The following is a 56,906-nucleotide window of genomic DNA, read 5'->3' as shown; positions in this document are numbered from 1 at the left end:
CCGGCTTCGGTGCGCGCTTCAACTGGGTGGCAGTGCCGGTGCTGGACGGCAGCATGGCAATGGACGTGCTGATGCCGCGCCTGCGCGCCAGCACGCCGGCGCAGATCGACGGCTTCATGCTCGAGGTCTACCGCGATTTCCCGGTGCGCTACCGCGACGCCTTCGGCGGCTTCATGCAGACCGCGCAGCAGGGCAAGACGCTGCTGTTTCACTGCACCGCGGGCAAGGACCGCACCGGCTTTGCCTCGCTGTTGCTGCTGTCGGCTCTGGGCGTCGCGCAGGACGATATCCTCGCCAACTACCTGGAATCGAACCAGCGCAATGCCCGCTTCAACGAGACCGCGCTGGCGCGCATGGCGCAGCTGGGCGTGAGCGCAGAGGCCATGATGCCGCTGCTCGAAGTCCGTGCCAGCTATCTCGATGCCTCGCTGCAGGCGATCGAGCAGGGCTGGGGCAGCGTCGACAATTACCTGAGCGACGCGCTCGCCGTCGACGTCGCGCAGCTGCGCGCGCACTACCTCGAAGACTGACGCGCCGCGCTCCGGAAGCATCAAAGCCGTCCGCATTCGCGCAGGATGCGGGCGGTGCCTGTCATTGCCGCAGATGCGCGCGCACGGGCAATGCTGCATCGCGCAAGCGTAACGCGCCAGCATAAGGCACCCTCAAGACAGGAGGTGGCAGCCGAAATCCCGAAGGGGGCCCCTCGCAACTGTAGCCCTCGCCACACCGTCCCTTCCTTGCACCGCGCCGCCTCGGCTGCTAGGCTTTATTTTGGTTGCAGTGCAACATGCGCCACCCGGGCCCGCGCCGCCAGCGCGCACGCCGGCAAACGGCGCCAACAGGCGAAGTGGAGGAAGTGGAATGACCGCTCGCATACCCGCCGATCCGTCTCAGCGCGCCACCGGGCCCGCCACGCTCCCGACCACCGACGGTACCAGTCCGTACCAGGGGCAGCCGGCGCTCGAGTACTTCGCCGATGCCTGGCAGCGGTACGTGCTGCTGCTCGATATCCTGCGCCAGCGCGGCAACGAGTCCTCCGAACACGAGCGCGAAGGCATGCCCGCCGTGCTGGTGTTCGAGCATGAGCTGCTTGTGGACGGACGCGAGCTGGCCGAGCCCGTCAACTACGCGCTGCTGAGCATCCTGCCGCCCGCCGACACTCCCGTCGACCCGTCCAAGCGCGCCTTCGTGGTGATCGACCCGCGCGCTGGCCATGGCCCGGGCATCGGCGGCTTCAAGGCCGACAGCGAGATCGGCATCGCGCTGCGCACCGGGCATCCGTGCTACTTCATCACCTTCTACCAGCAGCCGTGCCCGGGGCAGACCATCGAATCGGTTGCGCGCGCCGAGGCGCATTTCCTGCAGCTCGTCAGCGAGCGCCATCCCGACGCGCCGGGCAAGCCCTTTATCGTCGGCAACTGCCAGGCCGGCTGGGCGCTGATGATCCTGGCCGCGGTGGCGCCAGAGCGCTGCGGACCGCTGCTGGTCGCCGGCGCGCCGCTGGCCTACTGGTCTGGCGTGCGCGGACGCAACCCGATGCGCTACAGCGGCGGGCTGCTGGGCGGCTCGTGGCTGGCGTCGCTGACCGCCGACATGGGCAACGGGCGCTTCGACGGCGCCTGGCTGGTGCAGAACTTCGAGAAGCTCAATCCGGCCAACACGCTGTGGACGAAGCTCTACGACGTCTACGCCAGGGCCGATACCGAGGGCCCGCGCTTTCTGGAGTTCGAGCGCTGGTGGGGCGGCCACTTCCTGATGAACCGGGAAGAGATCGACTGGATCGTGCAGAACCTGTTCGTCGGCAACCGCCTGACCGCGGGGCAGGTGCGCAGCAGCGACGGCAAGACCGTGGTCGACCTGCGCAACGTGCGCTCGCCGGTGATCGTGTTCGCATCGTGGGGGGACAACATCACGCCGCCGCAGCAGGCGCTGAACTGGATCCCCGACCTGTACGCCACCGACGAGGAGCTGGTGGCCAACGACCAGGTCATCGTCTATTGCCTGCATCCGACGGTCGGCCATCTCGGCATCTTTGTCTCGGCCGGGGTTGCGAACCGCGAGCACAGCGAACTGTTCTGCGCGCTGGACCTGATCGACGTGCTGCCGCCGGGCCTGTATGAAGCCAGGATCGAGGACGTCGCGCCCGACATGCCACACCGCGACCTGATCGAAGGGCGCTACCTGGTGCGTTTCGAGCGCCGCAGCGTGGCCGACATCCTGGCGCTGGACGACGGGCGCGAGGACGAGCGCGCCTTCGAGGTGGTGAACCGCGTCGCCGAGATCAACCAGCACCTGTACGACACCTTCGTCTCGCCGTGGGTGCGCGCGATGTCGAACGAACTCAGCGCGCAGTGGATGCGCAATCTGCATCCCGCGCGGCTGGAACGCTCGCTGGCCACCGACATGAACCCGTGGATGGCGTGGATCGGCGCGCTCGCGCCGATGGTGCGCTCGCACCGCACGCGGGTGTCCGCGGACAATCCTTTCCTGACGCTGGAGCAGGCAGTGTCGGCGCAGATCGTCCGCGCGCTGGACCAGTTCCGCGACGTGCGCGACGCGTGGTACGAGCAGACCTTCGAAGCCATCTACAACTCGCCGGCAATGGCCGCGCTGGTGGGGCTGCAGGCGCAGCCGCCGGCCAATACCGAATCGCCGGTCACGCAGGCGTTGCGCAAGGAACTGGCCGAGCGCCGGCTGCGTGACGCCGAGGCCGCGATCGAGCACGGCGGCAAGCTCGAGGCCTTCGTGCGCGTGCTGGCCTACGTGGCGGACCGCCCGAGTTCGATCGAGGAGCGTCCCTTCAACCTGCTGCGCAGGTTCGCGCGCGAGCAGCCCGAGGCCGCCGGGCAGGTGAATCTGGCCACGTTCAAGCGGGTGGTGCGCCAGCAGACCTTCATCGTGCAGCGCTATCCGCGGCATGCGGTGCAGGCGCTGCCGGCGCTGGTGCCGGACCGCGATTCGCGGCGCCGGCTGATGATCGCGGTGCACCGGGTCATGACGCTGGACCGTCCCCTCGAAGGCGAGCGGCTGGAGCGCTACCGCGAAGTGACCGAGGTGATGGGCACGCGCCACCATCCGCCGCGATCCGCCGAAGGCAACGGCGCGGCCGTGGCCGGCAGCGAGGCGCCCGAGATTGCCGACAGCGCAGGCAAGCCGGCATCGCGCGCGTCGGCGCAGCGCAAGGCTGCGCCGCGGGCCGGCAGCTGATCCGTACGTCCAGCGATCCGTTTCAGCAGTCCAGCTTGAACTTCCCCCGGAGGCATCGATGGTCAACGTATCCAACCCGGCGCTCGCCGGTTCCCGTGTGCTGGTGGCCGGCGTCGCCAATGATGGCTCGATCGCGTGGGGCTGCGCCAAGGCCTTCCACGAGCTCGGCGCGCAGGTCGCCATGACGTACCTGAACGACAAGGCCTATCCGCACGTGGCGCCGCTGGCCGAGGCCGTGCAGGCGCCGATCCTGATGCCGCTGAACGTGGAAGACCCCGAGCAGATGCGCGCGCTGTTCGCGCGCATCGAAGCGGTATGGGGCGGGCTCGACGCGGTGGTCCACTCGATCGCCTTCGCGCCGAAGGAGGACCTGCAGGGCGGCTTGCTCAACTCCTCCGCAGAGGGCTTCGCGCGCGCCATGGACGTCTCATGCCATTCGTTCATCCGCATGGCGCGGCTGGCCGCGCCGCTGATGCGCAACGGCGGCACGCTGTTCGCGATGAGCTATGAAGGCGCCAACCGCGTGGTCCCCAACTATGACCTGATGGGGCCGGTCAAGGCTGCGCTGGAAGCCAGCTGCCGCTACCTGGCGCATGAACTGGGGCCACAGGGCATCCGCGTGCATGCGATCTCGCCCGGGCCGCTGAAGACGCGCGCGGCGTCGGGGCTGAAGGACTTCGACCAGATGCTGGCCGATGCCGCCGGGCGCGCCCCGCTGGGAGAGGTGGTCGACATCATGGACGTCGGTTTTGCCACGGCGTACCTGGCTACGCCATACGCCCGGCGGATCTCGGGCAATACGGTGTACGTCGATGGCGGCGTGCACATCATGGCGTAGCGGGGGGGCATGCAGGTGCTGATAGGGGGTTTGCCCCGCGCTGTGAGCGGGTCCATGCAGCACCGGGCGTGAAAGCCCGGGAATGGGATTACCATAGCCGCGTTTGCCACTCTGTCACGGCACCGGCTTGCGGTGCCGGTTACCCATGCTTGAACTCCAGGGAGCCATCTGGTTCCGCTCCGGCTCGCAGGACTGGGGCGGCAAGGACCGCATCGCGCTGCTCGCCGCCATCGGCGAGCACGGTTCGATCACCGCGGCCGCGCGCGCGGTCGGCATCAGCTACAAGGCCGCGTGGGATGCCATCGACCTGATGAACAACAGTGCCGGCGAAGCGCTGGTGGTGCGCGCTGCCGGCGGCAAGGGCGGCGGCGGCACGCGCCTGACCGCGCGCGGCGAGCAGCTGATCCGCACCTACCGCGCGCTCGAGGACGAACACCGGCGCTTTGTCGCGCAGCTGTCGCGGCTGGGCGAGGGCGCTGCCGACGATATTCACCTGATGAGGCGAATGATGATCAAGACCAGTGCGCGCAACAAGCTGTTCGGGCACGTCGCCAGCGTGCGCGGCGGCGCGGTCAACGACGAGGTGGTGCTGGCGCTGCCGGGCGGCCAGCAGATCGTGGCGACGATCACGCACGAAAGCGTCGAGACGCTGGAACTGGCCGCGGGCGTGGAAGCGTTTGCGCTGATCAAGGCGTCTTCGGTGCTGGTGGGCCTGCCCGACCCGGGCGTGCGGCTGTCGGCGCGCAACCAGCTGCCGGGCGTGGTGTCGCGCGTGATGCCTGGTGCGGTCAATGCGGAGGTGGTGATCGAGCTGGACGGCGGCGGCACGATCGCGGCGATCGTGACCAATGGCAGCGTCGAGACGCTGGGGCTAGCCTTGGGTGTGCCGGCGGTGGCGGTGTTCAAGGCGTCCAGCGTGATCCTGGGGGTGGTGGGGTGAGGCAGGCATGCTGACGGGCTTCACTTCGTCGATGTGCTGGCCCTCACCCCCACCCCTCTCCCGCAGGCGGGAGAGGGGAGCGTTCGCATGGGTTCGTGGCAAGTCCTGGTGTGCCGTCTGTGTGCTCCCCTCTCCCGCAAGCGGGAGAGGGGCAGGGGGTGAGGGCTAGCGCGTCAACGAAGCGCCGGCCCTCGCCTTAGCTGCGCCTGAGTCGACCTGCTGCGCGCTCAGGCCACGCGCGCCGACAACGGCGCGTAGACCGGCGGATGGTGGCGGCTGTCGCCGCTGCCGAAGATGCGGCCTTCGCGGATTTCGAGCACATGGTCTCCCAGCGCTTCGACGTCGGCGGGATCGTGCGAGATCACCAGCATCGGCACGTCCAGGCTCGACTGCAGCGTGCGCAGCTCGGCGCGCATGCGTGCGCGCAAGGCGGGATCGAGGGCGGAGAACGGTTCGTCGAGCAGCACGATATCGGGCTGCGCCACCAGCGCGCGCGCCAGCGCCACGCGCTGCTTCTGCCCGCCGGAAATCTCGGCCGGATAGTTGCCGACGATCTCGTCCAGCCCGAAGGCATCGATCCAGCGCCGCGCCTCCGGCGGCATCGCGCCGCGGCGCGGGTTGCGCCAGCCGCGCGCCAGCCCGAAGGCGATGTTCTGTCCCACGGTCAGGTGCGGGAACAGCGCGTATTCCTGGAACAGGTAGGCCACGCGGCGTTCCTGCGGGCGGACGTCGATGCCTGCCTCGCTGTCGAACAGCATGCGCCCGTTCAGCTCGATGCGGCCGCTGTCGGGGGCGAGCAGCCCGGCGATGGCGCGCAGCGTCAGGCTCTTGCCGGCGCCGGACGGGCCGAACAGCGCGATGCGGCGGCTGGTGGAGTCGAAATCGATATCAAGCGAAAACTGCCGGTCGGCCGACACCATCTGCTTGCGGATGCTGACATGCATGCCCATGGCGTTCCTCAGCGCGCGGCGCGCGGGCGCAGGCGCCGGCGTTCATATACTTCGGCGGGATTGCGCGCAGTGGCGGGCACCAGCCGACCGGCGACCACCAGCAGCAGCACGCACGTGACCGAGGTCACCAGCACCAGCAGGTTGGCGGTGTTGTCGTCGCCGGCCTGCACGGCCTCGTAGATTGCCACCGACAGCGTCTGTGTGCGGCCGGGCAGGTTGCCGGCGATCATCAGCGTGGCGCCGAACTCGCCCAGCGCGCGCGCGAACGCCAGCAGCACGCCGGCAATGATGCCGCGCGCGGCCAGCGGCAGCGTCACGCGAAAGAAGATGCCGGATTCAGAAACGCCCAGCACGCGCGCGGCGTTTTCCAGCTGGTGATCGACCCCTTCGAAGGCAGCGCGGGCCGACTTGAGCACCAGCGGGAAAGCGACGATGGTCGACGCCAGCACCGCGCCCTGCCAGGTAAAGACCAGTTCGATGCCGAGGCGGGACAGCCACTCGCCAAACACGCCGCGCCGGCCCACCAGCACCAGCAGGTAGTAGCCGAGCACAGTCGGCGGCAGCACCAGCGGCAGCGTCAACACCGCGTCGACCACGTCGCGCAGCGGCGAGCGCCAGCGCGCCAGCGCCCACGCCGCGCCGACGCCGAGCACGGCGTTCAGCGCGGTGGCCCAGCCCGCGACCTTCAGCGACAACAGCAGCGGCACCCAGACGGCATCCATGGCGTGGCGTAAATCAGGGCTTCTGGAAGCCGTAGCGCGACAGGATCGCCTGGCCTGCCGGCGATGCCACGAAGTCGACGAACTGCGCCGCTTCCTTCTGCTGGCGGGTCTGGCTGGTGATGGCGATGGGGTAGGTCACCGGGTTGCGGCTCGGCACGCGCACCGCAACCCTGACCTTGTCCGGCATTACCGTGGCGTCGGTGGCGAAGACGAAGCCGGCCTCGACCTCGCCGCGCGCCACGTAGTCCAGGCTCTGGCGCACGTTCTGTGCCGGCACGCCCTTGGCGGCGACCGCGTCCCACAGGCCGGCGGCTTCCAGCGCGCCGCGGGTGTAGCGGCCAACCGGCACCGAGGCCGGATTGCCGTAGGCGATGCGCCTGACTTCCGGCCTGGCCAGGTCCTGCAGCGAGCCGATATTCAGCTTGCTGTCCGACGGCACGATCAGCACCACCTCGTTGGCGGCGAAGTTGCGGCGCGAGGCGGAAGTGATGACCTTTTCGGCCTCGGCCCTGTTCATCGCCTCCTGGTCGGCCGAGGCGAACACGTCGGCGGGCGCGCCCTTGACGATCTGCTGCATCAGCACGTCGGACGCACCGAAGTTCAGCACCACCCTCGTTCCCGGATGGGCGCGCTCGTACGACTCGGCCAGCGACTTGAAGGCGTTGGTCAGGCTGGCGGCGGCGGACACTACCAGGTCCGCGCCGAATGCCGGCCCAGTGGGCAGGGCCAGCGCCAGTGCGGCCAGCATGGCGCCGGCGCCGGCAAGAACGGAGCGGCACCCGGTGCGGGCGGGGCGAAACGCGGACATGGAAATCCTCAGAGAAGCGGCCAGGAAAGCTGGTGCTGGCATGGGTGGACTGTCAGGCGCAATATACGTCTGTATATAACGGTGCGTCAATGATGCGCCATGACCACCGACATGGGTATTCCGGCAAGCGCAAGTGCGGTATCAGCGGCAGCGAATGTGCCGCAGGGGCGGGACAAGTTTCGGAGCTGGCGCCGTTGCAGCGCCAGCCTGTCCGGCTTCAGGCCGGCGGTGAGCCTTCCTTGAACAACGACTTCAATTGTGCGCGCAGCTCAGGGGTGTCCTGGTGCTGGTGCACTGCGACCGCGTGCTGGACCGCGGCTTCGAGCAGTTCGTCTTCACTGTCGGCGCTCAGCGCAACCGTGCAGCCGATGTCGCTCGGATATTCGCGGCAATCGATAAACTTGCGTCCCATGGTGCCTCCTGTCACCGGCCGCGCGGCCGGCGTATCCAGTATAGGCAGGGGGACCGGCCACTACAGCACCGGCGTGAGCACCTTGCCATCGGCGAGGAACGCATCGAGATTCTGCAGCGTCAGCGCGGTCATTGCGGCGCGGGTCTCGTGCGTGCCGCTGGCCATGTGCGGCGCGAGCACGACGTTGTCCAGCGCCAGCAGCGCGGCCGGTACGCCGGGCTCGTCGCGGAACACGTCGAGACCGGCGCCGCCCAGGCGTCCTTCGGCCAGCGCCGCCACCATGACGTCTTCGTCGATCACGCTGCCGCGCGCGACATTGACCAGGATGCCCTTGGGCCCGAGCGCGTCGATGATCTCGCGCGACACCAGCCCGGCGGTTTCCGGACCGCCCACGCAGGTCACCACCAGGAAGTCGGACCAGGCGGCCAGTGCCTTCAGGTCAGCCTCGAAGCGCCACGGCGCGCCGTCGCGCGGACGACGGTTGTTGTAGGCGATCTCCATGTCGAAGCCCTGCGCGCGCCGTGCCACGATCTCACCGATGCGGCCCAGGCCGAGGATGCCAAGCTTCTTGCCCGAGACCCGCGTCGTCAACGGAAAGCCGCCCTGCGGCCAGCGCCCGGCCCGGACGAAGCGGTCGCCATGGGCAATGCCTCGTGCCGCGTCCAGCAGCAGGCCGAAGGCCAGGTCAGCCACGCAGTCGTTGAGCACGTCGGGCGTGTTGCTGACCTGGATGCCGCGCGCGCGGGCGGCGTCCAGTGCGATCGAGTCATAACCCACGCCGAAGCTGACGATGGCCTGCAGCGCCGGCAGCGCGTCGATCAGCGCGGCGCTGCAGCCATGGCGCGCCGAGGTCACCACCACGCGCACCTGCAGGCCGTGCTCGCGCGCCCAGGCCAGCGCATCGCCCTGCTGCCATAGCGCGATGGCGCCGTATTGTTGCTGGAGGGTGGCATTGGTCTGCGGCGCGAGCGGGCCGACCTGGAGAATCTGGGAAGCGGACATGAGGCGAGCGGGTCTCGACGGAGGGATCAGGGATGGTAGCGCATGCCCCCGCATCGCGCAGGCGACCGCTGCCGCTGCCGCGCCGGATTGCGGGCAACTTTGTGCGATGTTCGGGTGGAGGCGGGTTATGCTGCGGCATCCCGTTTCCTCCGTGACGAACATCGCCATGAAAACCATCTACCTGGCCGGCTTCGACGTGTTCCGCAAGGACGCCATCGCCTGGGGCGAGCACCTCAAGTCGCTGTGCGCGGCGCATGGCTTCACCGGGCTGTATCCGCTCGACAAGTCGGCGCCGGAAGGCCTGTCGGGGCCGGACACGGCGCGCTGGATCTATGACGCCAATATCGCGCTGCTGCGCCGCGCGGACATGGTGATGGCCAATCTCGACGATTTCCGCGGGCCGGGAGAGCCGGACTCGGGCACGGCCTTCGAGGTGGGGTTTGCGGTGGCGCTGCAGAAGCCGGTATGGGGCTACAGCGCGGATCCCGGCACGGTGCGCGATCGCGCCACGGTGGTGACCGACGAGGAAGGCCGGCCGCTGGATGCGCGCGGGTTCGTCGTCGAGGATTTCGGCTTGCCCAGGAACCTGATGCTGGCGTGCCCGGTGAAGCTGGTGCAGGGCGGGGCGGCGGAATGCCTGGCGGCGATGGCCGGGGCCATCCACCGGCGCGCGGCCGAAGCCGCGGCACGGCGCGAGCGCGGTGCGGCGGCGTGGGGGGATGACTGAGAGAGAGTTTCTCCACCGCTGGTCTGCTCCTCTCTCCCGCAGCGCGGGAGAGGGGCCGGGGGTGAGGGCAGGAGGCTCAAAGGCTGACTGCCCGTGGGTTAAAACCGAAGGCCTTGCTTGAAGTGGTGCCTTGCTAGACCACCCCTCACCCCAACCCTCCCCCCCTGAGGGGAGAGGGAGAACACCTTGCTTGGGCTAGTTCGGGCGGCTTGGGCGCACTTTCTTTCGGCAAGCCCGGTCGGGTTTGGTTTATCGGCGCAACGCCTCCACCCCCGCGGCAATATCCTTCGCCGTGCTTGCCACGATCTCGCGGTAAGCCGCTACCACGCCATCGATTTCGCCGGGCGCAGACAACTCCGCCTGCGTGCTGCCGCTGACTACCTTGCCGTCCGGCAACCGCCGCACCGTCCAGTTGATGGTTGCGCCCGCGCGCTGCCCGACATCTGCGTCGAGCCGCAGCACTTCCGTCGTGACCCGGTACAGCGGCTGCACATCCGACAACCCCTGCTGGTAGGTATCGACCGCGCCCAGCGTGGCTTGCAGGCGCTGCGACAACGCATCGCGCAGCTCGTCCGGCAGCGGCGACGACCAGCGCGCCAGGTCCAGCAGGCGCAGGCTGGCGTCATTGCGGCCGTCGCGCACCACCAGCTGCGGCCGGTTCAGGCGCTCCGGGACGCGTACGGGAGCGACTTCCAGCCACAGCGTGCTGGTCGACGGCGCCGGTGTCGCCGCCGGCAGCGTGGCGACGCCCGCAGGCCCCTGGGCCAGCGTGTAATAGCGCGGCTCCGGCGAGGCACAACCGGCGAGCACGGCGGCGCCCAGTGCGCCGGCCAGGGCACAACGGACAAGCGCGGAGGTAAGGGGATGGCGCTTCATCAGTCTTTCTCCGGCTTGCCGCGCAGCAGCGCTTCGGGATGGCGTTCGAGGTAGTCGGTCAAGGTGCGCAACGACGTGGCGGTGCGCGTCAGTTCCTGCAGCATGCGGCGCGTGTCCTGCTGCAGCGGCGCATCCGACGCCAGCGTGCCATTGGCCGTGGTCAGCGTCTTGCGCGCATCCTGCAGCGCCGCCAGCACCTGCGGCGCGACGTCGCCGTTGAGCTGCTGCACCAGCTTGTCGGCCGTGTCGAGCGTCTTGTTCAGGCTCGCCACCGTGGTGCGCAGGTCCTGGCCGATCTGGTCGAACGGGATCTTGTCGATGCGGTTGACGATATCGCCGACCTGCGCCTGCAGCTGGTCGAAGGTGCCCGGCGTGGTGGCGAACTCGGGGATCGGCGCATCCAGGTCGACCTTGGCGGGCGGCGCCTTCGGGAAGAAGTCGAGCGCCACGTACAGCTGGCCGGTAAGCAGGTTGCCGGTGCGCAGCTGCGCGCGCATGCCGCGCTTGAGCAGGCCCTCGATGATCTGACGGGCGCGGGCGCGGTCTTCCACGTCGCGTTCGCGGAAGCCCATGCGCGACGGGTACAGCTCGACCACCACCGGCATGCGGAAGGCTTTCTTGTCGCGCTGGTATTCGATGCCGATCGAGCGCACCTGGCCCACGATCACGCCGCGGAAGTCTACCGGCGCGCCCGGCGACAGGCCGCGCACGGACTGGTCGAAGTTGAGCACGGCCAGCGTCGGCGCCAGTTCCTCGGGCTCCTTCATGGCCTCGGACTGGTCGGCGGCCAGCAGGAATTGCGTGTTTTCGGCCGCGGCAGCGGTGGCGGTGGTACGGTCCGGCGCCTGGAACGCAACGCCGCCCAGCAGCACCGTCACCAGCGATTGCGTCGACAGCTTGAGGCCGCCGGCATCGAGCTTGAGGTCGACGCCGCTGGCATGCCAGAAGCGCGTGTCGGCGGTAACCAGCTTGTCATAGGGCTTGTTGACGAACACGCGCAGCGAAATGTCGCGCCCGTTGGGCTCGAGCTGGTAGGCCACCACCTGGCCCACCTGCACGCGGCGGTAGTAGACCGGCGAGCCGATGTCGAGAGAGCCCAGCTCCGAGGCGCGCAGCACGAACTGCTTGCCGGATGCGTCGGTGGTCACCACCGGCGGCACTTCCAGTCCCTTGAAATCGCGCGTGGTCTCGCCGGACTTGCCGGCATCGACGCCGATATAGGCGCCCGACAGCAGCGTCTCCAGCCCCGACACGCCGCTGGCGGCGAAACGCGGGCGCACCACCCAGAAGCGCGTGTCGGCCACGGCGAAGTTCTCGGCGTCCTTGGTCAGGTCGATCGACGCGATCACATGCGAACGGTCGCGCGCGAGCCGCACCGACTTGACCAGGCCGATATCGACATCCTTGTAGCGCACCGCGGTCTTGCCCGGCGTCAGGCCCTCGGCGGTGCGGAAGCTGACGGTGATCTCCGGCCCGCGCGAGGCCAGCGTATGCACCAGCAGCGACACGCCGACGATCGCCGCGACGATCGGGATCAGCCACACCAGCGATGGCAGCCAGCGCGCGCGGCGCCGGCGCTCGGGCCGCGGCAGGCCGGGTGCGCCAGCGGGATTGGGCGGATGTTGTTCAGTGTCGGGCATTATCGTCTTCCAGCGAATCCCACAGCAGGCGCGGATCGAAGCTGAGCGAGGCCAGCATGGTCAGCACCACGACCGCGCCGAAGGCCAGCGCGCCGCCGCCTGGGATGATGGTGGCCAGCGCCCCGGCCCGCACCAGCGAGGCCAGCAGCGCCACCACGAAAATATCGAGCATCGACCAGCGGCCGATCACCTCCACCAGCCCGTACAGCCGGGTCTGCTGCCGGATGCGCCAGGTCGCGCGGAAGTGCACCGACAGCAGCAGGAAGGTGAGGATCAGCATCTTCATGAGTGGCACGATGATGCTGGCGATCAGCACCAGCACCGCCAGCATGTGCGAGCCGGACAGCCACAGGTAGATCACGCCGGACAGGATGGTGTCGCGCTGCGTGCCGAGGATCGATTGCGTGACCATCACCGGCAGCATGTTGGCCGGGATGTAGAGGATAAAGGCCGCCAGCAGGAAGGCCCAGGTGCGCGCCAGGCTGTCCGGCTTGCGGTGGTGCAGCGTGGCGCCGCAGCGCGGGCAGGGCTCGCCCTCCAGCGTGCGCGGGCTGACCAGGTCGCAGGCGTGGCAGGAGAGCAGGCCCAGGCGGCTGGCGGTGGGCACCTGCGGCAGCGGCGTGCGTTCGTCGTCGTCGGTCAGCTCGGCCACTACCTCGCGCGCGAGACGGCGCGGATGCGCCAGGCGGTCGGGGCGCGGTGGCCGTGGCGGTTGCTGCGGGGTCGCGTCCGTCATTGTCCCTTCCCGCTTGTGCCGCCTGCCTCGTCCGCCTCATCGTCCGGCGTTTCCAGGTAGCGCCACAGGTCGCGCGGGTCGAACGACAGCATCGCCGCCAGCACGATCACCAGCGCGGCGAACGACCACAGCGCGATGCCGGGCAGCACGCGCGCCATCGTGGACAGCTTCACCAGCGTGACCAGCACGCCGATCATGAAGACCTCGATCATGCCCCACGGCCGCGTCTGGCGGATGCCGCGCACGATGCGGTCGAAGCCGATGGGCATGCGGTGCTGCGCCATCGGCACCAGCAGGTAAATCATCATCAGCAGCTCGGACAGCGGGAACAGTATGGTGGTGGCGAACACCAGCGCCGCCACCAGTGCCATGTGGTCGTCATACAGCGCATGCACCGCGCCCAGCAGCGTGGTTTGCGTGCGCACGCCCTTGAGGTCCATCTCCACGATGGGGTAGGCGTTGGAAACCAGGAACAGGATCAGCGCGGTGACCACCAGCGGCAGCAGGCGCCGGTAATGCCGGCGGCTCTCGCGATACAGCTCGCCGCCGCAGCGCAGGCACAGCGCGCGCTCGCCGGGCGAGATCGGGGTGCGCTCGTAGACCGCATCGCAGTATTCGCACGCCACCAGCCGGTGCAGCGCGGCGGGCGAAGTGTCGGGCAAGGCGGGTGCGGGGGCGTTGTCTGGACCTGCCATCAGCCGTTCAGCCCGGGTGCTTGCCGGTGGCCGCCGGCGGCACGTCGGGGTTGTCGACCACGGCGGGGACTGCCGGAGCCGCCGCAGCGGGCTGCGTCGCCGCGGGCACCGCTGCCGGCGCGCCGCCGGGCTTCAGCTCGTGCGCGAGATCCTGCTTCAGCTCGGCCTCCGAGCCGATGGTCCAGTCGCGCAGCAGCGCATACGCCACCGCCAGCAGCGTCGGGCCGATGAACACACCCAGGAAGCCGAATGCCAGTGCGCCGCCCAGCACGCCCAGCATGATCCAGATCAGCGGCATGCCGGTGCCCTTGCTGATCAGCAGCGGCTTGACGATGTTGTCGGCCATGCTGACCACGCCCACGCCCCAGATCACCAGGAAGACGGCCCAGCCGGTGGACCCGGTGTGGTACAGCCACAGCGCCGCCGGCAGCCACACCAGCGGCGGGCCGACCGGCACCACCGACAGGAAGAACGTGACGAAGCCGAGGATGGCCGCGCCCGGCACGCCGGCAATCCACAGCCCGATGGCGGCCAGCACCGCCTGGATAAAGGCCGTGCCGAGCACGCCGTAGACCACGCCCTTGACCGTGCTGCCGGCCAGTTCCAGCAGGTGGTCGGCACGCTCGCCGGCAATGCGGCGCATGCCCGCGCGCAACCAGGCGATGGCGAACTCGCCGCCGGTATAGAAGAAGAATGCCAGGATGATCGATAGCGCCAGCTGCCCCAGGCCGGCGCCGATCGACAGGCCGGCGCCGAGCAGCACATGACCGACCGGCGCGATCAGCTTGCGCAGGTTGGCCACCATCTCGGAATCGGCGTTGATGATGCTGTCCCACGAGCTTTGCAGGTACGTGCCGACATAGGGCAGGCTGCTCAGCCAATCCGGCAGCTGCGGGATGCCATGCTCCATGTAGCGGTCGACCAGCGCCGACAGGTCGTCCAGGTGCGCCGAGAAGCTGGCACCGGCGTAGACAAACGGCCCCAGCACGATCACCGTGGCCAGCAGCACGCAGATCAGCGCCGCCAGGCCGCGGCGGTCGCCGAGCCAGCGCGACAGCACCGTGTACGGGTACCACGAGCTGTAAGCCAGGATCGCGCCCCACAGCAGTGCCGTGGTAAATGGCGCGAGCACAAGCAGCGAGCCGCCGATCAGCACGATCAGCGCAAAGACTGCGGCAATCTTCTCGATTAACTGGCCGGAACTCATTGATGGCTCTCCCTGGGCCCGCCGGTGTGACGGAAACGGCGTAAATATAGCCTACGCCGGGGCGGGCGATGCCAAAGGGCTGCTGGAAGGGTGCTTCGGGCGCCACCACCATGGTGCGCCGGGGCAGCATGCCCGGACGCATCCAACAGTGCCATAGCTTTGTGACGTTGAACAGCGCAGCGGCCGTGCCGTCCAGGCGGAAGGGGGCTCACGCGCCGGGCACGGCCGGCGCCAGGGGAAAGGGCCAGCCTCAGGCCGGCACCGCCATCACGCCGCTCTTGAGCAGCGCGGCAACCAGGTCGGATTGCGTCACCATGCCGACCACGCGGTGCTTGTCGTCGATCACCGGCGCGTGGTGCAGGCCGCCGTCGGAGAAGGCCTGCGCCAGTTCCACCATCGGCTGGTCGGGGCGGGCGGTGACCACGGCGCGCGTCATCAGGTCGCGCACGGTGCCGGCCAGCCGGCGCGCGCCGGTATCTCGCTGCGCGGCGAAGAAGTCACTCTGCGTGATGATGCCTTCGAGGCGGTTGTTTGCATCGACCACCGGCAGTGCCTTGATGCGGTGCCGCGACAGCAGGTGCCCGGCCTCGTGCGCGGGCTGCCCGGGGCGCACCATGATGACGTCTCGCGACATGATCTCGCCGCACAGCACGTTGCCGAAGTGCCGCCGGTACGCACGCAGCTGCGCCGCCACCATGATGGCTTCCAGGTCGTCTTCTTCGATGTCGAGAAATTCGCCGCGTGCCTTCAGGGCCGCGTCCAGGTCGGCACGGGTAAAGCCCACGCGCTGCGACGGCGGCACGTCCCTGGTGCCATGCTGCACCGCGGGCTCCGGCGGGCGGTGCGGGTAGCGTCGCTGCGACAGGTTGTTGAAGGCCAGCGCCATCAACAGCAGCAACATCGAGTTGAACAGCACCGGCACCACCACGAAGCCGAAACCGAGCGCGCTGACCGCCGGCCCGCCGAATACCGCCGTGATTGCCACGGCGCCGCTGGGCGGATGCACGCAGCGGAACTGGAACATCACGGCAATCGCCACGGCCACCGCCGTTGCCGCCGCGAGGCCCGGGTCAGGGATCCAGCGCGCGCAGGCCACGCCCACCAGTGCCGCAAACAGATTGCCGCCGATGATCGACCACGGCTGCGCCAGTGGCGAAGACGGCACTGCGAACAGCAGTACCGCCGAGGCGCCCATCGGCGCGACGAACCAGGGATTGAACCCGCCCAGCGTCTGGTGGCTGATCCATTCGGTGCAGAACAGGCCGAGCAGTGCGCCGAGGCAGCTCTTGATGCGCTCATGGCGGTTGGCAGCAACCGGCAGCGGGACAAAAGTGCGCAGCCATGCACGGGTATTTTGCGCCAGCGAGGCGACAGCGGGGGCAGTTGGCATTCTTGGACGGGGGCGACTTGGAATGGTGCACGTAATATATCACGCAGTGATATATTTGGCCGCCTTTGGTGCAGTGCATCCCCGTGTCGGGGCGTAATGCACCGCACCAGAGCAATCCGAAGAGCATCGAGAAGAGCAATCAGGAGTCGCCCCCATGTCGTTCCCTGCGTCACCCACCACCGCCTCGACCGTCGAGAAGCGTGACTACGCGGTCAACCGCCGCCTGCTGATGCTGTCGGCGATCGCCCTGGGCATTGGCGTGCTCAGCACGTTCGCGGCCAGCGTGCTGGTCAACCTGATCCGTTTCTTCACCAACCTGTTTTTCTACCAGACGCTATCGCTGGCCGAGCGCTCGCCGGCGGACCATGCGCTGGGCGCGTGGGTCATCGCCGTGCCGGTGGTCGGCGGCCTGGTGGTTGGGCTGATGGCGCGCTACGGCAGCGACAAGATCCGCGGCCACGGCATCCCCGAGGCGATCGAGGCGGTGCTGTTCGGCAAGAGCAGGATGTCGCCGCGGGTGGCGGTGCTCAAGCCGCTGTCGTCGGGCATCGTGATCGGCAGCGGCGGGCCGTTCGGTGCCGAGGGGCCGATCATCATGACCGGCGGCTCGCTGGCGTCGCTGCTGGCGCAGTACCTGCACCTGAGCGCCGGCGAGCGCAAGGCACTGCTGGTGGCCGGCGCGTGCGCGGGCATGACGGCGATCTTCGGCACGCCGGTGGCGGCGGTGCTGCTCGCGGTGGAACTGCTGCTGTTCGAGCTGCGCCCGCGCAGCCTGCTGCCGGTGGCGCTGGCCTGCGCGGTGGCGGGCTTCCTGCGGCCGCTGTTGTTCGAGGCAGGCCCGCTGTTCCCGCTGCAGACCGCGGCCGCCGGCACGCCCGCGCTGGCCTCATGCGTGATCGCGGGACTGTTGTGCGGCGCGCTGGGCGCTGGGCTGACGCTGGCGCTGTACCGCACCGAAGATGCGTTCTCGCGCCTGCCGCTGCACTGGATGTGGTGGCCGGCGATCGGCGGGCTGGTGGTCGGCATCGGCGGGTATTTCGAGCCGCGCGCGCTGGGCGTGGGCTATGACGTGATCGGCGACCTGCTCAACCACCGCATCGCCATCGGCATTGCGCTGGGGCTGCTGGCGGTCAAGGCGGTGATCTGGATCGCGGCGCTTGGTTCCGGCACGTCGGGCGGCGTGCTGGCCCCGCTGCTGATGCTCGGCGCCGGGCTTGGCACGGTGCTGGCGCCGTGGCTGCCGGGCGGTTCGCCCGAGCTGTGGGCGCTGGTGTGCATGGCCGGCGTGCTCGGCAGCGTGCTGGGCGCGCCGCTGACCGCGATCGTGTTCGCCTTCGGGCTGACGCATGACACGCAGGCACTGCTGCCGCTGCTGCTGACGACGGCGGTCGCGTACGGCTTCTCGGTGCTGACCATGAAGCGCTCGATCATGACCGAGAAGATCGCCCGGCGCGGCCTGCATATCTACCGCGAATACGGCGTCGATCCGCTCGAGCGCGCCCATGTGGGCGAGCTGATGACGCATGAGGTGGTGACGATCGATGCCGATCTGCCGGTGGCCGATGCCATGTCGCGCTATTTCGGCGAGCACGCCGCGCATCGCGCCTACCCGGTGGTGGCGGGCGGGCGCGTGCTGGGGATGCTGGAACGCGCCGCCATCCGCGGCGCGGCCGCCGGCGAGGTGCCACCTGGCCTGCGCTGCCGTGACTTGCTCAGTGCGCCGGCCCATGTGCTGCTGCCCGGGCAGACCGCACGCGCTGCGGCAGGCAGCATGGCGACGCTCAGCGTGGCGCGGCTGCCGGTAGTGGAGAGCGTGGACAGCATGCGGCTGGCCGGCATCGTGTCGTTGCGCGACCTGCTGCGGGCGAGCTCGCAGGTTCATCACGAGGAAGCGCGGCGCGAGCGGCTGCGGGGGCGGTTCGCCGACTGAACTTCAAACCGGCGGCGCTATTTGTAGGTCGACAGCAAAATGCTCGTCTCGGTCGCGCTGATCCCCTCGATCAACCGGATCCGGTCCAGCGTCCGGTCAAACGCCTCCAGCGTATCCGCGCGCAGTTCCGCAATGATGTCCCAGCGCCCGTTGGTGGTGTGCAGCGCCTGCACGTTGGGCTCGCCCCTCAGCGCCTGCAGCACCGTGCGCGCCTTGTTTCCCTCCACCGCGATCGTCATCCATGCGCGGATCCGGTGCGCCTCGGCCTCGGGCCGCAGGCGCACGGTATAGCCAACGATCAGCCCTTCCTTCTCCAGTTTGTCGATCCGGTTCTGCACGGTCGCGCGCGACACGCGCAGCGCCTGCGCCAGCGCCGTGACCGGCGTGCGGGCGTTGTCGCGCAGCAGGGAGAGCAGCTGTTGATCGGTGGCGTCCATGGGCTTGAGGGGCGTTCTGTCGATTTGCCAATGAGGTCTGGCATTTTGCTCGATGCAAGGCGCAAATTGCGCATCTTGCTGGCTATTAGTTAACACCAGCCTGCACCAGAATGCAATCGACTGAATTGTTTCCCGAAACCTTGAAGAAAAGGAGCCGCCGTGATCCACACCCCCACGATCCTGCTTGTCGAGCCGACCTTCTACGACGTGTCGTACAGCATCAATCCGTGGATGGACCCCGACGCCTGGGCGCGCGACCCGCGCGGCATGCACAGCAATGCCATGCAGTCCTTCGATGCGCTGCGCACGGCGCTGCGCCGGGCCGGCTTCACGGTGGAAGTGGCCGCGGGCGCCGCCGGCCTGCCCGACATGGTTTTCCCGGCAAATGCCGCCGTGGTGCTCGACGGCCGCGCACTGCTGGCGCGCTTCCGCTACCCGCAGCGCCGCGGCGAAGAAGCGCCGTTCTCGGCAATCTTCGGCGCCTTGCGCGAGCGCGGCCTGCTCGATGAAGTGGCGCTGCTGCCCGAAGGCTGCTTCCAGGAGGGCGCTGGGGACTGCATCTGGGATGCCGGCCGCGGCCATTTCTGGGCCGGTTTCGGGCCGCGTTCGTCGCATGAGGCGGCTACCGCCGTGTCGGAATTCTTCGGCAAGGAAGTCGTGGCGCTGGAACTGGCCACCGAGCAAAGCTACCACCTCGACGTATGCTTCTGCCCGCTGTCCGGGGGCGAGATCCTCTATTACCCGCCGGCGTTCAGCGAAGCGGCCCTGCGCGAGTTGCGCGCGCGGCTGCCGGCGCGGCTGCGCATCGAGGCCAGCGCCGACGACCTGCGCCATTTCAGCGTCAATGCCGTCAACCTGGACGACCAGGTGGTGATGACCCGCACCACGCCGCACCTGCGCACCGAACTCGGCCGGCGCGGCTACCAGTTGCATGAGGTAGACCTGGCCCCTTTCATGCTCTCCGGCGGCGGCGCCTATTGCATGACGCTGCGGCTCGACCGCAGCAGCGGGCCCGGCATCGCCGCGGCCGCGGCCTGATGCATCCGTCATCGACAGCCAGGGAGACAAAGATGAAAGAGACCGCCCGGTCGCTGTTCCTCGACGCCAACGACGTGGCCCGGCTGGTGGCCGCGGTCGGCGTGCAGCCCGCCATCGTGCAGATGGCCGACCATGTCCGCCAGGATTTCCTGCGCTGGGATACCTTCGACAAGTCCGCCCGCCTGGCCAGCCATTCCGCGCGCGGCGTGATCGAGCTGATGCCGGTGAGCGACGGTATCCAGTACGCGTTCAAGTATGTCAACGGCCATCCCCGCAACGCGCAGCATGGCATGCCGACCGTGATGGCGTGCGGCCTGCTGGCCGAAGTGGAAACCGGCTTCCCGCTGATGCTGGCCGACCTGACGCTGGCCACCGCGCTGCGCACCGCCGCCACCTCGGCGCTGGCGGCGCAGGCGATGGCGCGGCCGGGCGCGCGCACCATGGCGCTGATCGGCAACGGCGCGCAGGCCGAATTCCAGGTGCTTGCCTTCCACGCCATGCTGGGCGTGCGCGAGATCGCCGCCTACGATATCGACCCCGCCGCCACGGCACGGCTGATGCGCAACCTTGCCAGCGTGCCGGGACTGGTGATCCGTGCCGCGGAATCAGTGGAGGCCGCGCTGGACGGTGCCGACATTGTGTCCACCGTGACCGCCGACAAGACCCGCGCCACCATCCTGACCCCGGCGCAGGTGCGCCCGGGCATGCACCTGAACGCGATCGGCGGCGATTGCCCCGGCAAGACCGAGCTGCATGCCGACATCCTGCGCCAGGCACGCATCGTGGTGGAGTACGAACCGCAGACACGCATCGAAGGCGAGATCCAGCAGTTGCCCCCCGACGCGCCCGTGACCGAGCTGTGGCAGGTGCTGGCCGGCGCCGCGCCGGGCCGTGGCGCGGCCGACGAAGTGACGGTGTTCGATTCCGTGGGGTTTGCGCTGGAAGACTACGCCGCGCTGCGCTGGCTCTATGCCGCCGCGCATGCCCGGCGGGCGGGCAGGGCGGTGGAGCTGGTGGCGATGCCGCCGGATCCGCGCAATCTCTATGGCTGGATGATGGCGCAGGCCGAAGGCCGCGAGGCCGGGCTGGAACCGCAGAGGCTGGCGTCGCTGGCCTGACCGTGACGCGCTCCGGGCCGGAGCGCCCGACTCAGCCGGCGCGGCCCATCATCAGCTGGGCGCGCAGGAAGCCCTTGACCTCTTCCAGCGACGGCGTCTTCAGGAACACCATGATGCCCCAGTGCTGCAGCGCGTCGGCCACGCCGTCATAGGCCTGGCGGTTGGTGATCACCGCAAAGATCACGTTCTGGCTGGCAAAGAAATTCTGCAGTTTCTCGATGGTGGCCGACTCGGCGTCGTTCAGTTCGTCGACGTAGTACAGCACCACGCGCGGATGCGCGCTGACCGAGGTGATCACGGTGTCGAGCACATCGTCGACCACCACGCTCTTGAGCGGCAGCCCCCACTTGCCCAACTGGCCGTGGATACGCTGAGCTTCCTGGTGGTTGGGGTGGAACACCACCAGGTCCAGGCCGTGGGGCGCCGCGGTTTCAGGCCCGATGCGCGTCGCCAGCAGGCGATGCACGGTTTCCTTGTGGATGCGCCGGTGGCCGCCATTGGTCTTCCAGGCGCCCAGTTCGCCGCGCTCTACCATCTTCTGGACAGTGCCCAGCGAGACATTGAGCAGTTTTGCCGCTGTACGCGTGCTGTAGTAAGGCTTTTCAGCCAGTGCCGGATCCAGTTTCATCCAATCACCCGTAGTCCTGAAGGCAGTTCGCGTCGGGAAGGCGCGCGGTGCCAGGCACCTGCACCGCGTATGGTTACTGCCAATGGTTGATTGACCCTGTGTCCTGACCCGCTCCCCCGCCGGCCGGACGATTATTTATAGTCGATTTAACGTTTTTGTCATTTCCCGCAGACTGCCCGCAGTTGATTGCTTTGCATGTCCCGGTCCGGATTTGCCGGAAGCCCATAATATGCCGCAAAGGTCAGGCAATCAGTAAGAAAAAACTACAAATTCATCGCACTTTTGTTTTTCAACGCACACTGAACACTGTTTCGGGGCCACGGGCACTCGCAGCAAGTAACTGCAGACACCGTGCTGCCCGGGTGGTTCCACGCGCTTCCGTCGCTTTGTTGCGGCCGCTGAATTCAGCGGCCGCTTCAGAGCATATATATGTCACGGCGTGATGTATTTCCGGCGGAAAGCGCGACCGGCGCTACCGGTCTTGCAGGCCGTGCTTGCGCACCTTGTCGAACAATGTGGTCTTGGCCACGCCAAGTGCCTCGCTGGCGCGGCTGAGGTTGCCGTCGTGCCTGCGCATGGCATCGGCGATCAGTGCGCGCTCGAACTGGTCGACCGCCTGCGCCAGCGGCAGCGCTTCCGGCGCGGCCGTGCCCTGGCCAGGGTTGCAGCCCAGCCCGAGGACGTGGCGCTCGGCCAGGTTGCGCAGCTCGCGCACGTTGCCTGGCCAGGGGTAGGCCACCAGCGCTGCCAATTCGCCGGCGCTGGCGGGCACGGCGCCGCGCTCGAAGCGCAGCGCCGCCTGCGCGACGAAATGCTCGAACAATGCGGGCACGTCTTCGCGCCGCTCGCGCAGAGGCGGCAGTTCCAGCGTGATCACGTTCAGGCGGTAGTACAGGTCGGCGCGGAACTGGCCGGCATCGGACAGCGCGCGCAGGTCGGCCTTGGTCGCCGCCACCACGCGCGCGTTGACCGGCACTGGCTGGTTCGAGCCGAGCCGCTCCACCACGCGCTCCTGCAGCACGCGCAGCAGCTTGATCTGCAGCGGCATCGGCATGCTCTCGATCTCGTCGAGGAACAGCGTGCCGCCTTCGGCGTGCTCGATCTTGCCGATGCGGCGGCGCGCGGCGCCGGTGAACGAGCCCGCTTCATGGCCGAAGATCTCGCTTTCGAACAGCTGTTCAGGCAGGCCGCCGCAATTGATGGCGACGAAGTGGCGCGCATGGCGCTGGCTGGCTTCGTGCAGGCAGCGCGCCACCAGTTCCTTGCCGGTACCGGTCTCGCCGTGGATCAGCACGTTGGCGTCGGTGCCGGCGAGGTCGGCGATCAGCCGGCGCAAGCGCTCGACCGCGGGCGAATGGCCGATCAGGCGCGTTTCGAGTTTTTCGCGTCCGGCCAGACGTTCGCGCAGTTCTGACACTTCCAGTGCGAGCCGGCGCTGCTCCAGCGCGCGGCGGGTGGCGTCGACCAGCTGCTCGGGCGAGAACGGCTTTTCCAGGAAGTCGTAGGCGCCTTGCTTCATCGCCTGCACCGCCAGGCCCACGTCGCCGTGGCCGGTGATCATGATTACCGGCAGCGCGGGGTCGCGTTCGCGCAGCTGCGCCAGCAGCGTCATGCCGTCCATGCCGGGCAGGCGGATGTCGCTGACCACCACGCCGGCATAGCCGGGACCGACCTCGCGCAGCGCCGCCTCGGCGCTGCCCACGCCGCGCGTGGCCAGCCCTTCCAGGCGCAGCGCCTGCTCGCAGCCCAGGCGCACGTCGGCATCGTCCTCGACGATCAGTACGGTCAGTTCAGCCGGCATGCCTGGGATCCTGTGGCCTGGTCTCGTGAGGCGCCAGCGGCAGCACCAGCGTGAAGCAGGCACCGCCGTCGGGGTGGTTGGCGGCGGACAGGCTGCCGCCGTTTTCATTGAGGATGCCGGCCGACAGCGTCAGGCCCAGGCCCAGTCCCTGCCCGGCGGGCTTGGTGGTGAAAAACGGCTCGAACAGCCGTGCGAAGGCTTCCTCGGACAGCCCGCCGCCGTTGTCGCGCACGGTCAGGTGGACCATGGCGCCGCTCACGTGCGCATGCAGCGCGATGCGCGGCGCCGGCCGGCCGGCGACCGCATCGAGGGCGTTGCCCAGCAGGTTGACGAGCACCTGTTCGAGCCGGTTGGGGTCGCAGATCACGTCCAGCTCGGGGTCGATGTCGCGCTGCAGCTCGGGCTGCACGGCGTCCACGCGCGTCTGCAGCAGGAACAGCGCGTTGTCGACCGCCTCAGCCAGCCGGGCCTGGCTGCGGTTGCCCGACTTGCGCGCGAACGACTTGAGCGCGCCGGTGATGCGGCCCATGCGCTCGACCAGCCCGATGATGGTGTCGAGGTTGGTGCGCACGGTGGCATAGTCGCCGCGCTCGAGGAACTTGCCGGTATTGCCGGAGAGCGTGCGCAGCGCGGCCAGGGGCTGGTTCAGCTCGTGCGCGATGCCGGTCGACATCTGGCCCACCGCGGCCAGCTTGCCGGCCTGCAGCAGGCCGTCCTGCGCCTGGCGCAGCACGGTCTCGGCGCGGATGCGCTCGGTCACCTCGGCCTGCAGCCGGTGGTTGGCGGCGGACAGATCGGCGGTGCGCTCGGCCACCTTGCGCTCCAGCTCGCTGTTGGCCGCTTCCAGCGCGGCGCGCGCGGCCAGGCGCTCGTTGACGATGCGCCGGCGCACGTTCCAGGCAGCGCCCAGCAGCAGCACGAAGGCAGTCAGCACGCCCGCCAGCGCGGCGCTGTTGAGCGCAGCCACGCGCGCCTGCGAGGTGTTGGTCAGCAGCGTCAGCTGCCATTCGGTGCCGGGCAGGGCGGCATGCTGAGCCAGCATCGGCGGGCCGCGGCGCAGGCGCACCAGCTCGTCGCTGCTGCCGCCGTTTTCATTGGCAAGCTTGCGCACCGAGACCAGCGGCAGCTGCGGCAGCGGTGCGCGGTTGTACTGCAGGCTGCGCGACAGCCGCTGGCGCGCCTCGTCCGACAGCGGGCGCAGCGCGGCCAGCTTCCACGACGGGTCGGAGGCGAGGATCACCACGCCGTTCTCATCGCTCAGCAGCATCTGGCTGTCGGCGCCCTGCCAGCGGTTTTCGAGCGGCTCCAGTCCGATCTTGACGACCGCCACGCCGGCCGGGTTGTCGCGCTCGCCCAGCGGCGCCGACAGGTAGTAGCCCGATTCGCTGCGCGTGGTGCCGACGCCATAGAAGCGGCCGAGCTGGCCCTCCATGGCGGACTGGAAGTAGGGACGGAAGCTGAGGTCCTCGCCCAAGTAGCTGTCGGGGCGCTGCCAGTTGCTGGTGGCCAGCACCTTGCCGTGGGCGTCCAGCACATAGACCACCCTTGTGCCGGCGCGGGCATTGAGCGAGGTCAGGTATTCGTTGGCGCGGGCCACGCGCGCGGGGTCGTCCGGGCGCAGCAGCAGTCCGGAGATGCGCTCGTCCAGCGACAGCAGGCCGGGCACGTAGTCGTAGTGCGCCAGCTCGCTTTCCAGCGCCTGCGTGTACAGGCGCAGCTGCACCTGGCCGCGCTCGGCCTGGCGCGCCAGCGCGTTGTCGTAGCTGTAGCGGTAGCCGAGCGCGCCGGCCAGCCCGATCAGCACGGCCAGCGCCAGCAACGCCAGCAGCGGCGCGGCGCCGCGCAGGCCGTGGGGCAGGCGCGAGGGCGTGGAAGGCGTGGCGGCGGGCGCGTGCGGAGTATCGCCGGGAGGGTGGAGCGGACCGGTCATCAGGAAGTCTGGTCAGGCAAGGGCGAAGCGGCCGCGCCGGCGGGACAGTGATCCATGGCAGTCTTTCCGGGGACCAGGGCGGCGCGGGTGCCTACTTTTACCACACCGGCGCTACCGCGCCCGCGTCATGGATGCAAAAAGGCCCGGTTGCCTTGTCGGCAACCGGGCCCTGGCACGCCTGGCAGGCGGTGTTACTTGCCGGCCATGGCCTGGACCGATGCCAGGCTGGTGGTGGTATCCGCGACGACGGGTTCATCCTCGTCGGACAGTACCGGCGCGCCGATGGCGCCTTCGCTTTTGGCGACGACGGCGGTGGCAATGGCATTGCCGAGCACATTGGTCACGGTGCGACCCATGTCGAGTACGTGGTCGATGCCCAGCACCAGCAGGATGCCGGCCTCCGGCAGGCCGAACATCGGCAGCACGGCGGCGACCACCACCAGCGAGGCACGCGGCACGCCGGCGATGCCCTTGCTGGTGACAAGCAGGACCAGCAGCATGGTGATCTGCTGGCTCAGCGACAGCTCGATGCCATACACCTGGGCCACGAACAGCGCGGCGAACGAGGTGTACATGATCGAGCCGTCCAGGTTGAACGAATAGCCCAGCGGCAGCACGAAGTTGGTGATGCGCTCCTTGACGCCGAAACGGGTCAGCTGGTCGATCACCTTCGGGTAGGCCGACTCGCTGCTGGCGGTGGCGAAACCGATCATCAGCGGCGCGCGCATGCCCTTGAGCAGGCGGAACACGTCGCGGCCCAGGAAGAAGTAGCCGCCTGCGATCAGCGCCACCCACAGCAGCGCCAGCGCCAGGTACAGGCTGCCGATCAGCTTGGCGTACACCACCAGCACGCCCAGGCCCTGCGCGGTGATCACGGCCGCGATCGCACCGAACACGCCCACCGGCGCAAACGCCATCACGTAGTTGGTGACCTTCAGCATCACGTGGCCCAGGCCCTCGATGCCTTCCAGCACCGGCTTGCCGACGCCGTCCTTGACCGTGCCCAGCGCGAAGCCGAAGAACAGCGAGAACACCACGATCTGCAGGATCTCGTTGTGCGCCATCGCCTCGACGAAGCTCTTGGGGAACATGTGGGCGATGAAGTCGCGCAGGTTCAGCGCGCCGGTCTTCAGGTTCGAGGCGGCGTCCGCAGCCGGCAGCGGCAGGTTCATGCCGTGGCCGGGCTGCAGCGCGTTGGCCATCACCAGGCCGAGCAGCAGCGAGGTGATCGAGGCGCCGATGAACCACATCATCGCCTTCATGCCGATGCGGCCGACGGCGCGGCCGTCGCCCATGCTGGCGATGCCGGCCACCAGCGTGGCGAACACCAGCGGGCCGATGATCATCTTGATCATCCGCAGGAACACATCAGTCAGGATGGACAGGTGGTCCGCAATCGATTTGGCGGTGGCGGCGTCCGGCGACATGTTGTGCGCGGCGGTGCCGACCAGCACGCCTAGCAGCATCGCAATGAAGATCAGGGTGGGCAGTCGATTCAGTTTCATCGTGGATCAGGCCTGTGCGTCCGGTCCCCGCGGACAGGGGCGGACGTCGGTATGTCGGAATGGCGAGCGGCTTTGGAGGGCGCCGCGCGGGCCATGCGGATTTTTTTCAGCGCGGCAACAGGTGCCAGCGGGTCGCCCGGGCGGCGAGAGGGGGGATGGGCAAGGCGGGGTCAGTCATGTGTTTCCTCCTTTGTTTTTTGGCGGGGCCGGTGCGTTGGGAAACGTGCCGGCCGACCTGTCTGGGCGCTGTTAGCGGCGGCCTATATTGCACGCGGCGTGCCAGCCGACGGGGCGCGCTCTGGCAATGCAACCCGTTGAATTAAAAGGAGAAATTGAAGTGATTCCGGCGCACTATTCGGGTATCCGGATGGGCGGCGGGGAGGGGCGTTCGGGAATCCGAACGGTGGTGTAGGCGTAAACCCGAGGGTTTTGAGGGTCTGGAGATGCTGAAGGGGTGAATTGCCGCCGGTTTGCTCCCCTCTCCCGCCTGCGGGAGAGGGGCCGGAGGAGAGGACAGGAGTGTCCACGGCTGACGCCCGTGGGTTAGAGCCGAAGGCCTTGCTTGATGTGGTGCCTGGCCAGACCACCCCTCACCCCAACCCTCTCCCCTGAGGGGAGAGGGAGAACACCTTGCTTAGGCTAGTTCGGGCGGCTTGGGTGCACCTTGCTTTGGCCAGTTCGTGCGTTTGGTGCTGCCGTTACCCGCCCAGCAGCCGGTAACACAACCGCGCTGCCACCCGCGCCCCGCACCCGTCCCGGTCATACAGCGGATTGAATTCCGCGATGTCCGCCACGCGCAGCTTGCCGCTGTCGCGCAGCCGCGTGGCGATGGCCTCCACCACCGGCAGAGGCACGCCGTAGGCCGCCGGTGCCGAGACGCCTGGCATCACCGCGGCGGGCAGCACGTCGAGATCGATCGTCAGGTAGACATGGTCGGCCTCCGACACCCATTCATCCAGCGCGGCCAGCCGCGCGTCGAGGTGGCGCTCCTGCAGGTCCGCATCCTCCACATAGCGCACTCCCAGCGTGCTGGCACGGGCGAACAGCGCGGCGGTGTTGCCGAGCCGGCTAACGCCCAGGCAGGCGTAGTCGAAGCGCAGGCCGCGCCGCTGGCAGTCGATGGCGATCTGGTCGAACGGCGTGCCCGAACTGGCGGGCCGGCTGCCGCGCAGGTCGAAGTGCGCGTCCAGGTTGACCACCAGCACGCGGCCGCGGTCGCCGTGGGCGTCCAGGTGCGTGCGCAGGCCCTGCCACGTGCCCCAGGCGACCTCGTGGCCGCCGCCAAGCACCAGCGGCCAGGCGCCCACGGCCAGCTCGGCGGCGACGGCCTGGCCAAGCCGCTGCTGCGCGTCTTCCAGCGCATCGCCTTCGCAATGGATGTCGCCGCCGTCGATCAGGCGGCCGATGCCGTGCGCCGGCACGCCCGCCAGCGCGCGGCGGATCTCGCGCGGGCCGCCGGCGGCGCCGGGGCGGCCCTGGTTGCGCAGCACGCCGGCATCGCAGCAGAAACCCAGCAGCACCGGCACGCCGGGTGTGCGCGGCGTAGCCGCGCCGCCGACGATGTCGAACAGGCGGCGGGTATCGCCGGCCTCGCCGGCATCGCGCCGGCCGCGCCAGACCGTGTCGCCGGCCTGCGTGAGTTCAGCCAGGTCGCTCATTTCAGCCGGCGTCCCAGGGTTTCCGGCACCATCGCCAGGCCGATCAGCGAGACCAGGCCGCAGCCGATCACGTACAGCGCCGGCGCGTTGGCGTCGCCGGTGATCTGGATCAGCCGGGTCGAGAAATACTGCGCAAAGCCGCCGAAGATCGCGATCGCCACGCAATAGGCGATGGACAGGCCGGTGGCGCGCAGGCGCTGCGGCAGCACCTCGCTGACCAGCACCATCGACGCCGGCGCGGTCATCGACATCGGCACCGACAGGCAGCCCACCACCAGCAGCAGGCGCGCCAGCGACGGCTCGGCATTGATCAGCACGAACGCCGGGTAGATCATCACCAGCAGCGCCACGCGCGACCACAGCACCACGGTCTTGCGGCCGATGCGGTCGGCAAGCCAGCCGGCGAACGGCGACAGCGCCACCTGCACCAGCGCGGCAATGCACGCGGCCCAGATGCTCAGCGACAGCGGCATCTTCAGCACGCTCACGGCGTAGTTGCTGATGTAGTAGACGACGATGTAGGTGGACGAGGCCAGGCCGATCATCAGCAGGATGCTGGCAAGCACCTCGCGTGCGTGCGCACGCAGCAGCGGCCACTGCGCGGCGTGCTCGCCGTGGCGCACGGGCGCGGCGGTCTCTTCCAGCCGGCGGCGGATCAGCAGGCCGACGGGAATCACCAGGATGCCGATCAGGAAGGCCAGGCGCCAGCCCCATGCTTCCAGGTCGGCCGGCGCCAGCACGTTGCTCAGCACCAGGCCGGTGATCGCGCCCAGCAGTGCCGCCAGGCCCTGGCTGAACGGCTGCCAGGCGGTATAGAAGCCGCGCGTGCGGTCGTCGGCGTATTCCAGCAGCAGCGCGGTGGAGGCGCCCATCTCGCCGCCGATGGCGAAGCCTTGCACCAGTCGGGCCACCACCACCATGATCGGGGCGAGGATGCCGATCTGCGCGTATGGCGGCGTGACCACGAAGATCAGCGAGCTCAGGCCCATCAGCCACAGCGTCAGCGCCACCGCCGGCTTGCGGCCGGCGCGGTCGGCGTACATGCCGATCAGCAGGCCGCCGAGCGGACGCATCAGGAAGCCGACGCCGAAGGTGGCGAACGACATCAGCAGCTGGCCGGTGGGGTTGTCGACTGGGAAGTAGAGCCGGCCGATCAGCGTGGCAAAGAAGCTGTAGACCACGAAATCGTAGAACTCGAGGCCATTGCCGATGGTGATGGCGGCAATGGCGCGCGTGCGCGACAGGGCTGGGGTGTGGGCGCCGGCCTGGGCGCCAACGACACCATCGTAGGCGGGCGCAGTGGTATCGGATGGCATGCGGTTGTCTCCTGTAGGAATGCGTTGGTTTGCGCCCCTCTTCCACGCCGGTGGGAGAGGGGCGCAAACGCTGGGTTCTTGAGCGCCGGTCAGTCGCGCAGCATCGGCAGGTCCAGGCCCTGCTCGCGGGCGCAGTCGACGGCGATCTGGTAGCCGGCGTCGGCATGGCGCATCACGCCGGTGGCGGGGTCGTTGTGCAGCACGCGGGCGATACGCGCGGCGGCTTCATCGGTGCCGTCGCACACGATCACCACGCCGGAATGCTGCGAGAAGCCCATGCCCACGCCGCCGCCGTGGTGCAGCGAGACCCAGGTCGCGCCGCTGGCGGTGTTCAGCAGCGCGTTCAGCAGCGGCCAGTCGGACACGGCGTCCGAGCCGTCCTGCATCGCTTCGGTCTCGCGGTTGGGGCTGGCGACCGAACCCGAGTCCAGGTGGTCGCGGCCGATCACGACCGGCGCCGACAGCTCGCCGCTGCGGACCATCTCGTTGAACGCCAGGCCCAGCTTGGCGCGCAGGCCCAGGCCCACCCAGCAGATCCGCGCCGGCAGGCCCTGGAAGCTGATGCGCTCGCGCGCCATGTCGAGCCAGCGGTGCAGGTGCTCGTCATCGGGGATCAGTTCCTTGACCTTGGCGTCGGTCTTGTAGATGTCCTGCGGATCGCCCGACAGCGCGGCCCAGCGGAACGGTCCGATGCCGCGGCAGAACAGCGGGCGGATATAGGCGGGCACGAAACCGGGGAAGTCGAAAGCGTTGGCCACGCCTTCTTCCTTGGCCATCTGGCGGATGTTGTTGCCGTAGTCGAAGGTCGGCACGCCCAGCTTCTGGAACGCCAGCATGGCTTGCACGTGCGCGGCCATCGACGCCTTGGCAGCCTTCACCACCACGGCCGGCTCGCGCTGCGCGCGCTCGCGGTACTCGTCCCAGGTCCAGCCGGCAGGCAGGTAGCCGTTGAGCGGGTCGTGCGCGCTGGTCTGGTCGGTGACCATGTCGGGCCGCACGCCGCGGCGCACCAGTTCGGGCAGCACTTCGGCGGCGTTGGCGCACAGCGCGATCGAGATGGCCTTGCCTTGCGAGGTGTAGCGGTCGATGCGGGCCAGCGCATCGTCCAGGTCGGTGGCCTGCTCGTCGACATAGCGGGTCTTCAGGCGGAAATCGATGCGGCTCTGCTGGCATTCGATGTTGAGCGAGCACGCGCCGGCCAGCGTCGCGGCCAGCGGCTGCGCGCCGCCCATGCCGCCCAGGCCCGCGGTCAGCACCCAGCGGCCCTTCAGGTCGCCGTTGTAGTGCTGGCGGCCGGCTTCGACGAAGGTTTCATACGTGCCCTGCACGATGCCCTGGCTGCCGATGTAGATCCAGCTGCCGGCGGTCATCTGGCCGTACATGGCCAGGCCCTTGGCGTCGAGTTCGTTGAAGTGTTCCCAGTTGGCCCAGTGGGGAACCAGGTTGGAGTTGGCGATCAGCACGCGCGGGGCGTCGCGGTGGGTCTGGAACACGCCGACGGGCTTGCCGGACTGCACCAGCAGGGTCTGGTCGTCTTCGAGCCGGGTCAGCGCCTCGACGATGCGGTCATAGCATTCCCAGTTGCGGGCGGCACGGCCGATGCCGCCATAGACCACCAGTTCCTTCGGGTTCTCCGCAACCTCGGGGTCGAGGTTGTTCATCAGCATGCGCAGCGGGGCTTCGGTCAGCCAGCTCTTGGCGGTGAGCTTGGTGCCGCGGGCGGCGCGAATTTCGGTGTCGCGGAAACGGGTGGTGGTCATGGACGGGCTCCTTCGGTGTCTCTTTGCTTTGCCTTGGGGTGTCGCTTTTTTGGGCGACGCATAGGCATGTATATTCTTGTATATACAGGTAAGGATGTATCGGGGTTATCCCGTAGTTTTGACATCGTTTTTGTGGCTGTGGAGTTGCGGTCGCTTGCCGGGAGCCTAAACTCGCATATATGGTCGGCGTGGCTGCTAAGGCACTTTTGTCCGCGCGACAAAAAGGATGGGTGGCTGGAGGGCGATTTGGCCTTCTTTACTTCGTGGGGGCTCTGGCCCTCACCCCCGGCCCCTCTCCCGCAGGCGGGAGAGGGGAGCAAACAAGCGGGCAAGGGAAAGGCTTGCGGATTCACCGGCGATAGCGGCAAGCGAGCAGCGACGCGTTCTGTGCCCGAGTTCATGACCTGAGATACTGCCCGCGCGCAGCGCAGCCGTAGGTGTTCCTACGTTGCCGCTGGTAGCAGGGCCACCCACAGCTCTGGGCTCGTTCAACCACCGCGCCAATCCCTGCCACCGTGGCGCACCACGGCGGCAGGCAGTCCTGCCATGCAACGAAGCAAAGCCCCGTACAAAAACCCCGGCCCACTACGATAAGAGTGGCCGCCCGCAGGGCAGTAAACGCGCTTTTTGGTGACTTTTTGTCGCTCAAAGTTACCCGCCCTTCAGGGCGGAACCGGGCATTTCAAATACCCACCGGATGCCAAGCCCAGGCCGGTGAAATCAGGACGTAAACCGCCCCTCAAGCCGATGCAACGACCCCGGATGCACCAGCCTGACCGACGTCACAACCCGCCCGGCAGACCACGTCCGCCTGCGGATCAGCAGGCACGGCTCACTTTGGTCGATATTCAGCAACGCACACTCGTCCGGATGCGCGAGCACGGCTTCCACGACGTGCTCGCCTTCGGTCAGCGGCGCGACCCGGGTCAGGTACTGGTAAGGCGTTTCCAGCGTGAAGTCCTGCTCAAGATAATCCGGCGCAACCAATGCATTGACATAACGATCCTCCAGTTGAATCGCCACGTCATCTTCGTAATGAACAATCACGGAGTGAAACACCCGCTGTTCCAGCGGCACATCCAGCGCCACCGCCTGCGCCGCACCGGCGCGTTCTTCCTGGATGCTGATGACCCGTGCATGATGCCGATGCCCCCGCGCAGCAATATCATCCGCAATATTGTTGACCGCATAAAGCGCCGTCCGCAGCTTGGGCTCGGCCACAAACGTCCCCACCCCCTGCAGCCGCACCAGCATCCCTTCCGCTGTCAACTCCCGCAGCGCCCGATGCACGGTCATGCGGCTGACGCCCAGCGCTTCGACCAGTTCAGCCTCGGAGGGCACCCGATGGTGGGGCGGCCAGGTGCCGTCAGCAATCCTGCTGCTGATGTGTTGCTTGACGCGCGCATAGAGCGGCGCCGGCGTGGATGCGAGCGGCAACGGTTTCCCCCGGGTGGCGACAGCCGCCGAATGTATCACGCCCCCTGGTGTTGTTCGACGCCGCACGGCCCGCACGCCTGCAGGAATGCATCGAGAGGCGTCGGCCGCCCGATCGCATAGCCCTGCGCATAGTCGACGCCGATCGCGCGCAGCGCGTCGAGCGTGCGTTCGTCCTCCACCCACTCCGCCACGGTCTTCACGCCAAGCCGGTGGCCGATATCGTTGATGGAGCTGACAATCTCGCGGTCGACGGCGTTGTCCGCCAGCTGGCGGATAAAGCTGCCGTCGATCTTCAGGAAATCGACCGGGAACTGCTTCAGGTAGGCAAACGACGACAGCCCCGAGCCGAAGTCGTCGAGCGACACGGTGCAGCCCGCGCGCCGCATTTCCGACACCAGCCGGTTGGCCGCCGCCATGTTGTTGATCAGCGCCGTCTCGGTGATCTCCAGCCGGATGCGGCTGGCGGGCAGCGCGCTGGCATCGAGCTCGGCATGCAGGAAGGGCAGCAGGAACGGCTCGCCCAGCGAATTGGCCGACAGGTTGATCGACACCGACAACCCCGGCACCGCACGCAGCCGCTCGCCATAGCCGTGCAGCACGTTGTGGATGACCCAGCGGTCGACATGGCCCATCAGGTCGTAGCGCTCGGCGGCCGGAATGAAGGCGCCGGGCAGGATCATTTCGCCGCTCTCGTCGACCATGCGCACCAGGATCTCGATGTGGCGGTATTCGCCACGGCCCGTGCCGGCAGGCTGCAGCGCGCGGATTTCCTGCGCGAACAGGCGGAAGCGGTTGGCTTCCAGCGCGGAGTGGATGCCCGCGGCGACTTCCAGTTCGCGATGGTGGCGGCGCGCGTCGCTCTCGTCGCGCCGGTAGACCGAGACCCGGCTGCGGCCGGCGGCCTTGGCTGCGTAGCAGGCGACGTCGGCGCGGCTCATCAGTTCGCTGACGGGCGGCACGTCGAGGTCGATCGCGGCGATGCCGATGCTGGCGCCCATGTCATAGACCCGGCCTTCCCACGGGAAGCGGCGGCCGCGGATGGCGTCGATCACGCCCTGGCAGACGTGCTCGGCCTGGTCCACGGTGCAGTCCTTGAGCAGCAGCGCGAACTCGTCGCCGCCCAGCCGCGCCAGCAGGTCGTCGGGGCGCACATGGTTGCGGATCAGGTAGCCCAGTTCGCGCAGCAGCACGTCGCCGGCGCCGTGGCCGGCGGTGTCGTTGACGATCTTGAAGCGGTCCAGGTCGATGAAGCACAGCGCGGCGCGATGCCCATGCAGCCGCGCGGCGTCGCAGGCCTCGCGCAGGCGCTTTTCGAACCAGGTGCGGTTGGGCAGGCCGGTGAGCGCGTCGTGCATGGCCGAGCGCGCCAGCTCGCGCTGCAGCGCGCGCGCGGTGGTGATGTCCTGGAACACCAGCACCGCGCCCAGCACCTCGCCCGCGGCGGTCAGGACCGGTGCGGCGGAGTCCTGGACGTCGTGGCGCTCGCCGGTCAGGCTCTGCAGCACCGCGCCGTCCTGCAGGTAGGCAGGCGTCAGCGTGCGCAGGCAGGACTCGACCGGGCTGGGGATCGGATCGCCGCTGGCTTCGTCGACGATGCGGAAGACCTGCTCCAGCGGCAGTCCGCTGGCGCTGCCCATGGTCCAGCCGGTCAGCTGCTCGGCGATCGGGTTCATGAAGGTGACGTGCATATTGGCGTCGGTGCAGATCACCGCGTCGCCGATCGAGCGCAGCGTGATATGCAGGCGCTCTTTCTCTTCGAACAGCGCCTCGGTCAGGCGGCGCTGCTCGGTGATGTCCCAGCTGGTGCCGACCAGCGCTTGCGCCATGCCGTCGGCGCCGCGCGTGACCATGGCCAGGGCGCGCACGTGGCGCACCGCGCCGTCGGGGCGCCGGATGCGGTATTCGGTGTCGAATGGTGCCGCGCCGCGGATGGCCTGGCGCATCTCGGCACTGACGCGGCCGACATCTTCCGGGTGCAGCATGGCGATCCACTGCCCGGCCTGCGGCGCGCCCTGCGCGGGATCGGTGCCGTGCAGCGCATGCATGCGCGCATCCCAGGTGATGGCGGCGCTGGCGAAGTCCCATTCCCAGATGCCCACGCCGCCGGCCTCCACGGCCAGCTGGATGCGGCGCGACAGCCGTTCCAGCTCTTCCTGCGCCAGCTTGCGCGCATGGACGTCCTCGACCTGGGCGATATAGTGCTGCGGCGCGCCGGTGTGCTCGTCGCGCGCCAGCGAGACCGCCAGCAGCGCCCAGCGGTACTGGCCGTCCTTGTGCCGGTAGCGCTTCTCCATGCGGTAGGACTCGATCTGGCCGTCCATCAGCAGCGCCGCCTGGCGCAGGTCGTCGGTCAGGTCGTCGGGGTGAGTCAGCTGCTGGAAGGTGATGGCGCGCAATTCCTCGTCGCTGTAGCCCAGCAGCTCGGTCATGGCGCGGTTGACGGTCTCCCAGCGGCCGTCCATGCCGACCAGCGCCATGCCGATCGCCGAATGCTCCATGGCCTGCCGGAAGCGCTTCTCGCTGCTGCGCAGGCTGGCGCGGCCATGGCGGTTCTGTTCGGTCAGGTAGGCGATGCAGACCGGAAACACCATGATCACCGCGGCCGACAGCGGCACCGCTTCATGGCGGTGCCCGGCCAGCATCAGCGCCTGCAGCGACAGTGTCGCCACCAGCGTCAGCAGCGCGGTGGCGAACGGGTTGCCGGCCAGCGCCACCAGCACCAGCGGCAGCGACATCGCGGCAAACGGGTCGTGGCCCTGCCATTGCGCGAGCGCGCCGATGGCCAGGCACAGCGTCAGCAGGCCAGCCTGCGGCACCAGCAGTGGCCGTGTGAAGGCGGCGCGCACGCGCCCGGGCGTCATCGACAGCATCATCGGCAGCAGCAGCGCCATGCCCAGCGCGCTGGCCTGCCACCAGGTCCACCACACCGAGGCAAAGGCAGTGCCGTGCAGGCTGGCGATGGCCGCGGCGCCGGCGCTGGCGCCCAGCGCCGGCGCGACGATGCCGGCGACTGCCAGCATCACCGCGAACGATGCCAGCGGCCCGTGGCGGACCAGCACGGCGTGCCGGTCGAGCAGCCGCAGCAGGCCGGTGGCGCACAGGATCTCGGCCAGGTTGGCGCCGGCCAGCATCAGCGCGCTGGCGGTGCTGTCGCCGGCGGCATGGTTGGCCAGCAGGTTCGCGCCCAGCATGCCGGCCAGCAGCCACGGCGTCTCGCGGCGGGGACGATGCAGCAGCAGCCCCAGCGCGAAGGCGTTGGGCAGCCAGACCGCGGCCACGTTGCCCGGCAGCCGCGCCAGCCACAGGCCCGCCGCCGCCAGGGCGAAATAGCCGGCTCCGGCCAGCAGCAGCGGCTGCCAGCGGCGCGGCGTGGCGGAATGGACAGTGGCGGCCTGGTGGCTCGGCGGGGCCGTATCGGGCGTCATGGACGGTTGCGGTGCGAAGGGCGGTACGAATCGGTCGGGGCCGGGCGGCAGGTCTGGCGCGCCTTGCCGGGGCAGTATCGGCCCGGCAAGGCGCGCGGACGGACTGCCGCCCAGCGTAGCGGCAACTGTAACGGGGATGGGCGCCTGACCAAAAGCCGGACAGCGGGCTGCCGTGGGCGTTGTTGCCACTGGTGTTCGCGCCGGTTTTTTGGTAGGCGTCGGGGCGGGACGGCAGTGGGCGGAAGGCCGGCGATGACCTCGCGGGTAATCGCGGCGCTCCGCCGCGGCATCCATCATGCAGCCATGGCTTGCCAGCCGGGCCGACCGGAACCCCAACCAGAACCCCAACCAGAACCCCAACCAGCACAGGAGAACACCATGTCAGCTGCCGTCCAGTCTTCCCAGTCCGTCGCTTCCACCATGCCCGCCGATCCCGCCACGCTCGCCGACCGCTACCTCGCCGCCTGGAACGAAACCGATCCCGCGCGCCGCCGTGAACTGATCGCGCTGGCGTGGACCGAATCGGCCAGCTATGTCGATCCGCTGATGCGCGGCGACGGCCATGCCGGCATCGACGCCATGATCGCGGCGGTGCAAGGCAAGTTTCCCGGTTTCCGCTTCACCCGCGTCAGCCCCGTCGACGCGCATGGCGGGCACCTGCGCTTCAGCTGGGAGCTGGGGCCCGCGGGCGAGCCCGCGCTGGTGGTCGGCACCGATTTTGCCACCGTTGCGGCCGACGGCCGGCTGGCGCGCATGACGGGCTTTATCGACCGGGCCCCCGCCGGGCTGGCCTGAGCGCCCCGGGGCGTCCGGGGCGCCCGCGCGCCCCGCCTGTGTGGCCTGCCCCACCGACAGCCCCCCGCCCGCTGGCTGCAAGCTGTTGCATCCAGTGCGGCGGACAGGGGAGCGACGATGGCGCGTGTTCTGCGAGTGGCGGCGTGGGGGCTGGCCGGTGTGGCCGCCGCCGTCGCGGTGGCGGCCTATGCCGCGGTCTGGGTTGGCGAGCGCAAGGCCTCGCGGACCGTGGCGGTGCAGGTCACGCCGCTGACCTTGCGCGACGACGCTGCCGCCATCGCCCAGGGCAAGTATCTGTATGAATCGCGCGGCTGCATGGAGTGCCACGGCGCCGGCGCCGGCGGCAAGCAGGTGTTCGACGATCCCAACGGCCTGCGCGTGCGCGCGCCCGACCTGACCCGCGCCAATCCCGCCATCGCCGCGTACCGCGCCGAGGACTGGGTGCGCAGCGTGCGCCATGGCGTGGCGCCGTCGGGCCGGCCGCTGCTGATCATGCCGAGCGAGGACTACAACCGCCTCAGCGACGAAGACCTGAGCGCGCTGGTGGCCTACCTGCGCAGCCTGCCGCCGGGCATGGGCGCGCCCGCCGAAGTCAACCTGCCATGGATGGTGCGGGCGCTGTACGGCGTAGGTGTGGTGCGGGACGCGGCGTCCAAGATCGACCACAGCCTGCCGGTGCAGCCGGCGCAGGTGCCGGCTGCCACCGCGCAATACGGCGGCTATGTCGCCAATGCCTGCCTGGGCTGCCATGGCCATGACTTCAGCGGCGGCAAGATCCCCGGCGCGCCGCCCGACTGGCCGCCGGCGGCCGACCTGCGCCCGGTCTCGGGCGGCCCGATGTCGCGCTATGGCCAGGCCGGCGCCTTTATCGAGATGATGCGCAGCGGCAAGCGGCCCGATGGCTCGCGGATCAGCCGCGTGATGCCGTTCGACTCGTTCGGGCGCATGAACGATACCGAACTGACCGCGCTTTACCTGTTCCTCGCCGATATGCCCCGGCGCTGACGGTGCGCTGTCACTGCACTCCGCGCTTCATTGCCTTGCCAGCCGGCGCCCCGCGGCGATGCCCGGCAGCTCCACCCAGCGGTGCAGCAGCAGCGCCAGGCCCAGCGCCAGCCCGGCGTCGATGGTAAAGCGCAGCAGCTGCAGGCCGGTCTGGTCGGGCGTCAGTTCCGGCATCAGCCGCTTGACGCCCTCGATCACCGTGGGATGCACCAGGTAGAGCGCGTACGACAGCTCGCCCAGCCACACCAGCGCGCGCGGCACGCGCAGCATGCCGGCATGCTCGGCCGCGACCACGCCCGCCAGCAGCAGTGCCGCCGGCACGCCGCGGCCGGCCAGGCTGAAGTCGGGGCCGACCAGCGGCAGCGACAGCGCGAACACGGCGCAGCCGGTGGCCAGCATCGCCAGCGCGATCGACGGCGTCAGCAGGTGGCGCCAGCGCGCATAGGCCCAGGCCAGCAGGCATCCGAGCAGGAATTCCAGCACCAGCGGGTTGCTCGCCATCGCCAGCCATGGCGATGCGAACGGATAGCCCTGCGCGGGATCGGCGACCAGCGTGCCGAAGCGGCACCACGGCAGCACCAGCGTCGCCAGCGCGAACAGTGCCAGCACCACCCACAGCGCGCGCCGCCCGGCCAGCAGCAGCCCGAGCGCGAACGCTGCGTAGAACGCGATCTCGTAGTTGAGCGACCAGCCTACGTACAGCGCCGGATAGCCGTAGTAGGGCGCATGCGCGGTCGTGGTGGGCAGGAATGCCAGCGACGCGGCGAACAGCGCGGGCGTCACCGGGTTGAGCAGCAGCGCGTGGAGCACCGACATGGCCCAGTACGGCGGCGCCAGCCGGAACGCGCGGCGGACCAGGAAGCTGAACGGACGCTCCGGGCGCGGCCGCGCCAGCACCGCGACCCAGGCAATGATGAAGCCGCTGATGACGAAGAACACATCGACGCCGACATGGCCGCGCTTGATCACGTTGGTGGTCAGCCAGCCGAGCACGGGGGCGTCGGCCCCGCCCAGCGCGAGGCCCGAGTGATAGACGACCACGAAGGCAGCGGCCAGGCCGCGCAGCGCCTGGATGCTGTCGAGCCGGGCAACGGCAGGGGCGGTGCGGGAGGCGGGAGTTTCGGCGGCGCGCGGACGCGCCGCGGGTTGCACGGCGCGTGGCGGTGCTGACGTACCCGTCACCGGATGGTGGCGTTCTGGAATAGTCGACGGCACTGTTTCAGCGGCAGGAATCCGCAAGCGATGAATCCATGAGGGACAGCGGCGGGATGCACAAAGTTCGTGCAAAAGCCGTCTAGACGCGCGTTTGCGTCGCGTCCGGCGCACGCCCTCCGGCAAGGTGACCGGAATTGCACTATCCTCACTTGTCCCTTGCGCCATGTTGTGCGCGCGGGCAGTGCCCCCGCATCCCCACGCGTTCGCCACACGCCGGCCCCCGCTGGCGCGGACCGCGTGCGGGTCCGGGCACGCCATGACCAGTGGGCAACGTACCCAAGGAGTGTCCTCCCATGACCACCCTCAACATCAACGTCAACGGCAAGACCCGCACGGTCGACGTGGATCCGTCCACGCCGCTGCTGTGGGCGCTGCGTGACAACCTTGACATGACCGGCACCAAGTTCGGCTGCGGCATCGCCGCGTGCGGTGCCTGCACTGTGCATGTCAATGGCCAGGCGACGCGCAGCTGCGTGACGCCGGTTTCCGCCGCCGCCGGCGCCAGTATCACCACCATCGAAGGCGTGGACACCGACAAGGTCGGCCGCGCCGTGCTCGACGCGTGGATCCAGCACGATGTCGCGCAATGCGGTTACTGCCAGAACGGGCAGGTGATGAGCGCCATCGGCCTGCTGCGCAGCAAGCCGCGCCCCACCGACGCTGACATCGACCAGGCCATGGCCGGCAACCTGTGCCGCTGCGGCACGTACCAGCGCATCCGCGCGGCGATCAAGGACGCCGCGCGCGCGCTGGCCTCGTTGGCCTGAACAGGAGGAACCGATCATGCGAATCCGAGGCATTGAAGCACTGGCCGGTGGCCAGGGCAGCAACGACGGCGCGGCGCAAGGCGGTGGCATCGCCACGCTCAGCCGCCGCGGTTTCCTGAAACTCACCGGCCTGGCCGGGGGCGGGCTGGCGCTGGGCGTGGCCCCGCTGGCGCAGGCGCAGGAAGCGGGCAGGTCCAAGGCACCGCCGCCGCAGGCGTTCCTGATCATCGCGCCGGACAACACCGTCACGGTGGCGGTGAACCGGCTAGAGTTCGGCCAGGGCGTGCATACCGCGCTGCCGATGGCGCTGGCGGAAGAACTGGACGCAGACTGGCGCAATGTGCGCGCGACGCTGGCCCCGGCAGGCGACGCGTACAAGGATCCCGCCTTCGGCATGCAGATGACCGGCGGCTCGACCGCGCTGAACCACTCGTTCCAGCAGTACCGCGAGCTGGGCGCGCGTGCCCGCGCCATGCTGGTGACTGCCGCCGCGCAGAAATGGAAGGTCGATCCGGCCAGCGTCAAGGTCGAGCAGGGGGTCCTCACCTCCGGCAGCCATCGCGCCACCTTCGGCGAACTGGCGCCGGCGGCGATGGAGCTGCCGGTGCCGCAGCGGGTCACCCTGAAAGACCCGGCGCAGTTCCGCATCGTCGGCAAGCCCACGCAGCGGCTCGACGCGCGCGGCAAGATGGCGGCGACCACGCCATTCGGCATCGACACGAAGCTCGACAAGATGGTGGTGGCCGTGGTCGCGCGGCCGCCGCGCTTTGGCGGCAAGGTGAAGTCATTTAACGCCGACAAGGCGCGCGCGGTGCAGGGCGTGCATGGCGTGATGCAGGTGCCGGTCGATCGCGGCGGCACCGGCGTGGCGGTGGTCGGCAGCGGCTACTGGCCGGCCAGGATGGGCCGCGATGCGCTGGAGATCCAGTGGGAAGACGCGGGCTCCAAAGTGTCGTCGCAGGCGCTGTTCGACGAGTATGCGAAGCTGGCCGCGCAGCCGGGTACGGTGGCGCGCGCTGGCGAAGGCGATATCAATGCGGCCATCAACGGTGCCGCGCGCAAGGTCGATGCGGAGTTCCGCTTCCCGTACCTCGCGCACGCGCCGATGGAGCCCCTAAACTGCACGCTGCAGCCCGACGTGCAGGGCGGCAAGCTGCAGGCGGTCAAGGTATGGGTGGGGTCGCAGTTCCAGACCGTAGACCAGGCCGCGATCGCGCGCACGCTGGGCCTGCCGCCCGACAAGGTGGCGCTCAACACCATGATGGCCGGCGGCGGCTTCGGCCGGCGCGCGGTACCGACCTCCGACTACGTCGTCGAAGCGGCCAACGTGCTCAAGGCCTGGGTGGCCGCGGGGCATGCCGAGCCGCTCAAGGTGGTGTGGAGCCGCGAGGACGATATCCGCGGCGGCTACTACCGTCCGCTGCATCTGCACCGCGCGCGCATCGGCTTCGATGCGCAAGGCAAGGTGGTGGGCTGGCAGCACACCGTGGTCGGTCAGTCGATCCTGAAGGGCACGCCGTTCGAGCCCTTTATGGTCAAGAACGGCGTCGATGCGACCATGACCGAGGGCATCGTCGAGAACGACTATGACCTGCCGCTGCAGATGTCGGTGCACCACCCGCAGGTGGATGTGCCGGTGCTGTGGTGGCGCTCAGTCGGCAACACGCATACCGCCTTCGTCAAGGAAACACTGGCCGATGAAATGGCCGCCGCCGCGAAGCAGGACCCGGTGGCGTTCCGGCTGGCGCGCCTCGACGAGAAGAAGCACGCGCGCCATCGCGCCGCGCTGCAGCTGGCGGTGGACAAGTCCGGCTACGGCAAGCGCAAGCTGCCCAAGGGGCATGCGTGGGGCGTGGCGGTCCACGAGTCGTTCAGCACCGTGGTGGCCTATGTGGTCGACGTGTCGCTGGTGAAGGGCGAGCCACGCGTGCACCGCGTGACCGCCGGCGTGCATGCCAATCGCGTGGTTAACCCGCTGTCCGCCGAAGCCCAGATCCAGGGCGGCTGTGTGTTCGGGCTGGCGATGACGAAGCCGGGGTTTGCCATCGAGATCGAGAATGGCGCCGTGAAGAACAGCAATTTCACCGACTTCCCGCCGCCGCGCATCACCGATGCTCCGGTGGTGGATGTGTTCTTCGTGCCATCGCAGGACAACCCCACGGGCCTGGGCGAGCCGGGCGTGCCGCCGATCGCGCCCGCGGTGGCGAATGCGCTGTTCCGGCTGACCGGCAAGCGGCAGCGGCAATTGCCGTTCGTGCTGGCCTGACGGAAGGCGTGGCGTGGCGCCCCAACACGGGCGCCGCGCAGGCGCATCCCCCGAACGCGGCTGGCGGGTGCGCATGTTGTTATCGCACCAGTGTTGGCGCCTGCATGGCTGCACCCTATTGCGTTTGCGCGCCGGGCCGCGTAGAACGTGGAGACACTGCGCCGCCCGGCCGCCGACTGGCGACGGGCTGGCGCGCCGGACGTTCGAGGTGTGGCCATGGAGACCCAGGAAAGTACCCTAACCCTTGCCCTGATGACGGAGCCCGCGCGGGCCCGCGTGTGCCGCGCGCTGCTCGACGCGGGCGAGAAGGGGCTGCCCGCGGCCGACCTGGCCCACATCGCGAAGGTCAGCCTGGCGCGCGCCGGGCACCTGTTCCAGGAACTGGTGCAGGCCGAAGTGCTGGCGCTGTCGATCCAGGAACGCAAGGTCTGCTACGTGCTCAAGGCGCGGCGCGCGGTCACCGAAGCGCTCGGCTACATCGACGCGAGCGGCCTGGCTGAGTGAGTGCGTCCGGCGCCGCGCGCACGGCAAGTGCCGGCGGCCGCTATTTCCGTACCTCCTTGAGCGCGCGCTCGCGTGCCGCCTGCATGTCCTGCATGAGCCGGTACGCCGCGTAGTACTTGAAGATGTTGCGCACGTAGGTGGTGGTCTCGATGCCGATCTTCTCCGCCACCACGATCTCGACATTGTTGAACCACTTGTCGGGATCCAGCCCCCGCGCCGCCGCTTCCTTGCGCATCTTGGCGATATTGCCCGGCCCGGCGTTATAGCTGGCAAAGGCGAACAGCGGCCGGTTCGAGTCCGAGAAATGCGCGTCGGGGAAGTACTTCGTCATCAGCCGGTCCATGTACTTGGCACCGGCGTGGATGTTGGCCTCGGTCATCCGGATATTGCCGACATCCAGCTCCTTGCCGGTCGCCGGCATGATCTGCATGATGCCGACCGCGCCGACATGGCTGCGCGCCTCCTGGTTCAGCTGCGACTCCTGGAAGCCCTGCGCGGCCAGCATCAGCGGGTCGAAGCCATAGTCCTTGCCGTACTTCTCGAAGAAGGCGATAGTCTGCTGGAAGCGCTTGTACTCGGCATCGTCGGTGTTGTTCTTGATCTGCTTGACGCGCTGCATGGACTGCTTGAGCAGGTACTCCGCCACGCCCTGCTTCTTGACATAGTTGACGTAGAAGTCCTCGATCGCCTGCCGCAGCTGCGGGCTGTTCTTGCGGAAGGCCCAGCCGACATAGCCGCCTTCGCGCACGGCGAGGTCATCGCGGACCTTGATGTTCGGCAGGATCTGCGCCCACATCACGGCCTTCCAGTCGTCTACCACCACGATCTGCAGCACGCCCGCGTTGAGCATCTCGAGCGCGTCTTCGTCTTCGAGCGCGTCTGGCAGCATGACCAGCTTCATCGGCGCCTTGCCGGCGTGGCGCAGGCCGTCGTTCAGCACGGTCAGGCTTTCGAAATAGCTGCTGGCGCGCCGTACGTGCACGGTCTTGCCGGCCAGGTCGTCAAGGCGCTGCAACGCCGGTGCCTTCGGCCCGGTGACCACCAGCTCGCGCACCGGCTTGCGGTCGCGCGGCGCGGTGAAATCGACCTGCTTGAGCCGGCTCTCGGTCTCGGTCAGGTTGCCGGCCGCGATATCGCCAAGCCCGGCCATCAGATCGGGCAGCAGGCGATCGCGCGTGGTCGGGATAATGATGACGGTCAGCGGGCGCTTGCCGAGCTGGTCGGCGTATTTCTTGTTCAGGTAGCGCTCGAAGTTACGCACCAGCTCCGCGGTCAGTCCGCGCTCGCGCCCCTTGTCGCTGAAGTAAAGCGTGCGGCTGTATGGCACCAGCACGCGGATGACGCGGCTCTTGAGCATCACGTCGAAATCGCCGGTACGGGGCTTGTTGGCAAGGCTCAGGCCACGTGGCTTGGCGGGTGCCGCCTCGCTCGCCGGCGCGGTAGCTGCCGGTGCCGCCGCGGCGGGCGCCGGCTTCGGCGAAGCGGGCATTTGCTGCGCCACGGCAGAGGGCGCGCGCAGGTCGAGCAGGCCCATCAGGCCGGCTAGAAGAAGGCCTGCCAACCATAAGGACGGGCGGGCAGCGGACATGGCGCGGGGTGCAAGCCGCGCAAGCATGCGCGCGGCTTGTCCACATCGAGTCTAGGCGCGATACGCCGCCTTGCAAGCACGGGCCGGTGCGCTGGCTGCTGAAGGGCAGCGAAGACATGCGCAACGCGTCAAGGGCGGGAAAAGACGATGGCCGGCTTGCGCCGGCCATCGAACTCACGTGGCTGAGCGATGCCGCTACTTCTTGGGCGCTGCCATTTCCTGGCGGGCCGTTGCGTCAGCGGCCTGGTTCTCGACCTTGCGCTCCTGCTTGGCCTCGCCGACTTCTTCCTTGTACTCGCCCTTGGCGGCCTTCTTCTTCGCCTTGTATTCGTCGGAGGCGCGCTTGCGTGCCTCGCGGCGCTCGACCAGCGGGTCCTTGGGCGGTTCGATCTGGGTCATGCCGGGCGGCACGCCTTGCGCGCCGGCCGGGGGTGCCGCGGGCGCGGCCGTGGTCTGGGCGAAAACGGTGGCACAGCTGAGGCCTGCCAGGCCGGCGGCAATCGCGCCGACAATCTTGGGAAGGCGAGCGGGCTGTTTCGGATCCATGGAAAACCTCCAGAGTTGTTGTCGGACGCGCCGGCAGTGGAGGGGCCCGGCGCGGCTAGGACCGTGCCTCGCCACCGTGGCGGCGAGGCAGCGGTAGCCCTCAGTCTAGGCAGCGGGCTCACTTTGCGCTGTCGGTCGAGCGCTGATGCGGTGCCGGCATTACTCTTACACGGCGGCATTGATGTATGGCCGCAACAAACTCCGGTTAAGGGTCCGGTTAAGGGTCCGGTTAAGGGCGCCACCGTCACTCCAACCCCATCGCACACCGCATCGCGCGGCCTCCGGCGCGGATTTCAGCGAGGCGGCGACAACGCCACGCTGGCAGCGCGGCGATCCCTGCACAGCATGCCGGAGCAAGGGCCGTCGCCAGCGGCGAGGGGTCATATCACCCCTTCCGCGCGCAGCGCCTGCATGTCTTGCCAGGTCAGGCCGACCCTGGCGTAGATCTCTTCGTTGTGCTCGCCGACTGACGGTCCGGTTCGGGGCACGGCGGGCTCGTAGCCGGAGAAGCGCGGCACGTGGCACGGCGCGGGAACGGAGCCCAGATCGGGATCGGGCAGGCGCACGATCGCCTCGCGCGCGCGGAAGTGCGGATCTTCCAGGATGTCCTGGATGGTGAAGATCTTGCTGAAGGGGATCTGCTGCGCTTCCAGCGCCGCGGCAACGGCGCGGTAGTCGTGCGCCGCGAACCAGGCACCGATCGCGTCATCCAGCGTGTCGAGGTGCCGCACGCGCGCCGGGTTGGTGGCGTAGCGCGCATCCTCCGCCAGTTCCGGCCGGCCGATCGCCGCGCACAGGCGCCGGAAGATCGGGTTGGACGACGCCACCATCGAGACCCAATGGCCGTCGGCGGTCGCATACATATTGGACGGCGCCGTGTACGTGGCCAGGTTGCCCGCGCGCTGGCGCACCTGGCCGAGCTGTTCGTATTCCACCGCGAGCGGCTCCAGCAGGCGGAACAGCGCTTCGGTGGCAGACAGGTCGATATCCCGGCCGGGCGCGGCGGGATCGCGCCGGCGCTCCGCCGCCGCGGTGGCGATGGCGAATGCGCCGAACAGGCCGGCCACCACATCGCCGGCCGGATAGTTCATGTGCAGCGGCGGACCGCCCGGCTCGCCGGCAAGGTTGGTGAAGCCACTCATGGCTTCAAACACGCGCGCGAAGCCGGCGCGCGACGCATACGGGCCGGTCTGGCCGAAGCCAGTCAGGCGCAGCACGATCAGGCGCGGGTTCGCCTCGCGCAACGTCTCGGCGTCGAGGCCCCAGCGATCGAGTGTGCCGGTGCGGAAGTTCTCGACCAGCACGTCGAATTCGGGCAGCAGCCTGAGGAACAGCGCGCGCCCCTGGGGCTGCCGCACGTCGAGCGAGATGCCGCGCTTGCCGCGATTGGCCACTTTCCAGTAGAGCGGCAGGCCGTCCTTGACGGGTGCCAGGCCGCGCAGCGGATCGCTGCCGTCGGGCAGCTCGAGCTTGACCACGTCGGCGCCCATGTCGGCGCACAGCGTGCAGGCGAGCGGCGCGGCCAGCACCGTAGCCATGTCCAGGATGCGCAGCCCGGCGAGCGGGCCTTCGGTCTTGCCGTTGCCGTTCACAAACGAAGTCTGGTTCATGCGTCCACCTTGATGTCGCGCGCCTTGATCAATGCTGCCCAGCGCTTTGCCTCGGCCTGCAGCAACTGGTCGAACTGCCCGGCGTCGAGCGGCAGCACTTCCGCGTCCAGCGCCGCGAGCCGGTTGCGCACGTCGGTGGTGCCCATCGCCGCCTGCAGCGCGGCGCCGAGGTAGTCGACGATGGCCGGCGCCGTGCGTGCGTGGACAGCCAGGCCATACCAGGATCGCACCAGCGCGTCGGGATAGCCCGCCTCGGCGATGGTCGGGACCTCCGGCAGCGAGCGCGTGCGCCGCGCGGCATTGACGGCGAGCGGCCGTACGCGATTCGACTGGATCAGCGGCAGCACCAGGTTCTGCGACACCAACGCGAACTGCAGCTGCCCGCGTCCCAGGTCCGGCACCGAAGGCGGCTGGCCCTTGTAGCCGACATTGGTCACGCGCACGCCGGTGGCTTCGAAGAACAGCTCCTGCGCCAGGTGCAGCGAGCTGCCGGCGCCCGGCACCGGCACGTTGACCGCGCCGGGCCGCGCCTTGGCCCAGGCCGCGAACTCCTTCAGCGTCTTCACAGGGACGTCGTTGTGCACCACGAATACCGATGGCACCGCGGCCACCGAGCCGATGGCGCGGAAATTCTGCACGCGGATGCCGGAGTCGGGGTAGAGCGTCTGCGCCACCGCCAGCACCGGGGTCACGCCGAGCATCGTGTAGCCGTCCGCCGGCGCGCGGCTGGCGAACTCGATGCCGATGCGGCCATCTGCACCCGGCTTGTTTTCCACGACCACGCGCTGCGGCAGGTCGAGCGACATGCGGTCGAGCGCGGCGCGCAGCGTGACGTCAACCACGCCGCCCGCCGGGTAAGGGATGACCGCGCGCAGCGGCCGCTCGGGGAAGTTGCCCGGGCCGGTGCTGGCGCGTGCCAGCGCCGGCAACAGGCCGGGCGCGGCCATCATCAGGGCGGTCTGGAACGCGGTCCTTCCGAATGCTCGGCGGTCCATGCTGTCTCCTCGTACTTGTATCGGTATCGATATTTGCGCCTGCCGGTCAGGCGGGCAGGTATGGACGCAGGCAATCGAGCGACTGGCGCGTCTGCCGCACCAGCCGGTCCATGATCCGCGCCACGGGCTCGACTTCCTTCACCCAGGCAACGCTCTGGCCCGCCGCCTCATACATCAGCGGCGCGATCTCGTGCTCTTCCACCGCCGCCAGCAGCCGGCCGGTCAGGGCCTGCTGGTAGGGCATGTCGAGCGGCGCCGGGGCATCGGCCGCCGCCCACGCGTCGGAGAAGGCGCTGCGCACCACGCGGCAGGGCTTGCCGCTGTGCGCGCGCGTGATCACCGTGTCTTCGCTGCCGGCGGACAGCAGCCGCTCGGTCAGCGCGGCCGGCAGCCGGTGCTCGGCGCTGCCCAGCCACACGGTGCCAAGCCACGCGCCCTGCGCCCCCATCGCCAGCGCCGCGGCGATCTGGCTGCCTTCGCCGATGCCCCCGGCGGCAAGCACGGGGCGTCCCTCGGCAGCCGCGATGATCTGCGGCACCAGCGTGAAGGTGCCGATCGTGCCGGTATGTCCGCCGGCGTCATAGCCCTGCGCGACCAGCACGTCGACGCCGGCTGCGATGGCCTTGCGCGCATGCTTGACGGCGCCGACCAGCGCCATGGTGGTCTTGCCGGCCCGGCGCACCCTGGCGATGGTGTCTGCCGGCGTGCCGACTCCCGCTGCGAACACCTCCACCTCGCTTTCCGCCACGGCGGCGACCTGCTCCTCGAACAAGGCCTGCGAACGCACATATTGCGAGAAGAAGTTGCCCGCCGTGGCCGGCGGCACGTCGAAGCGCTCGAACAGGCCGTCGACGAAGCGGCGATGTCCTTCCGGAATCGCGGCGCTCACATCTTCCGGGGTGGAGACGCCCGGCAGCGCGGTAGGCAGCAGCAGGTCCACGCCCACCGGCGCGTCCGGGCACAGCGCACGCAGGTCGCGCAGCTTTTGCGCCAGTTCGTTGGGGCCGTCGCGTGCCGCGGCATAGACGCCGAGTCCACCCGCATTGGAAATGGCGGCGGCCACTTCAATGCTGTGCGCCAGCCCGAACACCGGGTAGCGGATGCCCAGGCGGCGGCACAGCGCGTTGGCCAGGTTCTGGTCAGCAGTGCTTGCCATCATTGCGCTCCAAACAGGTCCGGCTCGAAATCGAGGCAGGGGTGTTGCGGCATCGCCGAAGCCGTCTTCATCACGTGCCGGCCGACCAGGTTCTTGTGGACCTCGCTGGTGCCTTCGCCGATCTGGTTCATCTTGGCGTCGCGCAGGAAGCGCTCGATCGGATACGCGTTCAGGTAGCCGTTGCCGCCCAGCAGCTGCGCGCAATCCACCACCACGCGCATGCACAGGTCGGTGCTGTGCATCTTGGCGATCGAGGCGTGGATCGAGGTCTCGGAATCCTTGCGGTCATAGCGCTGCGCCGAACTGTAGACCAGGCAACGGGCGGCCTCGATGCGTGCGGCCATGTCGGCCAGCATCCACTGGATGCCCTGGTGCTCGCCTGCCGCCTTGCCTGATACCTGCCGGTGCCCGGCGTACTGCGCGGCAATCTGCAGCGCGCCGGTCATCCGTCCCAGCGCGATCGCGGCATGGCCGATACGTGCGCGCACCAGCGTGTCCTGTGCCAGCGCCATGCCCTGTCCCTCCTCGCCGAGGCGATGCGAGACCGGCACGAAGACATCGTCGAGCCGGACCTCGGCGATCGGCACGCCATGCCAGCCGAGCTTGGGAATGATCGGCGATACGCTCAGGCCTTCGGCATCGCGCGGTACCAGGAACGCTGTCAGGCCCTTGCTGCCGCCAGGGCCGTCGGCAAGCGATGCCACCACGACAAACATGTCGGCTACGGTGGCGCGGGTAATGAACTTCTTTACGCCAGTGAGCCGATAGCCACCGGGGTGCCGGCTGGCGACGGTGCGCAGCCGCGCAAGGTCCGATCCCGCGCCGGGCTCGGTCAGCGCGAACGCGGACTGCTTGCTGCCGCTGGCCAGCTGCGGCACCGTCTGCGCGCAAAGCTCCGGCGAACCGCCCGCGACGATCGGGCGCGAGGACAGGTCGGTGCCGGTGACCAGCGACGCCGCCGTGCTGCACGTCCGCGCAATCTCCTCGATGATCCTGACGCGCAGCAGCATCGAAGCCTCGGTGCCGCCGAGCGCGGTGGGAAACGCCGTGGCGATGACGCCGCTTTCTGCCAGCGTGCGGAACGTGTCCCAGGCGAATTCGTCGTTGCGGTTCACCGCGTTGGCCCTGGGGCCGATGGTGTCGCGGACCAGTGCCTGGACACGGACCAGCATGTCGTTCTCCGCCGCATCGAGCGGCGCCAGTGGATGGTGTTCGGCAGACAGGGGCATGGGGAGCGGTCTCCTTGGTGGTGGTGTGCGATTGCCTCTAACGATAGAGAGGCGGTATGCTCGGATCAATGCCGATATCGGAAAGCAGATATCTCATCAGGAGATAGCAGGAGAGGTTATGCAAACGGATGCGGGACACGACCTGACGCTCAAGGCGTTGACCACGTTCGTCGCCGTGGCGCGCGCGGGCAGCGTGTCGGGCGCAGCGGCGCAACTGGGCCTGGCACAGTCTGCGATCAGCCGGCAGGTCGCCGAGCTGGAGAAGATGTTCGGCGGCCCGCTGTTCTACCGCACCGGCCGCGGCGTGCGGCCGACCACGCTGGCCGCGCAGGTGCTGGCGGATGCCGAGCCGCTGCTGGACGGCGCCAGGCAGCTGGTGGAGTCGGCGCGCGGCCGTGCCGGCAACATCAGCGGCATGGTCACGCTGGGGCTGGTGCCGGCGGTGGCGCCGCTGCTGTCGAGCCGGCTCTACGCCGCCGTGCAGGAGCGGCTGCCCGCGGTAAGGCTGCGCATCGTGGAGGGCTACAGCGGCGAGATCGAAACACGGCTGACGCAGGGCAGCATCGATCTCGCCGTGCTGAACCGCTATCGTGCCGAGGGCCGCAACAGCTATCGCCGGCTGCTCGACACACCGCTGATGCTGGTTGGCCGGCGCGAGACCCAGCACGCACACTGGCGCGCCGCCGGCGGCAGGCCGGCTTCGATGCTGCTGCGGCAGATCGGCGGGGTGCCGCTGGTCCTGCCGGTGCCGCCCAACGCTATCCGCAACCTGCTGGAAGAGGCAGCCGCCGCGCACCGCATCGCCCTCAACGTCTGCATGGAGGCCAGCTCATCGGTGGTCATCAAGCGCATCCTGTCCGACCATGCCGCATTTTCCGTGCTGCCATACCACGCAGTGGCGGCCGAGCTGGAAAGCCGGGAGTTCGACGCCGTGCCCCTGGCCGACCGCGCCATGCGGCAGAGCGTGGTACTGGCGACAAGCAGCCAGCGCCCCTTCACCGCCGCGGCGCGACAGGTGGCGCAGATGATCCCCAAACTCGCCGAGGTGCTGATCGGCGAAGGGAAGTGGCGGCGGTGACAGAGATGCCTGGCGCGGGACGCGGCGCGTGCCGCTGTGCGAGCGGGTACATCGTCACCAGGCCAGGTAGATAGGGCACGCCGAAAGCCTCCGCACCCGGCGAGGATTCGCCGCAACCAGTTGGCAACGACTTTTCTGTCGCGTCATCACGATCGGCGGGTGCCTGACTGCGCCCGGTGGTTCGCCCCAATCTGGTCCGGCGAATCTTTATGTGTTCTTTATACGCACCGATCACCTTTCTACCCGGTTTTTACGGCCCCGTCGCTAAGCTGCAAGGCGAAACCATTCAAAGGTGCTTCGTCATGGACGGGATCTACTTGATCGTATTGATCGGCTTCGCGGTGTCGAGCGCGGCCCTGCTGGGGCTTTGCGCCGCGCTGGCGCCCAACGCTTCGGCAAGCGGCGAACACGACGTCCCGCATCACCAGATGCCGGGCAAGAACAGCGCGCTGGACAGGGGGTTGTGATGAGCTGGACGGCTCTGCTGAGCGGCACGCTGGCCGTTGCCATTTTAGTTTACCTCCTCATTGCGTTGTTCCGGCCGGAGAAATTCTGATGTCCTCCCAATTCGTGGGCCTGCTGGTCCTCTATCTCGCCGTCCTGCTGGCGTGCGCCCCATTTCTCGGCCGCTATCTGCGGCGTGCCGTCGAGGATGACCGCTATGCCCTGACCGCGTGGGGCCGTCCGCTGGAACGGCTGCTGTATCGCCTGGGTGGCGTGCGTGCCGAATCCGGGATGGGGTGGAAGCAGTACACCATCGCCGTGCTGGCGTTCAACCTGCTCGGCGTGGTGGCGGTCTATGCGCTGCAGCGCGTGCAGGGCATGCTGCCGCTGAACCCGCAAGGCTTCGGCGCGATCACGCCGGACTCGGCTTTCAACACCGCCATCAGCTTTGTCAGCAACACGAACTGGCAGGGCTATGCCGGCGAGACGACCATGGGCTATCTGACGCAGATGCTCGCGCTCACCGTGCAGAACTTCCTGTCCGCGGCCACCGGCATCGCCGTGGCCTTCGCGCTGATTCGCGGCTTTGCGCGCCAGCGCGCCGCCACCATCGGCAACTTCTGGGTCGACATGACCCGGGTCACGCTGTACGTGCTGGTGCCGATTGCGACCGTGATCGCACTGGCGCTGGTCAGCCAGGGCGTGATCCAGAACTTCGAAGCCTACAAGGAAGTCAGCCTGGTCACGCCGGTCGAATACAGCCAGCCGAAGGTCGACGGCGCCGGGCAGCCGGTGCTCGATGCGCAGGGCAAGCCGGTGACGGAAGACCTGAAGACGGACAAGCAGACGCTGGCAATGGGGCCGGTTGCCTCGCAGGAAGCCATCAAGATGCTGGGCACCAACGGCGGCGGCTTCTTCAATGCCAACTCGGCGCATCCGTTCGAGAACCCGAATGCGCTGGCCAATCTTATCGAGATGCTGGCGATCTTCCTGATTCCGGCGGCGCTGTGCTTCACCTTTGGCGAGATGGTCGGCGACAGGCGGCAGGGCGTGGCCGTGCTGGGCTCCATGACGGTCATCTTCGTGGCGATGGCTTGCGTTGCGGCGATGTCCGAGCAGATGGCCAATCCCGCGCTGTCGGGCCTGCCGCTCGACCATGCCGGTTCGCTGTTGCAGGCAGGCGGCAATATGGAAGGCAAGGAAACCCGCTTCGGCATCGCTGCGTCGGCGTTGTTCGCCACCATCACGACCGCAGCATCCTGCGGCGCGGTCAATGCCATGCATGACTCCTTCACCGCCATCGGCGGGCTGGTGCCGATGCTGCTGATGCAACTGGGAGAAGTCGTGTTCGGCGGCGCGGGTTCGGGGCTGTATGGCATGCTGGTCTACGCCGTGCTCGCGGTCTTCATCGCCGGGCTGATGATCGGCCGAACGCCGGAGTATCTCGGCAAGAAGATCGAAACCTATGAGATGAAGATGGTGGCCGTGGCGATCCTGGTTACGCCCCTGCTGGTGCTGCTCGGCACGTCGGTGGCGGTGATGGCCGAGGCGGGGCGCGCGGGTGTGTTCAACCCCGGCACGCACGGCTTCTCCGAGATCCTGTACGCGCTCTCGTCGGTGGCCAACAACAACGGCAGCGCCTTTGCGGGCCTCTCTGCCAACACGCCGTTCTACAACATGCTGCTAGCCGCGGCGATGTGGTTCGGAAGGTTCTGGATCATCATCCCCGTGCTTGCGCTGGCGGGTTCGCTGGCAGCCAAGAAGCGCGTGCCCGTGAGCGGCGGCACGATGCCGACGCACGGCCCGCTGTTTGTCGTGCTGCTGGTGGGCACGGTACTGCTGGTCGGCGCGCTGACCTATGTCCCGGCGCTGTCGCTGGGTCCCGTCGCCGAGCAGCTGCAGGGCGCGGTGACGGCGACCGCGGGCAAGTAGGAAGCCAGGTAAATCGACCACTGATCAAGACCTAGCAAGCATTCCCACAAGTCCGGCCCCTGCATGGCCTGGCCAATGCAGGTGCCCGCTGTCTCTAGCGGATTGCGGAGAAACCATGCAACATGAATCGACGGCCCCAGTGGCCAAGGGCAGCGCCGGCAGGACCGGCGCATCGTCCGCCAGCACGCCTCAGGTGAAAAGCGCGCCGGTATCGGACCGGCAACACGGTTCCCACCAACATCGCCCGTCCGCGCGCGGCATGTTCGCGCCGGAGCTGGTGAAGCCCGCGCTGGTCGCCGCATTCAGCAAGCTGTCGCCGCGCGACCAGCTGCGCAACCCGGTGATGTTCGTGGTCTACGCGGGCAGCATCCTGACGACCATCCTTTTCCTGAAGGCAATGGTGGCACCGGCACCGGCAGCGGGCGGCGAATCCGCCGGCTTCATCCTGGCGGTATCGGTGTGGCTGTGGTTCACGGTGCTGTTCGCGAACCTTGCCGAGGCACTTGCCGAGGGCCGGAGCAAGCAACAGGCCGAAGCGCTGCGCGGGCTGAAGACCACGGTGACCGCGCGCGTGCTGAAGGAAGGCAGGCGCGCAAGCGCAACGGAGGCGCGCCCCGCGACGGCGCTGCGCCGCGGCGATGTGGTGCTGGTCGAGGCTGGCGGGATGATCCCCGGCGATGGCGAAGTGATCGTGGGCGTGGCCTCGGTCGACGAAAGCGCCATCACCGGCGAATCGGCGCCGGTGATCCGTGAATCGGGCGGCGACTTCTCGTCGGTGACCGGCGGCACGCGTGTGCTGTCCGACTGGATCGTTGTGCGCATCACGACCAACCCGGGCGAAAGCTTCATCGACCGCATGATCACGATGGTCGAAGGCGCCAGGCGGCAGAAGACCCCGAACGAGCTGGCCCTGACCATCCTGCTGGTCGGTTTGACCATCGTTCTTCTACTGGCCACGGCTACGCTGCAGCCGTTCTCGCTCTACAGCGTGCTGGTGACCAAGGCTGGCGTGCCGGTGACGATCACCGTGCTGGTGGCCCTGCTGGTGTGCCTGATCCCGACCACGATCGGCGGGCTGCTTTCCGCGATCGGCGTGGCCGGCATGAGCCGGATGATGGAAGCGAACGTGATCGCCACCTCGGGCCGCGCGGTCGAGGCCGCCGGCGACTTGGACGTGCTGCTGCTCGACAAGACCGGCACCATCACCCATGGCAACCGCCAGGCCTCGCGCTTTATCCCGGCGCCTGGCGTGTCGCCGTTGCAGCTCGCGGAAGCGGCGTGGCTGTCGTCGCTGGCCGACGAAACGCCGGAAGGGCGCAGCATCATCACACTGGCCCGACAGCTGCCCGGGCTGACCGCTTCCGCGATGGCAAGCCTGAAGCCGGAATTCGTGCCGTTCAGCGCGCAGACGCGCATGAGCGGCGTGGATCTGCGCGATGGCGGCGGCGAGCGCCACGTGCGCAAGGGCGCCGCCGATGCCGTGCGCCGGTACGTCACGGAGCGCGCCGGCAAGTTCCCCGACGCGGTGTTGCAAGCCGTCGACGAGGTCGCGCGCGCCGGCAGCACGCCGCTGGTGGTTGCCGACGCCAACGGCGATTCGGTGCGCGTGCTTGGCGTGATCGAATTGAAGGACATCGTCAAGACCGGCATCCGCGAGCGCTTCGGCGAGCTGCGCAAGATGGGCATCAGGACCGTGATGATCACCGGCGACAACCGTCTGACCGCGGCTGCGATCGCGGCGGAAGCAGGAGTTGACGACTTCCTGGCCGAAGCCACGCCAGAGGCCAAGCTCAGGCTGATCCGCCAGTACCAGGCCGAAGGGCGGCTGGTCGCGATGACCGGCGACGGTACCAACGACGCCCCTGCGCTCGCACAGGCCGACGTGGCCGTGGCGATGAACAGCGGCACGCAGGCCGCCAAGGAAGCCGGCAACATGGTGGATCTCGACAGCAATCCGACCAAGCTGATCGAGATCGTCGAGATCGGCAAGCAGATGCTGATGACGCGCGGCTCGCTGACGACCTTCAGCGTCGCCAATGATATCGCCAAGTATTTCGCAATCATCCCGGCGGCCTTTGCCACCACGTATCCGCAACTCAACCTGCTCAATGTGATGAGCCTGGCCACGCCGGCGTCGGCCATCATGTCGGCGGTGATCTTCAACGCGCTGATCATCGTCGTGCTGATTCCGCTGGCGCTCAAGGGCGTGGTCTACCGGCCGCTGGGCGCCGCGGTACTGCTGCGTCGCAACCTGCTGATCTACGGTCTTGGCGGCATCCTGGTGCCCTTTGCCGGCATCAAGCTGATCGACATGTTCCTGGCCCTGTTCGGCTGGGTCTGATTTCCTCCTGCTTTCTGGAAAATTTGGGAGCACTCATGAATACGCAAGTGCAGTCCCGGCAGCCGTCGCCGGCCCCGGTGCAAGGTGGCCTGTTGCGGCCAATGCTGGTGGTATTCGTTGGCTTGTCGCTGGTGGCCGGCCTGCTGTATCCCGGCGTGATCACGGCGATTTCCAAGACCGTGTTCCCGCATCAGGCAGGCGGCACGCTGATCGAGAAGGATGGCAGGACGCTTGGCTCGGAATTGATCGGCCAGCCGTTCTCCGATCCCAGGTACTTCTGGGGCCGGCTGTCGGCCACGGCGCCGATGCCGTATAACGCCGCGGCTTCGGTCGGGTCCAACCTCGGGCCCTCCAATCCGGCGCTGACCGATGTCGCGCGTGCGCGCACCGACGCACTGCGCGCAGTGGATCCGGACAATCAGGCGCCGGTGCCCGTGGACCTTGTGACGGCATCCGGCAGCGGGCTCGACCCGCATATCAGCCCTGCGGCCGCCGAATACCAGATGGCGCGCGTCGCGCGCCTCAGGGGGATCCCGATTGAACAGGTGAAGCAGCTGGTTGCCGCAAACACGGAAGCGCCGCTGCTGCCGGTGCTGGGGGATCCGGGCGTCAATGTATTGAAGCTGAACCTGGCATTGGATGCCATCGCACGCAAGTAGCACGGTGCCGGCGATGCGGGACGATGCCGCTGCGGCACGTGCCCGTCCCGGCCGCCTCCACCCCGATCTCCCCCTCCGGGAAAACCCCCATTTGGCCGCTGTCTTGAAATGGCCATACCCCGTCCCTATAATTAGCACTCGTCGGGGGTGAGTGCTAACAGCATGTAGTGCCCCTTGCGACATCTGAACATTTCAGACGGCCGTCGCCTCGGTAGCCGGCCGATTTGTGATTAAACACTCACTTTTGTATCTAGGAGTCCGTATGAACCTGCGTCCTCTGCACGACCGCGTGATCGTGAAGCGTCTGGACAACGAAACCAAGACCGCGTCCGGTATCGTGATTCCCGACAACGCTGCCGAGAAGCCCGATCAAGGCGAAGTGCTGGCAGTCGGTCCCGGCAAGAAGGATGACAAGGGCAACAACATCGCCCTCGACGTCAAGGTTGGCGACCGCGTGCTGTTCGGCAAGTATGCCGGCCAGGGCGTGAAGGTGGAAGGCCAGGAACTGCTGGTCATGCGCGAAGAAGACATCATGGCCGTGGTGAACAAGTAATCACCAACTGACCGCCACCCGTACAGATTTCAGGAGATTTCAAGAATGGCAGCTAAAGACGTAGTGTTCGGCGACGCCGCACGTGCCAAG

Annotated in this window: 48 protein-coding genes (1 of these 48 running past the window's edge); 20 read left to right on the top strand and 28 right to left on the bottom strand. The window is 68.5% G+C overall.

Annotated features, from left to right (window positions below; genetic code table 11):
- The 4 genes from J8I82_RS28440 to J8I82_RS28425 all read left to right on the top strand — a co-directional run.
- A protein-coding gene (locus tag J8I82_RS28440; RefSeq protein WP_245180205.1) for a tyrosine-protein phosphatase crosses the window boundary here: on the top strand, positions 1-530 show its 3' portion. The gene continues 364 nt to the left of window position 1, outside the view; 530 of the gene's 894 nt are visible here — the last part of the coding sequence; its start codon lies beyond the left edge, outside the window; the stop codon is at positions 528-530.
- A gap of 331 nt (positions 531-861) precedes the next feature.
- Positions 862-3,207, top strand: coding sequence for a DUF3141 domain-containing protein (locus J8I82_RS28435; protein ID WP_209762377.1), 2,346 nt, complete (start codon positions 862-864; stop codon positions 3,205-3,207).
- Positions 3,208-3,265: 58 nt separating this feature from the next.
- Positions 3,266-4,045: an enoyl-ACP reductase FabI gene (gene fabI, locus J8I82_RS28430; RefSeq protein WP_209762374.1), complete on the top strand. Its 780-nt coding sequence runs from the start codon at positions 3,266-3,268 to the stop codon at positions 4,043-4,045.
- Between the two features lie 145 nt (positions 4,046-4,190).
- Positions 4,191-4,985, top strand: coding sequence for a TOBE domain-containing protein (locus J8I82_RS28425; protein ID WP_209762371.1), 795 nt, complete (start codon positions 4,191-4,193; stop codon positions 4,983-4,985).
- A gap of 227 nt (positions 4,986-5,212) precedes the next feature.
- Here J8I82_RS28425 and J8I82_RS28420 read toward each other — a convergent pair whose 3' ends face one another.
- The 5 genes from J8I82_RS28420 to J8I82_RS28400 form a co-directional block, all read right to left on the bottom strand.
- Complete coding sequence (locus J8I82_RS28420) at positions 5,213-5,935, bottom strand: ATP-binding cassette domain-containing protein (RefSeq protein WP_209762367.1); 723 nt, start codon at positions 5,933-5,935, stop codon at positions 5,213-5,215.
- An 8-nt stretch (positions 5,936-5,943) separates the two neighbouring features.
- Complete coding sequence (modB, locus tag J8I82_RS28415) at positions 5,944-6,657, bottom strand: molybdate ABC transporter permease subunit (protein WP_209762364.1); 714 nt, start codon at positions 6,655-6,657, stop codon at positions 5,944-5,946.
- A gap of 13 nt (positions 6,658-6,670) precedes the next feature.
- Positions 6,671-7,465, bottom strand: a complete 795-nt coding sequence (gene modA, locus J8I82_RS28410; RefSeq protein WP_209762361.1) for a molybdate ABC transporter substrate-binding protein — start codon at positions 7,463-7,465, stop codon at positions 6,671-6,673.
- 217 nt (positions 7,466-7,682) lie between these two features.
- Positions 7,683-7,877 (bottom strand): DUF1059 domain-containing protein, encoded by a 195-nt coding sequence (locus tag J8I82_RS28405; RefSeq protein ID WP_209762356.1) that lies wholly within the window; start codon positions 7,875-7,877, stop codon positions 7,683-7,685.
- 60 nt (positions 7,878-7,937) lie between these two features.
- On the bottom strand, positions 7,938-8,879 hold the full coding sequence (locus tag J8I82_RS28400; RefSeq protein WP_209762353.1) for a 2-hydroxyacid dehydrogenase: 942 nt from the start codon (positions 8,877-8,879) through the stop codon (positions 7,938-7,940).
- A gap of 166 nt (positions 8,880-9,045) precedes the next feature.
- On the opposite strand from J8I82_RS28400, the gene J8I82_RS28395 reads away from it, so the two are divergent.
- Positions 9,046-9,606: a nucleoside 2-deoxyribosyltransferase gene (locus J8I82_RS28395; RefSeq protein ID WP_209762350.1), complete on the top strand. Its 561-nt coding sequence runs from the start codon at positions 9,046-9,048 to the stop codon at positions 9,604-9,606.
- A 249-nt stretch (positions 9,607-9,855) separates the two neighbouring features.
- Here the strand turns inward: J8I82_RS28395 and J8I82_RS28390 are convergent, their stop codons facing one another.
- The 6 genes from J8I82_RS28390 to J8I82_RS28365 form a co-directional block, all read right to left on the bottom strand.
- Complete coding sequence (locus tag J8I82_RS28390) at positions 9,856-10,482, bottom strand: PqiC family protein (protein WP_209762347.1); 627 nt, start codon at positions 10,480-10,482, stop codon at positions 9,856-9,858.
- Positions 10,482-12,122, bottom strand: coding sequence for a PqiB family protein (locus tag J8I82_RS28385; protein WP_209762344.1), 1,641 nt, complete (start codon positions 12,120-12,122; stop codon positions 10,482-10,484). Before J8I82_RS28385 ends, J8I82_RS28390 begins: the two co-directional genes overlap by 1 nt.
- Positions 12,109-12,858, bottom strand: a complete 750-nt coding sequence (locus J8I82_RS28380) for a paraquat-inducible protein A (protein ID WP_209762341.1) — start codon at positions 12,856-12,858, stop codon at positions 12,109-12,111. Before J8I82_RS28380 ends, J8I82_RS28385 begins: the two co-directional genes overlap by 14 nt.
- The gene (locus tag J8I82_RS28375; RefSeq protein WP_209762338.1) at positions 12,855-13,553 is read right to left on the bottom strand and encodes a paraquat-inducible protein A; all 699 of its coding nucleotides are present in this window, start codon (positions 13,551-13,553) and stop codon (positions 12,855-12,857) included. Before J8I82_RS28375 ends, J8I82_RS28380 begins: the two co-directional genes overlap by 4 nt.
- A 7-nt stretch (positions 13,554-13,560) precedes the next feature.
- The gene (locus J8I82_RS28370; protein ID WP_209762336.1) at positions 13,561-14,760 is read right to left on the bottom strand and encodes an AI-2E family transporter; all 1,200 of its coding nucleotides are present in this window, start codon (positions 14,758-14,760) and stop codon (positions 13,561-13,563) included.
- A 250-nt stretch (positions 14,761-15,010) separates the two neighbouring features.
- On the bottom strand, positions 15,011-16,150 hold the full coding sequence (locus J8I82_RS28365) for an HPP family protein (protein ID WP_209762333.1): 1,140 nt from the start codon (positions 16,148-16,150) through the stop codon (positions 15,011-15,013).
- Positions 16,151-16,304: 154 nt separating this feature from the next.
- On the opposite strand from J8I82_RS28365, the gene J8I82_RS28360 reads away from it, so the two are divergent.
- Positions 16,305-18,080 carry a chloride channel protein gene (locus tag J8I82_RS28360; protein WP_209762330.1) on the top strand — a complete coding sequence of 592 codons (1,776 nt, stop codon included), beginning with the start codon at positions 16,305-16,307 and terminating at the stop codon, positions 18,078-18,080.
- 17 nt (positions 18,081-18,097) lie between these two features.
- Here J8I82_RS28360 and J8I82_RS28355 read toward each other — a convergent pair whose 3' ends face one another.
- Positions 18,098-18,517, bottom strand: a complete 420-nt coding sequence (locus J8I82_RS28355) for an Lrp/AsnC family transcriptional regulator (protein ID WP_116317273.1) — start codon at positions 18,515-18,517, stop codon at positions 18,098-18,100.
- A gap of 159 nt (positions 18,518-18,676) precedes the next feature.
- Between J8I82_RS28355 and J8I82_RS28350 the strand changes: the two genes are divergently transcribed.
- A complete protein-coding gene (locus J8I82_RS28350; RefSeq protein WP_209762327.1) occupies positions 18,677-19,555 on the top strand; it encodes a dimethylarginine dimethylaminohydrolase family protein in 879 nt (292 codons plus the stop codon).
- 32 nt (positions 19,556-19,587) lie between these two features.
- Positions 19,588-20,673, top strand: coding sequence for an ornithine cyclodeaminase (gene ocd / locus J8I82_RS28345; protein WP_209762324.1), 1,086 nt, complete (start codon positions 19,588-19,590; stop codon positions 20,671-20,673).
- A gap of 31 nt (positions 20,674-20,704) precedes the next feature.
- On the opposite strand, the gene J8I82_RS28340 is transcribed toward ocd, so the two are convergent.
- From J8I82_RS28340 to J8I82_RS28300, 9 genes are all read right to left on the bottom strand, one after another.
- Positions 20,705-21,301, bottom strand: coding sequence for a helix-turn-helix domain-containing protein (locus J8I82_RS28340; protein ID WP_209762321.1), 597 nt, complete (start codon positions 21,299-21,301; stop codon positions 20,705-20,707).
- Between the two features lie 472 nt (positions 21,302-21,773).
- Positions 21,774-23,102 carry a sigma-54-dependent transcriptional regulator gene (locus tag J8I82_RS28335; RefSeq protein WP_209762318.1) on the bottom strand — a complete coding sequence of 443 codons (1,329 nt, stop codon included), beginning with the start codon at positions 23,100-23,102 and terminating at the stop codon, positions 21,774-21,776.
- Positions 23,092-25,032: a sensor histidine kinase gene (locus tag J8I82_RS28330; RefSeq protein WP_209762315.1), complete on the bottom strand. Its 1,941-nt coding sequence runs from the start codon at positions 25,030-25,032 to the stop codon at positions 23,092-23,094. The genes J8I82_RS28335 and J8I82_RS28330 overlap by 11 nt, the downstream gene beginning before the upstream one ends.
- A 191-nt stretch (positions 25,033-25,223) precedes the next feature.
- Positions 25,224-26,537: a dicarboxylate/amino acid:cation symporter gene (locus tag J8I82_RS28325; RefSeq protein ID WP_209762312.1), complete on the bottom strand. Its 1,314-nt coding sequence runs from the start codon at positions 26,535-26,537 to the stop codon at positions 25,224-25,226.
- Between the two features lie 698 nt (positions 26,538-27,235).
- Positions 27,236-28,195, bottom strand: coding sequence for a formimidoylglutamase (gene hutG, locus J8I82_RS28320; protein ID WP_209762309.1), 960 nt, complete (start codon positions 28,193-28,195; stop codon positions 27,236-27,238).
- Positions 28,192-29,511 (bottom strand): MFS transporter, encoded by a 1,320-nt coding sequence (locus J8I82_RS28315; protein ID WP_209762306.1) that lies wholly within the window; start codon positions 29,509-29,511, stop codon positions 28,192-28,194. Before J8I82_RS28315 ends, hutG begins: the two co-directional genes overlap by 4 nt.
- 89 nt (positions 29,512-29,600) lie before the next feature.
- Positions 29,601-31,271 (bottom strand): urocanate hydratase, encoded by a 1,671-nt coding sequence (gene hutU / locus J8I82_RS28310; protein ID WP_209762304.1) that lies wholly within the window; start codon positions 31,269-31,271, stop codon positions 29,601-29,603.
- Between the two features lie 720 nt (positions 31,272-31,991).
- Entirely contained in the window at positions 31,992-32,708 is a 717-nt protein-coding gene (hutC, locus tag J8I82_RS28305; protein WP_209762302.1) for a histidine utilization transcriptional repressor HutC, read from the bottom strand.
- Positions 32,709-32,743: 35 nt separating this feature from the next.
- Positions 32,744-36,133, bottom strand: a complete 3,390-nt coding sequence (locus J8I82_RS28300; RefSeq protein ID WP_209762299.1) for a diguanylate cyclase — start codon at positions 36,131-36,133, stop codon at positions 32,744-32,746.
- A gap of 378 nt (positions 36,134-36,511) precedes the next feature.
- On the opposite strand from J8I82_RS28300, the gene J8I82_RS28295 reads away from it, so the two are divergent.
- Positions 36,512-36,928 carry a nuclear transport factor 2 family protein gene (locus tag J8I82_RS28295; protein ID WP_209762296.1) on the top strand — a complete coding sequence of 139 codons (417 nt, stop codon included), beginning with the start codon at positions 36,512-36,514 and terminating at the stop codon, positions 36,926-36,928.
- A 117-nt stretch (positions 36,929-37,045) separates the two neighbouring features.
- Positions 37,046-37,933, top strand: coding sequence for a c-type cytochrome (locus tag J8I82_RS28290; protein WP_209762293.1), 888 nt, complete (start codon positions 37,046-37,048; stop codon positions 37,931-37,933).
- A gap of 27 nt (positions 37,934-37,960) precedes the next feature.
- Here J8I82_RS28290 and J8I82_RS28285 read toward each other — a convergent pair whose 3' ends face one another.
- A complete protein-coding gene (locus tag J8I82_RS28285; RefSeq protein ID WP_431831590.1) occupies positions 37,961-39,007 on the bottom strand; it encodes an acyltransferase family protein in 1,047 nt (348 codons plus the stop codon).
- Positions 39,008-39,441: 434 nt separating this feature from the next.
- Between J8I82_RS28285 and J8I82_RS28280 the strand changes: the two genes are divergently transcribed.
- The 3 genes from J8I82_RS28280 to J8I82_RS28270 all read left to right on the top strand — a co-directional run bounded on the left by J8I82_RS28280 (position 39,442) and on the right by J8I82_RS28270 (position 42,685).
- Positions 39,442-39,915 (top strand): (2Fe-2S)-binding protein, encoded by a 474-nt coding sequence (locus J8I82_RS28280; RefSeq protein ID WP_209762290.1) that lies wholly within the window; start codon positions 39,442-39,444, stop codon positions 39,913-39,915.
- Between the two features lie 16 nt (positions 39,916-39,931).
- Positions 39,932-42,181 carry a xanthine dehydrogenase family protein molybdopterin-binding subunit gene (locus J8I82_RS28275; RefSeq protein ID WP_209762286.1) on the top strand — a complete coding sequence of 750 codons (2,250 nt, stop codon included), beginning with the start codon at positions 39,932-39,934 and terminating at the stop codon, positions 42,179-42,181.
- A gap of 216 nt (positions 42,182-42,397) precedes the next feature.
- Positions 42,398-42,685 carry a helix-turn-helix domain-containing protein gene (locus tag J8I82_RS28270; RefSeq protein ID WP_209762283.1) on the top strand — a complete coding sequence of 96 codons (288 nt, stop codon included), beginning with the start codon at positions 42,398-42,400 and terminating at the stop codon, positions 42,683-42,685.
- Positions 42,686-42,725: 40 nt separating this feature from the next.
- Here J8I82_RS28270 and J8I82_RS28265 read toward each other — a convergent pair whose 3' ends face one another.
- The 6 genes from J8I82_RS28265 to J8I82_RS28240 form a co-directional block, all read right to left on the bottom strand.
- A complete protein-coding gene (locus tag J8I82_RS28265) occupies positions 42,726-44,273 on the bottom strand; it encodes an MltF family protein (RefSeq protein ID WP_209762279.1) in 1,548 nt (515 codons plus the stop codon).
- Positions 44,274-44,468: 195 nt separating this feature from the next.
- Entirely contained in the window at positions 44,469-44,819 is a 351-nt protein-coding gene (locus tag J8I82_RS28260) for a hypothetical protein (RefSeq protein WP_209762276.1), read from the bottom strand.
- 380 nt (positions 44,820-45,199) lie between these two features.
- Positions 45,200-46,429: a CaiB/BaiF CoA transferase family protein gene (locus J8I82_RS28255; RefSeq protein WP_209762273.1), complete on the bottom strand. Its 1,230-nt coding sequence runs from the start codon at positions 46,427-46,429 to the stop codon at positions 45,200-45,202.
- On the bottom strand, positions 46,426-47,424 hold the full coding sequence (locus tag J8I82_RS28250; RefSeq protein ID WP_209762270.1) for a Bug family tripartite tricarboxylate transporter substrate binding protein: 999 nt from the start codon (positions 47,422-47,424) through the stop codon (positions 46,426-46,428). The genes J8I82_RS28255 and J8I82_RS28250 overlap by 4 nt, the downstream gene beginning before the upstream one ends.
- A 46-nt stretch (positions 47,425-47,470) precedes the next feature.
- A complete protein-coding gene (locus tag J8I82_RS28245) occupies positions 47,471-48,580 on the bottom strand; it encodes an NAD(P)H-dependent flavin oxidoreductase (protein WP_209762267.1) in 1,110 nt (369 codons plus the stop codon).
- A complete protein-coding gene (locus J8I82_RS28240) occupies positions 48,580-49,809 on the bottom strand; it encodes an acyl-CoA dehydrogenase family protein (RefSeq protein ID WP_209762264.1) in 1,230 nt (409 codons plus the stop codon). Before J8I82_RS28240 ends, J8I82_RS28245 begins: the two co-directional genes overlap by 1 nt.
- 118 nt (positions 49,810-49,927) lie before the next feature.
- Between J8I82_RS28240 and J8I82_RS28235 the strand changes: the two genes are divergently transcribed.
- The 7 genes from J8I82_RS28235 (at position 49,928) to groES (ending at position 56,816) form a co-directional block, all read left to right on the top strand.
- Entirely contained in the window at positions 49,928-50,887 is a 960-nt protein-coding gene (locus J8I82_RS28235) for a LysR family transcriptional regulator (protein WP_209762261.1), read from the top strand.
- Positions 50,888-51,189: 302 nt separating this feature from the next.
- Positions 51,190-51,354, top strand: a complete 165-nt coding sequence (locus tag J8I82_RS28230) for a hypothetical protein (RefSeq protein ID WP_209762258.1) — start codon at positions 51,190-51,192, stop codon at positions 51,352-51,354.
- The gene (kdpF, locus tag J8I82_RS39400) at positions 51,354-51,443 is read left to right on the top strand and encodes a K(+)-transporting ATPase subunit F (protein ID WP_209762255.1); all 90 of its coding nucleotides are present in this window, start codon (positions 51,354-51,356) and stop codon (positions 51,441-51,443) included. Before J8I82_RS28230 ends, kdpF begins: the two co-directional genes overlap by 1 nt.
- Positions 51,443-53,263: a potassium-transporting ATPase subunit KdpA gene (kdpA, locus tag J8I82_RS28220; RefSeq protein ID WP_209762252.1), complete on the top strand. Its 1,821-nt coding sequence runs from the start codon at positions 51,443-51,445 to the stop codon at positions 53,261-53,263. Before kdpF ends, kdpA begins: the two co-directional genes overlap by 1 nt.
- A gap of 259 nt (positions 53,264-53,522) precedes the next feature.
- Positions 53,523-55,604, top strand: coding sequence for a potassium-transporting ATPase subunit KdpB (gene kdpB / locus J8I82_RS28215; protein WP_245180219.1), 2,082 nt, complete (start codon positions 53,523-53,525; stop codon positions 55,602-55,604).
- Between the two features lie 35 nt (positions 55,605-55,639).
- Positions 55,640-56,263: a potassium-transporting ATPase subunit KdpC gene (gene kdpC / locus J8I82_RS28210; protein ID WP_209762245.1), complete on the top strand. Its 624-nt coding sequence runs from the start codon at positions 55,640-55,642 to the stop codon at positions 56,261-56,263.
- A 262-nt stretch (positions 56,264-56,525) separates the two neighbouring features.
- The gene (gene groES, locus J8I82_RS28205) at positions 56,526-56,816 is read left to right on the top strand and encodes a co-chaperone GroES (RefSeq protein WP_063237002.1); all 291 of its coding nucleotides are present in this window, start codon (positions 56,526-56,528) and stop codon (positions 56,814-56,816) included.
- Positions 56,817-56,906: the final 90 nt, after the last annotated feature.

The sequence above is a fragment of the Cupriavidus consociatus genome (assembly GCF_017814975.1).
Lineage (GTDB): Bacteria > Pseudomonadota > Gammaproteobacteria > Burkholderiales > Burkholderiaceae > Cupriavidus > Cupriavidus consociatus.
The sequence above is the reverse complement of the archived record's forward strand: the minus strand, read 5'-3'. Positions and strand labels throughout refer to the sequence as shown.

Excerpts from the sequence above, each read along its gene's own strand:
- J8I82_RS28435 (WP_209762377.1), top strand. The coding sequence starts at position 862 with ATGACCGCTCGCATACCCGCCGATCCGTCTCAGCGCGCCACCGGGCCC.
- fabI (WP_209762374.1), top strand. The coding sequence starts at position 3,266 with ATGGTCAACGTATCCAACCCGGCGCTCGCCGGTTCCCGTGTGCTGGTG.
- J8I82_RS28425 (WP_209762371.1), top strand. The coding sequence starts at position 4,191 with ATGCTTGAACTCCAGGGAGCCATCTGGTTCCGCTCCGGCTCGCAGGAC.
- J8I82_RS28420 (WP_209762367.1), bottom strand. The coding sequence starts at position 5,935 with ATGGGCATGCATGTCAGCATCCGCAAGCAGATGGTGTCGGCCGACCGG.
- modB (WP_209762364.1), bottom strand. The coding sequence starts at position 6,657 with ATGGATGCCGTCTGGGTGCCGCTGCTGTTGTCGCTGAAGGTCGCGGGC.
- modA (WP_209762361.1), bottom strand. The coding sequence starts at position 7,465 with ATGTCCGCGTTTCGCCCCGCCCGCACCGGGTGCCGCTCCGTTCTTGCC.
- J8I82_RS28405 (WP_209762356.1), bottom strand. The coding sequence starts at position 7,877 with ATGGGACGCAAGTTTATCGATTGCCGCGAATATCCGAGCGACATCGGC.
- J8I82_RS28400 (WP_209762353.1), bottom strand. The coding sequence starts at position 8,879 with ATGTCCGCTTCCCAGATTCTCCAGGTCGGCCCGCTCGCGCCGCAGACC.
- J8I82_RS28395 (WP_209762350.1), top strand. The coding sequence starts at position 9,046 with ATGAAAACCATCTACCTGGCCGGCTTCGACGTGTTCCGCAAGGACGCC.
- J8I82_RS28390 (WP_209762347.1), bottom strand. The coding sequence starts at position 10,482 with ATGAAGCGCCATCCCCTTACCTCCGCGCTTGTCCGTTGTGCCCTGGCC.
- J8I82_RS28385 (WP_209762344.1), bottom strand. The coding sequence starts at position 12,122 with ATGCCCGACACTGAACAACATCCGCCCAATCCCGCTGGCGCACCCGGC.
- J8I82_RS28380 (WP_209762341.1), bottom strand. The coding sequence starts at position 12,858 with ATGACGGACGCGACCCCGCAGCAACCGCCACGGCCACCGCGCCCCGAC.
- J8I82_RS28375 (WP_209762338.1), bottom strand. The coding sequence starts at position 13,553 with ATGGCAGGTCCAGACAACGCCCCCGCACCCGCCTTGCCCGACACTTCG.
- J8I82_RS28370 (WP_209762336.1), bottom strand. The coding sequence starts at position 14,760 with ATGAGTTCCGGCCAGTTAATCGAGAAGATTGCCGCAGTCTTTGCGCTG.
- J8I82_RS28365 (WP_209762333.1), bottom strand. The coding sequence starts at position 16,150 with ATGCCAACTGCCCCCGCTGTCGCCTCGCTGGCGCAAAATACCCGTGCA.
- J8I82_RS28360 (WP_209762330.1), top strand. The coding sequence starts at position 16,305 with ATGTCGTTCCCTGCGTCACCCACCACCGCCTCGACCGTCGAGAAGCGT.
- J8I82_RS28355 (WP_116317273.1), bottom strand. The coding sequence starts at position 18,517 with ATGGACGCCACCGATCAACAGCTGCTCTCCCTGCTGCGCGACAACGCC.
- ocd (WP_209762324.1), top strand. The coding sequence starts at position 19,588 with ATGAAAGAGACCGCCCGGTCGCTGTTCCTCGACGCCAACGACGTGGCC.
- J8I82_RS28340 (WP_209762321.1), bottom strand. The coding sequence starts at position 21,301 with ATGAAACTGGATCCGGCACTGGCTGAAAAGCCTTACTACAGCACGCGT.
- J8I82_RS28335 (WP_209762318.1), bottom strand. The coding sequence starts at position 23,102 with ATGCCGGCTGAACTGACCGTACTGATCGTCGAGGACGATGCCGACGTG.
- J8I82_RS28330 (WP_209762315.1), bottom strand. The coding sequence starts at position 25,032 with ATGACCGGTCCGCTCCACCCTCCCGGCGATACTCCGCACGCGCCCGCC.
- J8I82_RS28325 (WP_209762312.1), bottom strand. The coding sequence starts at position 26,537 with ATGAAACTGAATCGACTGCCCACCCTGATCTTCATTGCGATGCTGCTA.
- hutG (WP_209762309.1), bottom strand. The coding sequence starts at position 28,195 with ATGAGCGACCTGGCTGAACTCACGCAGGCCGGCGACACGGTCTGGCGC.
- J8I82_RS28315 (WP_209762306.1), bottom strand. The coding sequence starts at position 29,511 with ATGCCATCCGATACCACTGCGCCCGCCTACGATGGTGTCGTTGGCGCC.
- hutU (WP_209762304.1), bottom strand. The coding sequence starts at position 31,271 with ATGACCACCACCCGTTTCCGCGACACCGAAATTCGCGCCGCCCGCGGC.
- J8I82_RS28300 (WP_209762299.1), bottom strand. The coding sequence starts at position 36,133 with ATGACGCCCGATACGGCCCCGCCGAGCCACCAGGCCGCCACTGTCCAT.
- J8I82_RS28295 (WP_209762296.1), top strand. The coding sequence starts at position 36,512 with ATGTCAGCTGCCGTCCAGTCTTCCCAGTCCGTCGCTTCCACCATGCCC.
- J8I82_RS28290 (WP_209762293.1), top strand. The coding sequence starts at position 37,046 with ATGGCGCGTGTTCTGCGAGTGGCGGCGTGGGGGCTGGCCGGTGTGGCC.
- J8I82_RS28280 (WP_209762290.1), top strand. The coding sequence starts at position 39,442 with ATGACCACCCTCAACATCAACGTCAACGGCAAGACCCGCACGGTCGAC.
- J8I82_RS28275 (WP_209762286.1), top strand. The coding sequence starts at position 39,932 with ATGCGAATCCGAGGCATTGAAGCACTGGCCGGTGGCCAGGGCAGCAAC.
- J8I82_RS28270 (WP_209762283.1), top strand. The coding sequence starts at position 42,398 with ATGGAGACCCAGGAAAGTACCCTAACCCTTGCCCTGATGACGGAGCCC.
- J8I82_RS28265 (WP_209762279.1), bottom strand. The coding sequence starts at position 44,273 with ATGTCCGCTGCCCGCCCGTCCTTATGGTTGGCAGGCCTTCTTCTAGCC.
- J8I82_RS28260 (WP_209762276.1), bottom strand. The coding sequence starts at position 44,819 with ATGGATCCGAAACAGCCCGCTCGCCTTCCCAAGATTGTCGGCGCGATT.
- J8I82_RS28255 (WP_209762273.1), bottom strand. The coding sequence starts at position 46,429 with ATGAACCAGACTTCGTTTGTGAACGGCAACGGCAAGACCGAAGGCCCG.
- J8I82_RS28250 (WP_209762270.1), bottom strand. The coding sequence starts at position 47,424 with ATGGACCGCCGAGCATTCGGAAGGACCGCGTTCCAGACCGCCCTGATG.
- J8I82_RS28245 (WP_209762267.1), bottom strand. The coding sequence starts at position 48,580 with ATGGCAAGCACTGCTGACCAGAACCTGGCCAACGCGCTGTGCCGCCGC.
- J8I82_RS28240 (WP_209762264.1), bottom strand. The coding sequence starts at position 49,809 with ATGCCCCTGTCTGCCGAACACCATCCACTGGCGCCGCTCGATGCGGCG.
- J8I82_RS28235 (WP_209762261.1), top strand. The coding sequence starts at position 49,928 with ATGCAAACGGATGCGGGACACGACCTGACGCTCAAGGCGTTGACCACG.
- J8I82_RS28230 (WP_209762258.1), top strand. The coding sequence starts at position 51,190 with ATGGACGGGATCTACTTGATCGTATTGATCGGCTTCGCGGTGTCGAGC.
- kdpF (WP_209762255.1), top strand. The coding sequence starts at position 51,354 with ATGAGCTGGACGGCTCTGCTGAGCGGCACGCTGGCCGTTGCCATTTTA.
- kdpA (WP_209762252.1), top strand. The coding sequence starts at position 51,443 with ATGTCCTCCCAATTCGTGGGCCTGCTGGTCCTCTATCTCGCCGTCCTG.
- kdpB (WP_245180219.1), top strand. The coding sequence starts at position 53,523 with ATGTTCGCGCCGGAGCTGGTGAAGCCCGCGCTGGTCGCCGCATTCAGC.
- kdpC (WP_209762245.1), top strand. The coding sequence starts at position 55,640 with ATGAATACGCAAGTGCAGTCCCGGCAGCCGTCGCCGGCCCCGGTGCAA.
- groES (WP_063237002.1), top strand. The coding sequence starts at position 56,526 with ATGAACCTGCGTCCTCTGCACGACCGCGTGATCGTGAAGCGTCTGGAC.